The sequence below is a fragment of the Stappia stellulata DSM 5886 genome (genome assembly GCF_000423705.1).
GTDB lineage: Bacteria > Pseudomonadota > Alphaproteobacteria > Rhizobiales > Stappiaceae > Stappia > Stappia stellulata.
The window spans coordinates 914683-970336 of sequence record NZ_KE384083.1 but is presented as its reverse complement, the minus strand read 5'-3'; the positions used below and the strand labels follow the sequence as shown (position 1 = coordinate 970336).

Sequence of the window (55654 nt, the reverse complement as noted above, 5' to 3'; positions counted from 1 at the left end):
CATCGCAGAGCACGGCCTTGTAGGCGGGTGCCAGAGCGGACAGGCCGGGAACGAGCAGCGGATTGTGTGTGGACATGGCTCTCTCTTGGCTGCGGCGGGATCTTGCCGGGAGGGAAGTCTGATAGTGTTGACTTCGAAGAATCGACCGCCGACATGACGGTCGTATGGCGGCGCGGCGGACCATAGACGATCCGCCCCCGCGAAGGAAAGCGGCGGGATCCTCGCCCGGGAGCCGGCGAGGGGCAGGGAGCCAATATGACGATCCGGCAGTTGAGCGACCATGCGATCAACCAGATCGCCGCGGGCGAGGTGATCGAGCGCCCCGCCAGTGTGGTCAAGGAACTGGTGGAAAACGCCATCGACGCCGGCGCACGCCGGATTTCCGTTGCAACGGCCGCCGGCGGCAAGACGCTGATTCGGGTCGATGACGACGGCTCCGGCATGCGCGGCGACGATCTTCCGCTCGCCATTGGCCGGCATTGCACCTCGAAACTCTCCGAGAACGACCTCTTCGACATCCGCTCGCTCGGCTTTCGCGGCGAGGCGCTTCCTTCCATCGGCGCGGTCGGGCGCCTGTCGCTCACCTCGCGCCACGGCGACGACCCGCACGGCTGGACGATCTCCGTGGAGGGCGGTGCGCGCGGCGAGATCCGCCCGGCAAGCCGCCCGTCGGGAACCCAGGTGGAGGTGCGCGACCTCTTCTTCGCGACGCCCGCGCGGCTGAAGTTCCTCAAGTCCGACCGGGCGGAGGCCTCCGCGATCACCGATGTCGTCAAGCGGCTGGCGCTGGCGCATCCGTCCGTGCGCTTCGAGTTGTCGGGCAGCGACCGCCAGACGCTGACCTATGCGTCCGCCACCGGCGAGACCGCGCTTCAGGCGCGCATGGCGCAGGTGATGGGCCAGGAGTTTGTCGACAACGCCTGCGAGATCGATGCGGAGCGCGAGGACGTGCGGCTCTACGGGCTTGCGGGTCTTCCCACCTATCACCGTGCCAACACGCTGGCGCAGTTCTTCTTCGTCAACGGCCGGCCCGTGCGCGACAAGCTCCTGATGTCGGCCTTGCGCGGCGCCTATGCCGATGTGCTGGCGCGCGACCGCCATCCCGTTGTGGCGCTCTTCATCGAGATCGACCCGCGGCTGGTCGACGTCAACGTGCATCCGGCCAAGGCGGATGTGCGCTTTCGCGACGCGCAGCTCGTGCGCGGCCTTGTCGTCGGCGCGCTGAAACAGGCCTTTGCGGCGGCGGGACACATGGCCTCCTCGCACAATGCCACGGCCGCGCTCTCCGCGTTTTCCGGCGGGACGGGCGGCGGTGTTTCGGGGGCAAGTGGCGCCGCGCCGGCACGCGACTGGCGCGCCATGCCCGACCGACGGGGAACGACGGACTGGCGCGCGTCCGCCTATCGTCCGCTGCAAGCCGACGCCGGTTTCGACGCGCCCGATCAGGCGGGATTTGCGACGCTCAGCCAGCCCTCGGCCGATGCGCGCGCGCATGAGGGCGATGTGCCGGAAGATCGCATGGCCCGTCCGCTGGGGGCCGCGCGAGCGCAGATCCACGAGACCTATGTCATCGCCCAGACCGAGACCGGCCTGGTCATCGTCGACCAGCATGCAGCACACGAACGGCTCGTCTACGAACGGCTGAAAACGGCGCTTGCGGAACGCGGCGTCGCCAGGCAGGGCCTGCTGATCCCGGAAATCGTCGAATTGCCGGAAGAAGATGTCGCGCGTCTTGTCGAGCGGGCGGAGGAACTGGAGGCGGTCGGCCTCGTGCTGGAATCCTTCGGTCCCGGTGCCATTGCCGTCAGGGAGACCCCGGCGATGCTCGGGCAGATCGACATTCGCGGGCTGGTGCGCGATCTCGCCGACGATCTCGCCGAATGGGACAAGGCAACACGCGTGCGCGAGCGTCTGGATCACGTCGCCGCCACCATGGCCTGTCACGGTTCGGTGCGTGCCGGGCGGCGCATGCGGCCGCAGGAAATGGACGCGCTGTTGCGCGACATGGAGGCAACGCCGAACTCCGGCCAGTGCAATCACGGCCGTCCGACCTGGATCGAACTGAAGCTCGCCGACATCGAGCGGCTGTTCGGCCGCAAATAGGCGTTGCGGGCGCTGTCGTCACGAAACGGTCGCGGTCTTCATGGCAGGAACGGAACGGGCGGGCTTTTCGGCGCGTCGCGGACCGGGATGCGCGCATGGGCCGGAAACTCGCCCCGATACTTGTCTGGAGTGCCGCGCTGGTGTTGATCGCGCTCGGTCTTTTGACGGTGTGGCTGCCGATTCCGACCGGTGTGCCGCTCATCGCAGGCGGTGCGTTCCTGATCCTCGCCACCAGCCGGCAAGCGGTCCGCTGGCTGCGGGCACGCCGGCGTCGCAATCTCGATTTCAACCGCCTGATGAGCGGGCTGGAAGACCGGGCCCCCGCGCCGATGGCGCAGGTGCTCAGGCGCAGCCGCCCGCGTTCCCCGGCCCGCCCGTCCGGGCCTGCCTGAGCGCCTTGCGGGCGTCAGATGCTCTTCAGGAAGACGATCTGGCTGTCGCCGACGCTGCGGCGGTCGAGAAGCTCAAGACCGTCCGGCGCGGCGATCTCGGCGCGGGCATCTTCTTCCAGCACCAGCAGCGCACCCGGCGCAAGCCAGCCGCCGGCGCGTGCCGAGGCAAGGGCTGCTTCGCCGAGCTCCTTGCGATAGGGCGGATCGGCGAAGACGAGATTGAAGGGCGGGATGGTTCCGACCGGACCGAGGCGCGTGGCGTCCCGGCGAAAGATCTTGGTGGCGCCGGTCAGCCCGAGCGTTTCCACATTGGTGCGGATCGCCCCGCGCGCCGCCGTCGCCTCCTCGATGAAGGTGCAATGGCGCGCGCCCCGGCTCAAGGCTTCCAGCCCGAGCGCGCCGGAGCCGGCAAAAAGGTCGAGCACGCGCGTGTCGTCGAGCGCCTCTGGATGGGAATGGGCGATCACGTTGAACATCGTCTCGCGCAGCCGGTCGCTTGTCGGTCGCGTTTCCGATCCGCGGGGGGCCTCAAGGGGTTTGCCCCTGAAGCGCCCGGCAACGATCCTCACCGGCCGCCTCCGCCGCGCGGCCCCTTGCCGCCACCACGCGGACCCTGGCCACCGCCGCGCGGGCCCTTGGGGCCTGCGCCTTTCGGACCGGAGCCGCGCGGGCCCTTGGGGCCTGCGCCTTTCGGACCGGAGCCGCGCGGCCCGTCCGGCCTCGGACCGGACGATCTTGGGCCGGACGGTTTCGGACCCGATCCGCCCGGGCCTGCGCGACCCGAACCTGCGCGACCTGGGCCGCCGCTGCGCGGTCCCTTGTCGCCGACGCCGCTGCGCGGCCCGCGTTCACCTGCATCGCGCTCACGCTTTCCAGGCCGTGGCCCGCTGTCGCGCTCGCCGCGTGCCGGCCCGCCCCGCGAAGGCCTGTCGCCATCGCGCGCCGGACGATCCCGTTCGCCGCGCGGGGCCGCGTCCCGGTCCCGGCCGCCCGCGCCACCGCGCGGCGGTCCGCCACGCGAGGGGCCGCCGCGCGCGGGAGCGCCCCGGCCCGGCCCGCCCCGGCCCGGACCGCCACGACCCTGCCCGCCGTCTTCCGGCGGCGGCGCGCGGTCTTCCACCAGCGAGCCGTCCTCGTCCCAGATCCGGCGCTTGCGGCCAAGCGGGGCTTCCTCCAGCCCGCGCGGCTTCATGTCGGCGGTGAAGCGGAAGCGCGAGCGCGGCGAAACATAGGCCGGCTTTTCGGCCGCGTCCTTGCCGGGCCTGTCGGCGCCCGGTTTTCCGCGTGTCGGCTTGGCCTTGGAGGAGCGTGCCGTTGTCTCGGCCTTGCCCTCGCGGGCGCTGAGATAGCGGCCTTCCTGGCGCTGCGGCGCGGGGCCGCGCGCCGGGCGTGCGGGCTTGGCGGCATCCTCGCCCTCGAGGCCCGTGAGGATCGGTGCCTCGAAATCGACGCCGGCTTCGTCGGACAGCCGGTCGCCCAACTGGTCGCGCAGCACGCGGCCGCGGATCTCGCGCACCTCGCCCTCTTCGAGATCGGCAAGCTGGAAGGGGCCGAAGGACACGCGGATCAGACGGTTCACGGCGAGACCCAGATGCTCCAGCACCTTCTTGATCTCGCGGTTCTTGCCTTCCCGGAGCGCGATGGTGAGCCAGACGTTGTCGCCCTGCTCCTTGTCGATCACCGCCTCGATGGCGCCGTAGAACACGCCATCGACGCTCACGCCCTCCTGCAGGGCGTCGAGCCGCTCCTGGGTGATGCGGCCATAGGCGCGCACGCGGTAGCGGCGCAGCCATCCGGTGGCGGGAAGCTCCAGCACGCGTCCGAGGCCGCCGTCGTTGGTCAGGAGCAGCAGGCCCTCGGTGTTGATGTCGAGACGCCCGATGGTCAGGACGCGCGGCAGCGTCTTCGGCAGGCGGTCGAACACCGTCGGCCGGCCTTCCGGATCGTGGTTGGTGGTCACCAGCCCGCGCGGCTTGTGATAGAGCCACAGCCGCGTGCGCTCGCGCTCCGGCAGCGGCTCGCCGTCGACCGTGATCTTGTCCGCATCCGTGACGGTGACGGCCGGTGTCGACAGCACCTTGCCGTTGACCGCAACGCGTCCGTCCACGATCCAGCTTTCCGCGGTGCGGCGCGAGCAAAGCCCGGCGCGCGCCATCACCTTGGCGATGCGCTCGCCCGCGTCGCTCTTAACGCTCTCGGCTGCGGTTGCCGGTGGCTGGCTCTTGTCGCGCTTGGGCGCCGGCTTTCCCGCGCCCCCCTTGTGGAACGGACGCTTCGGGCCGCGGCCCTCCGGGCGGGGCGGACGCGGAGCGCCGCCGGGCGCGCGTGTCGGTCTGGACGTGCGGTCGGTTCCGCGCGGGGGGCGTTTGTCTTTGGTCATGGCGCGCGTCATACCAGAGCCACCGATCGCGGGGAAGCGGGCTTTTCGTGCGGGCGTCATGCATTTTCGGCAGAACGCGCGCGCCACCGGCGCTTTCGCACGCGCCGGCAGACGCGGTCTTGCCCGATTGCTTTTTCGCGGGCCGGCGATAGGGTCTGCCGCGATGACCGAAAAACCACCGCTCCCGCGCCCGGCCGACGCCGGTTTCATGGACCTGGCCCTTGAAGAGGCCCGTCGTGCGGCCGCGCGCGGCGAGGTGCCCGTCGGCGCCGTTCTGGTGCGCGACGGAGAGGTTCTGGCAGCCGACGGCAACCGCACGCTCGAGCGCCGCGACCCGACCGCCCATGCCGAGGTTCTCGTTCTCCGGGCGGCCTGTGCGCAAGCCGACAGCCAGCGGCTTCCCGGGTGCGATCTCTACGTCACGCTGGAACCCTGCCCGATGTGCGCGGCGGCGATTTCGTTTGCCCGGCTGCGTCGTGTCTATTTCGGTGCAGGCGATCCCAAGGGCGGCGCGGTGGAACACGGCGTGCGCCTCTACGCGCAACCGACCTGCCATCATGCGCCCGAGGTCTATTCGGGTCTGGCGGAGCGCGATGCCGCCGCACTCCTGCGCGGTTTCTTCAAGGACAGGCGGGACTGACGGTGCGCAGCCAGTCGCCGCGATCGGCTTTGCCCTCGCCTACGATATATGCGGTAGGGTCGACGCGACGCCGTCGCGCCGGAGAGGAGACGACACCATGATCGCCGTGATTTTCGAAGTCTGGCCGAAGGACGGTCACAAGGGCGCCTATCTGGACATTGCCGCCGAACTCAAGCCGCTCCTGGGCGATGTGGACGGCTTCATTTCCGTGGAGCGCTTCGAAAGCCTGACCGAGCCCGGCAAGCTGCTGTCGGTGTCCTTCTGGCGCGACGAGGAAGCGCTTTCCGCCTGGCGACACCAGGCCGAGCACCGCATCGCGCAGGGCAAGGGTCGGCACAAACATTTTGCCGACTATCGCCTCCGGGTCGCGGGCGTGATCCGCGACTACGGCATGGACGCGCGCGACGAGGCCCCGGCCGACAGCGTCGCGCTGCACGGCTGAGGGCGTTCTCTATCGCTCTGGCAGCACCAGCACGGTCGTTTCCGCCGGAAGCGACGCGCGGCTTGCGATCAAGAGCGGGCTGTCGCTCAAGGTCAGCGCATAGCCTTCGCTCACCATGCGCGTGGTGAAGCCTTCCAGCGAGCCGTAGGTATAGGCATGCATCGGGATGACGATGCGCGGCGAGACCGCCTTGAGCACCTCGACCATGCTGTCGAGCCGCAGCGTCGAGGCATTGTCGACGGGCGCGAAGACGATGTCGATGGTGCCGAGCCGGGCGAGATCGTTCTGCGTGAGGCGATGGTGCAGATGGCCCAGATGGGCGATGCACAGATCTGCGACCTCGAAGACGAAGATCGAGTTGCCGAGCTTGCGGGTCTCGCCGTTCCAGCCGCGAATGTTGGTCTGGATGTTGCGGATGCGCACGTCGTCGACCAGGAGATCATGGTCCATCGGCCCGCCGTTCGGGTTCCATCCCATCAGCACGTGCTCGATGCCGGGATCCGGGGTCATGGTGAAATGCGTTCCATGCGCGCCATTCATGGTGACGATGCGCGGCAGGCGTTCCGGCTTGTGAATGGCGTTGTAGTCGGTGGCGATGCGCACGCCCATCGGCGTCTCGATCTCGAAGGTGGCGTGGCCGATGTAGCGGATCGCGACCTGGTCGCGGTCGAGTGACGCCGGCTCAACCAATGCGGCGCGCTGCAGCAGTGGAGCCGGCGCGCGCCAGGCATCGGCGAGGATCTGGCAGGAGGCCTGTGCGGTCGCGATGCCGGCAGCCAAGACCATTGCGCCGGCTGCGAGGGTCAGAACCGCCCGTTTGGCCCCGCCTCCGGTGTTGGCGATGACAGATGAAATGCCCATGCGCGCCTCCTTGCCTTCCGTAAGGATAGGCGCGTGGGCGACCGCTTCAAGGCCGGGCGTTGGCTCCGGCCTCGAATGTCTCGATCGCGACCGAAATCCGCCGCTTGACCATCTCGCGCATCGGTTCGGCGGCGGCAAGGATCTTTTCGGTCTTCATGAAGTCGAGCACCCGGAAGGCGGCGATGTCGGGCTTGACCAGGATGTCGGGCTGCCTGTTCTTCAGTTTCTCCAGCGTGATCGACTGCATCAGGATCTGGGTCGCGCCGAAAACGGCGTCGCCCGCGCCGGGAATAGTCTTTCCCTTGCGCGGCATCGGCGAGCCGATGACGTCGGAGGCGACGACGATGTCGATGTCCTCCGGCAGGGCATCGAAAGGCAGCGGATTGACCAGACCGCCGTCGACAAGCACCCGGTTGCCGACCAAGACGGGCTTGAACAATGCCGGAATCGCGATTGAGGCGGCGACGGCGGACTGCAGCGCGCCGGTCTCCATGCGCGCTTCCCGGCAGCGGAAGAAATCGGTCGCCACGAGGGTCAGCGGGATCTTCAGTTCCTCGAAGGTTTCGGGGATATGCGTGCCGACGAAATGATGCACCACCTTGCCCGCGTCGAACTGCATCAGGCCCGGCGTTCCGAAAATATCGCCGAAGCGGCGCGGGCGCAGCTTCCACAGGCGCGAGAACACCGCATTGCGGTCGCGGAACGTCTCGTTGCAGATTTCGCGCAGGTCCTCGCCGCTCAAGCCGCTTGCATATCCGGCGCCGAAGATTGCGCCGATCGACGTGCCGGCGATGGCGTGCGGCGTGATGCCGAGGTCGTCGAGGGCCTCAAGCACGGGGACATGAGCCATGCCGCGCGCGCCGCCGCCGCCGAGCGCCAGTCCGATCCTGGGGGTCGTCATTCTTCGTCTCCGCGCCTGGTTGGTGCCGTTCGGGCCAAGCCGCGTTTCAACTCCGCGAATGCGGAATGATTATGGTCGGTTCCGCGTCCGTTATCCTGCACCGGTCAGTCTTGGGGGCTGTCAATCGCTTCTCGCCTGCAACTGCGGTTGCGGTGCTTCCACACACTATGGAAGCGGGGGAAATCGCAAGTCAATCAATTGCATCGCTTGTGCATGCAACCATGTCGCCAATGGCGATCCCGCCGGCTGAAACCACACGCGCATACCATCCGCCATGTCCGCGCATGGCATTGTAACCGCCAAAGCCAAGCTCCTTTTCCATCCGGCTGCACGGCGCGCAGGGACCGGAAATCTGGATCCGCGCCTGCCCGAGGGCCACGGTCCGGTGCCTGAGCGCGGCCAGATTGATCCCCGAGACGACGATGTTGCGGCGCAGGCGCGCCGGGGCAAGCGATTGAAGACCCGCAAAACCCGCGATCAGCGGCAGGTGCTCCGCCTGGATCAGCGTCACGGCGCGTTTGCCGCCGCTTGTGTGGTGGTCGCCGTCAAGCCCGTCCTCGTGCAGATGCGCGGCGTGAACCGCGTCGACCGGAGCCAGACGCGCGGGGCGCAGCCCGATCCACTCGACCGTGCCGTTCCGGGCATGGCGGGTCAGCAGGTCCTTCAGGTCCATCGGGTCCCGTCCTTCGCCGTTTCACGGCCATTGCGCTTGTCTTTGGCCGAAGAATACGTCACCAAGCTTCAACCTCACACCGACACTTGGAGTTCCCCATGGCTTCGCTGACGCCCTTTCATCTTGCCTTCCCGGTCCACGATCTGGAAGCCGCCCGTTCGTTCTACAAGGACGTTCTCGGCTGTGGCCAGGGACGTGAGGCGGACACCTGGATCGATTTCGACATGTTCGGCCACCAGATCGTCGCGCATTTCGACAAGGACACGGCTGCCCGCGGCCCGCTGGTCAATCCGGTCGATGGCGACTCGGTGCCGGTGCCGCATTTCGGCGTCGTGCTCACCATGGACGACTGGCAGGCGCTCGCCGACCGGCTGAAGGCGCGCGAGGATACCCGTTGGGTGATCGAACCGAAGGTTCGTTTCAAGGGCGAACCCGGCGAGCAGGCAACCCTCTTCGTGCTGGATCCGTCCGGAAATGCGCTTGAATTCAAGGCCTTTGCGGACATGAGCCAGCTTTTCGCCACCTGAGGGGCCTCCACGGTCGCAGCTCTGGCGCCGCGTCTTCCATGGTGTCCATTGCCCAAAGCGGCTAGGATCGCGGCACATCGGCGACCGTGATCCGGTCGACCTCCCGCGATCCCTTTGAACCCGCGAGCGAACACGAGAGCGAATGGCCAGCGAAGTCGCGCCTCCCTTTTTCGTCGAATCGATCCTCTTCCTGTCGGCGACGGTCGTCGCCGTCCCGCTGGCAAAGCGCGTCGGCCTCGGGTCGGTGGTCGGATATCTCGCCGCCGGCATGGCGATCGGTCCCTTCGGTCTGGACTTCATCCAGTCGCCGGAGGAAATCCGGGGTGTCGCCGAACTCGGTGTCGTGCTGCTTCTCTTCGTCATAGGCCTGGAGCTTGAACCGGCGCGGCTCTGGCGGATGAAGGGCGATATCTTCGGCCTTGGAACCTCCCAGGTGCTTGCCTGCGGCGCGGCCCTCGTCGGTCTGTTCCTGCTCGCCGGGCAGGCGCCCAACATCGCGATCATCGCCGGTCTCGGGCTGGCGCTTTCCTCCACCGCCTTCGCCCTCCAGATCCTTCAGGAACGCGGGCAACTTTCCACCAGCTACGGCCAGCGGGCCTTCGGCATCCTGCTCTTGCAGGACATGGCAATCGTGCCGCTTCTGGCGCTGGTTCCAATCCTGGCGCCGGGCAAGGAGGATGTCGGCGGCACCGGTGTCCTGCTGGAAATCGGCATCACGATCACCGCCGTCGGCGGCGTGATCGTCGCCGGGCGCTACCTGCTGACCCCGCTGTTCACGCTGCTTTCCGCGGTGCGTGCGCGCGAGGTGATGCTGGCCGCCGCGCTTCTGGTTGCGTTGGGCAGCGGCGGGATCATGCATGCCGCCGGCCTGTCGATGGCGCTGGGCGCTTTCCTCGCCGGTGTCCTCCTGGCGGAATCGAGCTTTCGCCACACGCTGGAGGCCGACATCGAGCCCTTCCGCTCGATCCTCATGGGGCTGTTCTTCATCTCGGTCGGCATGTCGCTGGACCTCGGTCTCGTCGCCGACAACTGGCGGCTGGTGGCGCTGGGCGTCGTCGCCGTGATGGGGCTGAAGGGCGTCATCATCTGGGGGCTGTCGCGGGTGTTCGGATCGACCAACTCCGATGCCCTGAAGATTGCCGTGACATTGCCCCAGGGCGGCGAATTCGCCTTCGTGCTCTTCACCGCAGCGGCAACGGCCGGGATCCTGCAGCGCGATATCCTGACGCTACTGCTGGCCGTCGTCGTGCTCACCATGCTGATGACGCCGGTGGGCTGTCTGGCGCATGATCTTCTGGCAAAGCGGCTGCAGCGCCGTGGCGTGGAGCCGGCCGCGATCGAGGGATTCGACGAAACCCGCCCGACCGTTCTGGTCATCGGCTTCGGCCGCTTCGGCATGATGGTGTCGCAGATGCTCACCTCCGAGGAGGTCGAGGTCACCGCGCTCGACAATCGGGCGGACCGCGTTTCCTATGCCCGCAAGCTCGGATACAAGGTCTATGTCGGCGATGCCACGCGGCCGGACGTGCTCAAGGCGGCCGGCGCGGAGGAGGCGGTGCTCGTCGCGCTTTGCATCGAGAACGACCGGGTGATGGGCCAGGCGATCGATCTGGTCCGGTCGAATTTTCCCAAGGCCAAGATCTTCTGCCGCGCGACCGACCGCGCCCATGCGCTGGACCTGACCCGGCGGGGCGTCGACTTCCAGATCCGCGAGACCTTCGAATCGAGCGTCACCTTCGGACGCGCGGCCCTCGGCGCGCTCGGGATCGCGAATGACCGGATCGTCGAGATCGAGGACGATGTGCGCCGCCGCGACCAGGAGCGTCTCGATGCGCAATTGCGCGACGGACTGATGGCCGGGGCCGAGATGTTGCACCAGGTCACCCCGCGCGGCGGCGCCTCGAAGGGCGCGCAAAACGGTCCGGAGTCCGAGGGGACACAGGATACGTGACGGCTGTCAGGACGCACCGGTTGCGCAAGGGCTGGCAAATGCGGCCTTGCGCGGTTATCTAGAGCGGAAATTCAGAGCATCGGGCCGCAAGGCCGCTCGGACGTTGCGAGGCACGACATGATGAACCGGATTGAGACACCCCGTGAGCCTGGCGAAGCGCGCATCCGCTATCTCGACGCGGATTACCAGATGCTGTCGCCGGGGACATTCGTGCGCTGCGCGGTGACTGGCCAGGCGATCCCGATCGACGAGTTGAAGTACTGGAGCGTCTCCAGGCAGGAGGCTTATGTCGATGCCGCCGCGTCGATGAAGCGGGTCAGGGAAACCGGCGAAGCCTGAAAATTCGGCGCGGATCTTCAATCGTCGATTTTTGCGCCGGAATTTGCGGATTTTGTATCTGAAGTTGCCGATCTTGCACGAATTGCCGCATTGAGGAAGGCCTCGAGCGTCTCCGGTTCCTCCAGCTGCATCTCGACCTCCAGCACCTTTGCACGCGCCGCCAGGTCGGCGAGCGCCGGGGTGGTTGCCCCCGCCAGCCGGGCGCGATCCTTGCCGGTGGTCACGAGCTGCGCGCCAAGCGTCCCGGCCTCGGCGAGAAGGGCTCTGGCATCCGCCTCGCTGTAGCGGTGATGGTCGCCAAAGCTTCGTGTCGCGACCACCTCCAGGCCCGCGTCGCGGGCCGAGCGAAAGACCTTCTCCGGCCGTCCGATCCCGGCAAACACCAGCGCGCGCGCTCCCGCGAGATCCGCAGGTGCGCGCGGCGCGAGCGTCGCACGAAAGACCGGCAGGCCGTGAGCCGTGCCGAGCGCGAGAACGCGGTCGCCGGCGGCTCCCGCGCCGATCCCGACCAGGGCATTCGCGAAGGGCAATTGCCGGAAAAGCGGCGCGCGCAACGGGCCGGCGGGCAGGCTGAGGTCGTTGCCGGTCCCGGTCTCGCCGTCGACCAGCACCAGCGATACGGTTTTTGCCAGATCCGGGTTTTGAAACCCGTCGTCCATCAGCACGATGTCGCCGTGGCGCTCAGCAAGCCGGGCGCCTGCGACCCGGTCGCGCGCGATTACGGTCGGGGCGCGGTCGGCCAGCAGGAGCGCCTCGTCGCCGACATCGCGCGCCGTGTGGCGTGCGGGATCGACGAGCAGTGGGCCGCGTTCGCGCCCGCCGTAGCCCCGCAGCAAAAACGCAGGTCTGCGGCCCTGTTGCACCAGAAGCTCGGCAAGCGCCAGCGCGAAGGGTGTCTTGCCGGTGCCGCCGGCGACGAAGTTGCCGATGCAGATCACCGGCGCGTCGATCCAGCCCTTGGGCGGGCGCGCCATGCGACGGGCGGTGATCGCGCCGTAGAGGGCCGAGACGGGCTGAATGAGGCGCGCGAGCGCCGATGGCCGGGCATGCCACCAGAAGGCCGGTGCCTGGCGCATCCCGCTCATCCCGTTTTCCCTTCCGACAACAGCGCGGTGAGGTGGCGAAGGGTTGCGGCGAGCGCGCCGGCGCCGGCCTCGCCGACCTCCGCCGCGCTGCGCGCCCGCTTTTCGCGCAAGGCCTCGTCGTTCAGGTGAGCGACCACGGCGGCGCCCAGGCTTTGTGCGTCGCGCACGACCTGCGCGCCCTTCGCCGACAGCAGCGGGGTGTAGATGTCTTCCAGGTTGAAGACATGCGGGCCGGTCAGGATCGCCGTGTCGAGCCTTGCCGCCTCGAGCGGGTTCTGGCCGCCCTCCGGCACCAGCGACTTGCCGATGAAGGCAACGGGTGCAAGCCGGTAGAACAGGCCCATCTCGCCGATGGTGTCGGCGAGATAGATGTCGGTGTCGGGCGCGACCGTCTCGCCGCGAGAGCGTTGCGCGACGGTGAGGCCGGCTGCGCGCAACTCCCGGGCGATGCCGTCGCCACGGTCGGGATGGCGCGGCACCAGCAGGGTCAGCAGGCCGGGAACGGCAAGCGACGCGGTGCGATGCACCTCGCCGACCAGCGTTTCCTCGCCCTCATGCGTGCTGGCGGCGAGCCACGTCGGCCGCTCGCCGATAAGGCGTTGCAGCTCGGCAAGTGCCGCCGGATCGGCCTTCAGCGAGCCGCTGTCGTATTTCAGGTTGCCGGCAACCGCGACCCGAGGCGCGCCGAGGGCGGACAACCGGTTGGCGTCCTCGCACGTTTGCGCCAGACACAGCGCGATGCGCGAAAACACCTGCCAGGCGAAGCCGCGCGCCTTGGCCCAGCCCCGCGCGGTGCGTTCCGACATGGTCGCGCTGACGATGGCCAGCGGAATGTGTCGCTGAGAAAGTGCTGCGATGGTGGCCGGCCAGATCTCCGATTCCATCGTCACGGCCAGATCGGGGCGCCAATGGGCCAGGAACCGCTTCAGGTTCGGCGCGGTGTCGTAGGGAACGAACTGATGTGTGACGCCGGGCCGCGTGCGGGCGGCGGCGATCCGCGCCGAGGTGACGGTGCCGGTGGTCAGCAACACGTTGATGTCGGCCCCGCGCAATGCATCGATCAGCGCGTCGGCGGCGTTCATCTCGCCGACGCTTGCCGCATGCAGCCAGACAAGCCGTCCGTCGGGACGCGCGGCGGAGGCGCGTCCGAAGCGCTCGCCGCGCCGCGATCCGTCTTCCTTGCCGCGTGCGGCCCTGCGGCGAAACACCAGCGCCAGACCCGGGGTCGCGACATGGCCGAACGCCCGGTAACCGGCAAGCGCCGCCGCGCCGATCTGCCGGCTCAGGGCGGAGGGGCGTGAGGGGAGGGGTGTTTGCGGCGCGGGCGTTTCCGGGGGCGGGCTCATGCGCGCCGCACCAGCTCGTAGGCGCGTTTCGTAACGGCATTCATCGCCGCCTCGACCTCGAGGCGTGCCGCTTCGATGCGCGCCTCGTCGGCGTCCTGCGGCACGTGAATGAGCGGGCCGGTCGCAATCGACATGGTGCTGAACGGCAGGTTGATCGTCGCCCGGTCCCAGGAGCCCAGCGTGATGTGCCAGCGCGTGGCGGCGGCGAGCGGCAGGATCGGGCGCCCCGAGCGGGCGGCCAGTTGCACGATGCCGGGGCCGGCGACCCGCGACACCTTGGGGACATCGGCGGTGATCGAAACGCTGGCGCCCTCGCGAAGCGCGCGCAACGCCTCGATAAAGCCGCGCGCGCCGCCGCGTTTGGCGACCTGATGCGGTTTGTGGGCCCCCGAGGCACGGATCGACCCCATGCCGAGACATCGGGCCGCGATTGCGTTGATTTCGCCGTCGGCGGATTTCGAAATCATCGCGCGCGCCTCATGTCCGGGCGGACGGGCGAAGGGCAACAGGAAATGCTGTCCGTGCCACATGGCGCAGATCACCGGCAGGTCCGGGCGGATCGCGTCGAAAAAGTCCGGCGGATCCAGGACGAACGTGCTTGTGCTGCGGACCATCTGGAGATAGCCGGCAAGCGCCTTGCCGATGACGCGCTGGACGGCCGGCGCGCGGCCGGCGCGCTTCAGCATGATGCGTTCCGCACGGCGTGCAACGGTCTGGACACAATCCGCATGTCTGTACGCTTACTGCCCGTCCGTTTCCGGGTCGAGCAGCCGGTGCATGTGAACGATGAAATACCGCATGTGGGCATTGTCCACCGATTGCTGGGCCTTCTGCTTCCACACTTTCTGCGCGCTGGCATAATTCGGATAGATGCCGACCAGGTCGAGGGCGTCGAGATCGCGGAAAGTGAGGCCGTCAACGGTTTCGAGCTCGCCGCCAAAGACGAGGTGAAGCAGCTGCTTGTCGGTGTTTTCGTTGGTCATTGTCTGTCTCCGAGGGGCCGGTGCCGCAAGGGATCGCCGGGCTACATGAGCTCGGCCAGGATGGGTCTGAGCGGATCGACGAGGGCCTTCGGCCCGCCGACGAGGGCGGGGTGGCGAACGCTGCCGCGGTTGTAGGAAAGCGGTCGTCCGCGCAGGTCCTCAAGGCGCCCGCCCGCTTCCTGCACCAAAAGATCCGATGCCGCAAGATCCCAGTCGCAGGCATTCTCGCGCACGACCGCCAGGTCGATCCGCCCCGCCGCCAGAATGGCGAGCCGGAGCGCCAGCGAGGGGACGTATCCGGCCGGTCGAATGCCCATGTCGCGCAGGCGCTCCTGGGAGGTAATCGCCTTGGGTCCGGCGGCACTGGCGCCGTCGAGCGAGGCTCTGTCGGAAACCTTGAGCACGGCGCCGTTGCAGTGCGCGCCATGTCCGGGAACGGCGGTGTAAAGGTGATCCGTGACCGGCTGGTAGAGCGCGGCCGCAACGGGACGTCCCGCTTCCACCACCGCGATCGCCACCGTCCATTCCGGCGAGCCGGACAGAAAGCCGCGCGTGCCGTCGATCGGATCGACGACGAAGCTGCGGGTCGCCTGGAGGCGGGAGTTGTCGTCGGCGGTTTCCTCCGACAGCCAGCCGTAGCCCGGCCGTGCCGCCTGAAGGATCTCCGCAAGTTGCCGGTCGACGGCAAGGTCGGCCTCGGAGACCGGAGAATCATTGTCCTTGGTCCAGCGGTGCGGATCCTTGCGAAAATAGCCAAGCGCCGTCGCGCCCCCCTGGCGGGCGGCCTGTGCGATCAGTTCCATGTCCGCAAGGTTCGCGCGTGCGTCACTGACCGGCAATGGTCATGTCCCTTACAAGCAGGCTCGGCACCGCGAAGGCGGAGCGCGTGTCGAGATCGTTGCCCGCGACAAGCCCGGCGAACATGCCGGTCAGATTGCCGGCAAGCGTGATCTCGCTGACAGGATAGGCGATCTCGCCGTCCTCGATCCAGAAGCCCGAGGCCCCGCGCGAATAGTCGCCCGTCACGCCGTTGACCCCGTGACCGATCAGGTCGGTGACCAGAAGTCCGGTCCCGATGTCCTTCAACAGCTCCGCCTGGGACATGTTGCCCGGATGAAGCGTCATGTTGGTGGCGCCGGGCGAGGGGCCCGCGCCGCCGCGTGAGGCGCGGGCGTTGGAGCGAAGCCCCAGTTCGTTTGCTGTCGCCGTGTCGAGCAGCCATTGGGTCAGCACGCCGTTTTCCACCAGCGTGAGCGGCCGGGCGGGGCGCCCTTCGCCGTCGAATGCGCGGCTGGCCGGGCCACGCGGGCGGGTCGGGTCGTCGGTGACGGTGATCGCGGAGGAAAAGACGCGCTCGCCCAGCCGGTCCTTCAGGAAACTGGTGCCGCGAGCAATTGCCGCACCGTTGATCGCGCTCGCGAAGTGGCCAAGCAGCGAGCGTGCAGCGCGCGGCTCATAGACGATGTCGGCGTTGCGGGTAGAAAGTTTGCGCGGATTGATCCGGGCAATGGCGCGCATGCCTGCGGCCCGTCCGATGGTCTCGGATGTGTCGAGATCCTCGAGGAAGTTCCGGCTGTCGAAATCATAGTCCCGCTCCATGGCCGTGCCGTCGCCCGCGATGGCGGTGGCGGACACCCCGTGTCGCGACACCATATGGCTGCCGGAAAAGCCGTTGCTGGTGGCAATCACCAGCCCGCCGAGCCGCCAGGAGGCGCTGGCGCCGCCGGATTTGGTGACGCCCGGGACCGCGAGTGCTGCGGCTTCCGCCGCGCGTGCGCGCTCCGCAAGGGCGAGCGCGTCGACGGCTGCGGGATCGAGCAGGTCGAGGTTGGCGAACTCCGTTGCAAGCTCGTCCGCCGGCACCAGGCCTGCGAATGGATCCTCGGGCGCGGCTTTCGCCATCGCGACGGCGCGTTCGGCCAGCGTCTCCATGTCGCGAAAGGCGTTCGACGAGACGCTCGCGATGCGGTGGCCGCAGAACACCCGCAGCGTGACGTCGTCGCCCTCGGCCCGTTCGGTCTCTTCCACCTCGCCGTCGCGTACGTCCGCCGACAGGGAGACCCCGGTGGTCGCGACCACGTCGGCCGCATCGGCACCGGCTGCGCGCGCCGCCTGGACGAGACGTTGCGCCGCATCCATCAGGTCGGACTGATCAATCGATAGCTTCATTGCGGGATCCTTTTTTGGCGCGGGCGCGCGTTGCCGGGACCGTAGTGTTCGCCGTCGTCTCCGGCAAGTCGAGTGCCGGACCCTGGTGACGATTTGTTTGGGATGTTCGCTCACCTTTCTCTAACCTTCTTTAAAATCAGAGAAAATTAACCTCGCTTGTTAAGGTGATCGGGACGGTCGGCTGCTACCTTGAAGACATCAGAGGCCAACAAAACAAGGCCCGGTGGAGAGCGAATTGAGCCGTCAAACAGCACATCAGGATGCCACTGCAAAAGGATCGGGCCGCGCAGCGCGGCTCGATCCCGCGCAGATGCCGCATCGCTTCGCATCCCGCAGCGTGACGCAGGCGGGGCGCAGCGATCCGACACCTCTGGATGTCTATATCGACTGCCAGCAGGTGATCGTCAAACGCCGTCTCGCGGGTCTTCCGCTGACGCTGGTTCAGCCCGTGGGCGTGTTCCTCGGCGTTTTCGCCGAAGTCGCGCCGGGGGCGACGCCCGGAACGCTCAGCGCACGCATCGGCTTGCGCCACCGCGATCCGGCCATGTCCATCGAACTCGCCGCCAGCGACAAGCTGGAAGACCTGGCCGCCGACTGGTGCGCCTGGGGCGAGGCGCTCGGCCTGCCGCTGCTTCTGGTGGAGCCGGACGGCAAGGTCTCGCGCATCGACAAGTCGGATGAGGACGCCGTTGCACCGATGGCGCTGCCGCGCCGCCGTGTCGCGGCCCTGACCGCGCGCCGTCCGCGTTTTCTCGTGCGGCGCAAGCCCGGGCACCCGGCAATGGCGGGTCCGGTCTATCGCGGCGAGCGGGAGATTATCGCGCGCAACTGAGGCGTGTCGGTGAAACGCCGTGCAAACGGCTTCGGGTTCAACAAGGAAAGGGCGCTCTTCGAGGCGCCCTTTTATCGTTTCTAGAGCGCCTGGATCAGCGCGTCGGCGACAAGGCCGCCGAAGATCAGCCAGCCGTATTGCGCGTTGGAGCGGAAAAGCTTCAGGCACTGGTCGGGATCGTCGATGTCGAGGACGACGATCTGGCGCACCAGATGCCCGAGACTGAGGATCAGCCCGGCAAAGGCCGCCGGCCCGGCATCCGCGCCGATCATTGCCAGTGCGAACAAGACCGTGGCACCGCCGTAGAGGCCGGCGAGCGCCGGTTTCGTCCAGTCGCCGAAGAGCCGTGCGGTGGATTTGACGCCGACGAGGGCGTCGTCCTCCTTGTCCTGGTGGGCGTAGATCGTATCGTAGCCGATGGTCCACAGGATGCCGCCGCAATAAAGCGCGACCGGTGGCCAGTCGAGCCGGCCGAAGGCCGCCGCCCAGCCCATCAGCGCGCCCCAGGAAAACGCCAGCCCGAGGAAGAGCTGCGGCCAGTTGGTGATCCGCTTCATGAAGGGATAGATCGCCACCGCCCCCAGCGAGGCGATGCCCAGTGCAATGGCGAAGCTGTTGAACTGGACAAGAACCAGCAGGCCGACGAGCGCCTGCGCGACCAGAAACACCTTGGCCTGCATCGGCGTGACCTGGCCTGACGGGAGCGGGCGCGAGCGCGTGCGTGCCACCTTGTCGTCGATGTCCTGATCGACGAGATCATTGTAGGTGCAGCCCGCGCCGCGCATGGCGATGGCGCCGATCATGAAGAGCACCAGATGCCAGGGGTTGGGGAAGGCCGCCCCTCCGGCAATCGCGGCAAGGGCCGCCGACCACCAGCACGGCCACAGCAAGAGCTGCCAGCCGATCGGCCGCTCCCAGCGCGCCAGCCGCGCGAAAGGCCGCAGCCAGTCGGGAGCATACGTGTCGACCCAGTGGCCCTTCACCGCGTCGGCGACGCGCCCGGTGATCGTGTCTTCGCCCATCGTCTCACCCGTTTTGACGTTTGAGCGTGTGGTACCGGGTTTGGTGCGCGAATAAAAGGCCGTGGCGCTCTTGTCTCGCGCGAAGGCGGCGGGTAGGAGGCAGGCGACCCGGCGCCAGGGTGCCGCCGGCAGACACGATGCAACGAGACAGGACGCGGCCATGAACATTCTCTTGATCGGATCGGGCGGGCGCGAGCATGCGCTGGCATGGGCGATTGCCAGGTCGCCGCGCACGACCCGTCTGTTCGCCGCGCCCGGAAACGCCGGCATCGCCGGGGAGGCGCAGTGCATCGCGCTCGACACCGCTGACGCCGCCGCCGTGATCGCCTTCTGCACGGCCGAGGACATCGGCCTCGTTGTCGTCGGCCCCGAGGCGCCGCTGGTCGAAGGTCTCGTCGATGCGCTCGAGGCCGCCGGGATCCGCGCCTTCGGTCCGAAACAGGCACCGGCGGCGCTCGAAGGCTCCAAGGGCTTCACCAAGGATCTCTGCGCGCGCTCCGATATTCCCACCGCCGCCTACGGGCGCTTCACCGATGCCGCCTCCGCACGCGCCTATGTTGAGAAAAACGGCGCGCCCATCGTCGTCAAGGCGGACGGACTGGCCGCCGGCAAGGGCGTGGTCGTCGCCGAGACGGTTGCGGACGCGCTTGCCGCCGTCGACGCCTGTTTCGACGGTGCCTATGGCGCGGCCGGGGCCGAGGTCGTCGTCGAGGAGTGTCTTGTCGGCGAGGAGGCGAGCCTCTTCGTGCTGTGCGACGGCAGCACGGGGCTCGCGCTTGCAAGCGCGCAGGATCACAAGCGCGTCGGCGACGGCGACACCGGTCCCAACACCGGCGGCATGGGCGCCTATTCGCCCGCGCCTGTGATGGACGAGGCGCTGACGGAGCGCGCCATGCGCGAGATCGTGCAGCCGACCCTCGACACGCTGCGCGCCGAGGGCATGCCCTTTACCGGCATTCTCTACGCCGGGCTGATGATCACTGCCGACGGGCCCAAATTGATCGAATACAACGTGCGATTCGGCGATCCGGAGTGCCAGGTGCTGATGATGCGCCTTCAGGACGACATCGTCGCGCTGATGGAGGCCGCCGTCGACGGCCGGCTTGCCGGCAAGACGCTGTCCTGGCGCGACGAGGTGGCGCTGACCGTGGTGCTGGCGGCAAACGGCTATCCGGGTGCTTACGAGAAGGGCAGCGAGATCAAGGGTCTCGACGCGCTTGCGGGCAGCGCGGAGGTGAAGGTGTTCCACGCCGGCACCCGGCGCGACGGCGCACGTATTCTGGCGAACGGCGGGCGCGTGCTCAATGTCACCGCGCTGGGAAAGACCGTGGCCGAGGCGCAGGCGCGCGCCTATGAGGCGGTCGCGCGCATCGACTGGCCGGACGGGTTCTGCCGCAGCGACATCGGCTGGCGGGCGGTCGAACGCGAAGAGGGCTGAGCGCGCGCCGCTCCGCCCTTGATGGCCCGCTCCAAAGCGGCCATGCTCACCGTCAAGCGGGCGCCCGACACGGCGCGCAGGCAAGGTGGAGGTGAGTGTGGGCGGCGAGTTGGCGGAGCTTTTTCCCGGATTTGAGGCAAGGCACGTGACCGGGGACGGCGCGGAGATCTTCTGCCGCATCAAGGGCAACGGCCCGCCGCTTCTGCTGCTGCACGGCTATCCGCAGACCCACGCCATGTGGCATCCGGTGGCCGACGCGCTTTCCCGCGATTTCACCATGGTGGTGGCGGATCTGCGCGGCTATGGCGCCTCCGACGCCCCTGAGGGCGATGCCGATCACGCGAATTATTCCAAACGCACGATGGCGCGCGACATGATCGCCGTGATGGCGGCGCTCGGGCACACGCGCTTCGCCGTCGCCGGGCACGACCGGGGCGGGCGCGTCGCCTATCGCATGGCGCTCGATCACCCCGACCGGCTGACCGCGCTTTGCGTGCTCGATATCCTGCCGACCTACGACTACTGGACGCGCATGGACTGGCGCTATGCCATGGCGATCTACCACTGGCTGTTCCTTGCCCAGCCCCGTCCCCTGCCGGAACGGCTGATCGCGGGCGATCCCGGCTTTTATCTCGATTACACGCTGGCGAGCTGGACGGCGGCGAAGGATCTCTCCGCCTTCGATGCGCGCGCGCTTGCAGCCTATCGCGCGTCGTTTTCGCAAGCGGCCCGCCAGCACGCGGCCTGCGAGGATTATCGCGCCGGCGCCACCGTCGACATGGAGCACGACAGTGCCGACCGCGCGGCCAGGCGCAGGATTTCCGTGCCGACGCTGGTGATTTACGGCAACGCCGGGATCGCCGGGAAGGCCTCGACCCCGCTCGACACCTGGACAAGCTGGGCGGACGATCTCTCCGGCGAAGGGATCGACGGCGGGCATTTCGTCGTGGAGGAAAACCCTGACGCCACGCTTGCCGCGTTGACGCGCTTTCTGAAGGCGCGCACGGGATCTGTGGCGTGACTGACGGCGTGAGCGGGGGCTTTGACCGGCAGGACGCCTTTTCCGGCACCAAGGCGGTGCCCGACGCGCTTGCCATCGACACGGAGCAGCTTTCCGCCTGGCTGGCCGATCATGTGCCGGGCTTTGCCGGTCGCTTGCAGGTCCGCCAGTTCAAGGGCGGCCAGTCGAACCCGACCTATCTGCTGGAAACGCCGGCCGCATCCTTCGTGCTCAGGCGCAAGCCGCCGGGCACCTTGCTCCCCTCCGCCCATGCGGTCGACCGGGAGTACCGGGTGATGAAGGCGCTGGGCGAGGCGGGTTTTCCCGTGCCCCACGTCATCGGTCACGAGACGGACGAAGGCGTCATCGGCACCGAGTTCTACGTGATGGACAAGGTGGAGGGGCGGATCTTCTGGGACCCGGCAATGCCGAAGGCGGAGAGGGCAGAGCGTGCCGCCGTCTACGGCGCGATGAACGCGACGCTGGCACGGCTCCACGGCTACGAGCCGGAGGCGCTGGGGCTTGGCGACTACGGCAAGCCGGAGGGCTATGTCGCGCGCCAGATCGCCCGCTGGTCGAAACAGTATCGCGCCTCGGAGACGGAAACGATCGCCGAGATGGACCGGCTGATCGACTGGCTGCCGACCCGGCTGCCGCAAGCGCAGCCGGCGCGCGTGGTGCATGGCGACTTCCGCCTCGACAATCTGATCGTCGCGCCGGAGACGCCCGAGGTCGCCGCCGTGCTCGACTGGGAGCTGTCGACGCTGGGCGATCCGGTTGCCGACTTCACCTATCACTGCATGCAATGGGTGATGCCGGAAGGCCCGGACGGCGCCGGCATCGGCACGCTCTCGGGCCAGGATCTGGAGGCACTCGGCCTGCCCGCGCTTGGCGACTACATCGCGTCTTACGAGCGGGCGACGGGGTTTCCGGTCGCGAAAGATCTCGACTTCTTCTTCGCCTACAACTTCTTCCGCATCGCCGCGATCCTGCAAGGCATCGCAGGCCGCGTGCGCGACGGCACGGCGACGAATGAAAACGCGGAGCAAATGGCGAAACAGATCCGCCCGCTCGCGGAAACGGCCTGGGGGTTCGCGCGGAAAGCGGGGGCGTGAGGGGGAGAGGGCATGCCGGCGTGACGATGCATCGGTTTTTTGCGCATGCATTTGTGCAAGCCAGCCGGTTTTCCTTGAAATCTGACGGGCGGTGTGATATCACTTTTGCAGGTATCCAGATCGACTGTAAGGAACCTTCCGCTGCTTCGGCAGTTCAACCGGGACGGTGAATAAGGCGAAAGCTGAAGAGAACGTCGAGATTGCCAAGGGGCTTACCTTCTTTGAAAGGTAGCCCCTTTGGTTTTTTAGCTAGAAAATTTTCTTTCCTTGTAGGGTAGCCATAATTGCGGCGGCGGCGGTGACCTTTTTTCCTTTGCTCGGTTGGTTGGCGTGGTAGGCACTTTCAACTCTCATGACCAAGCTGTGTCTTATCCCGTTGAGTTTGCCGCGTTCTTTTTTGAGAGTAAAGAACACCGTATACGCGGTGCCGTTCACGATTTTTGTTGCATTGTATAATCCAAAATTGCGATCGGATGCTGTCCAATAAAGTCGGTGCATCGGTAGTTCATTCAAGAAGGTGGGTAAGGTCTTCGACTCGTTGAAACGTTCCATATTGAATACGCGTGGTCGGTTTCCGTCCATGATCTGCATTAAATTTTCGGAATGACGCTGAGTGTCGAACTTTTCACTCCAGCAATGAGAAGAATAAATTACTTTAATTTTTATTTCATCTCCTTTTGGCAGGGAGATGTATATCACGTGCGGTAGAAGGTGTGGAACAGAGATCTCTTGATCGTCTATCTGTTCAGGTGCGACGGTATTTCCGTCGCTTCCGATCAAGGTTCCTGTCGATTCTATAATAAAACGGGGCAATTTTTTGCCTTCGTTGAACGTAAATTCGATACTAGTTTAAGTTATTATGAAATTTCAGTCATCAAAATATCGATGCGTGCGCAATATTGAATTTGTGTGCGTTGGTAAACTCATTTTATCAGCTCCTGGGAATGATTGGATATGGAACGCTGGATTGACGATGTCCCATATTTAAATCTCGGTGTTCGGTGGACTCTATAGCTCCCGCCGCCCGGCTTCACACAGCCGTGCCCCCCTGCAACGCTCGTGCGTTTGTCGACGTGGTTTGGATCCCGGATTAAGTCCGGGATGACGGCGGTCTGTGGGGGTAGTCTCCGACTGTACGACTTGCGATTGCGGGTCGCGCCATGCGGCTCACACCGCCGTTCCGCCGACCGTCATCTGGTTGATGCGCAGCGAGGGCTGGCCGACGCCGACGGGGACGCCCTGGCCCTGTTTGCCGCAGGTGCCGATGCCCGGATCGAGCGCCATGTCGTTGCCGACCGCCGCAATGCGGGTCATGGCTTCCGGGCCGTTGCCGATCAGCATGGCGCCCTTGATCGGTGCGCCGATCCTGCCGCCCTCGATCTTGTAGGCTTCGGTGCAGGAGAAGACGAACTTGCCGGAGGTGATGTCGACCTGGCCGCCGCCGAAGGAGACGGCATAGATCCCGTCCTTGACGCCTTCCAGGATCTCGCCCGGGTCGCGGTCGCCGGCGAGCATCACCGTGTTGGTCATGCGCGGCATCGGGATATGGGCGAAGGACTGCCGCCGGCCGTTGCCGGTGGAGGTGGTGCCCATGAGCCGGGCGTTCTGGCGGTCCTGCATGTAGCCGGTGAGGATGCCGTCCTCGATCAGCACGGTGCGGCTTGTCGGCGTGCCCTCGTCGTCGATGGTGAGCGACCCGCGCCGCCCGCCGATGGTGCCGTCGTCGACGATGGTGACGCCTTTCGAGGCGACGCGCTGGCCCATCAGGCCGGCGAAGGCGGAGGTCTTCTTGCGGTTGAAGTCGCCCTCAAGGCCGTGGCCGACGGCCTCGTGCAGGAGAATGCCGGGCCAGCCGTTGCCGAGCACCACGTCGAAACTGCCGGCCGGCGCCGGGATCGCCTCCAGGTTGACCAGCGCCTGGCGCAGCGCCTCGTCGACGGCGTGTTTCCAGCTTTCGTCGGTCACATAGGCGCCGACGCTGTCGCGCCCGCCGAAACCGTAGGAGCCGGATTCCTGACGCGTGCCGTCGCCGGCGACGACCGAAACGTTGAAGCGCACCAGCGGGCGGATGTCGCGCACCCGGTGGCCGTCGGCGCGCAGGATGTCGACCACCTGCCAGGAGGAGGCGAGCGAAACGGTGACCTGCCGCACCTTGGGATCGCGGGCGCGGGCATAGGCGTCGACGGTCTGCATCAGCGCGACCTTGTCGGCGAAGTCGGGCTGTGCCAGCGGGTTCACGTCGCTGTAGAGCTTTGCGTTGGTGCGCTGTGGTGCGGCCGCATAGGTGCCGGAGTGTCCCGAGGCGACGGCCCTGACGGCATCCGCGGCACGGGCAAGGGCTGCCTGCGAGATTTCGCCGGAATGGGCGTAGCCGGCGGCTTCACCCGCAACCGCGCGCAGCCCGAAGCCCTGCGAGGTGTCGTAGTTCGCGGCCTTGAGGCGGCCGTTGTCGAACACGAGGCCCTCGGTCTGGCGGTACTCGAGGAACAACTCGCCGTCGTCGGCGCCCGTCAGCGCCTCGCCCAGCATGGCGCGGGCGGTCGCCTCGCCGAGATCTCCGGTCGCGAGCAGGTCGATGTCGGTATCGGTCATGATGTCGGCTTTCGGTTGTGGCTGCGATCTCGTGGGGAAGATAGGCGCAATGGTGCCGTCTGCCCAGCCTTGCGGAGCCCGGCAGGACCGGCTGTGGCCTGTCGGTCCGTCAGATCGGGGCAACGGGCTGTGCCTTGGGGGACACGCGGCGGCGCAGCTCAGGCCGCGCCTTGGGGGACACGCGGCGGCGCAGCTCAGGCCGCGCCTTGGGAGACGCGCGGCGGCGCCAGCCCGGGCCGCGCTTCAGGGAAGCGCGGCGAAGCCGTCGGAAAAGCCGTTCAGCGAGATCGGAATGCCGATGCCTTCTTCCGGTGTCTGGAAGATCACGAAGGTCGCGGCCTGGCCCTGCTGCATTTTCTGGATCAGGTCGTCCTGCATCACCACTTCGACGATGCAGCCGTTCGGCAGGCAGCGTACGAAGCCGGCGCGGCCGACATCGGCGTTGTCGACACGCAGTCCGAGGCCCATAGGCAACAGCACGCCAAGCGGGGCGAGAACGCGCAGCAGGCGCGATTCCTTGTCGGCGGTCTTGAGAACGATGACCGACAGGCCGACGTTCTCGCGGTCGTCCGCCGTCACGTTCTGGATGAGAGCGCATTGCTCTTCCTGGGCGCCGGCCGGCGTGTCGCAGCGCATTTGCCAGTCACCATGGACGGAGCGCACGGCGCCCTGCGCGATTGCCGTGGTGCCGGAGCCCGCGACATGGGCGAGAACGACGCCGGCGATCGCAAGGGCGCGGAGAAGCGGGTTCGATCTGAAAGGCACAGGCTGGGCTCCGGTTTCTGCGGCAAGACTTCTGGTTACAGGCACGCCGCCCGCCCGCGGCGGTGGTCCGCTTCGCGCGGCATGGCTGCATGAACGTTGGGGACCGCACGATCCTGTGTTGATTCGCACGGCGCGGCGCTCCCTTCGGTTTTCAACCCTTGAAATGCGGAATTCAAGGCGAAACGGTGACGATGGCGGCAGGTCCGCGTCTGAGGGGCGCGCAGGGCGCGGTTTTTCTGCTGTTGCGCAGGGGCAACATTGGCAATTGGGCGTGAATTTTGTCATTCATGAAAGGAGTCCATTGCGCAACGCGGCGGCTTGTGGTTTTTCAAGCCGACTTTGACCTCGATCAAGCGCGAATGCGGCCATTTGCCGCTCCTCGGGACGGGACCTCGCGCGGTATGTACCGCTCGGAGTAGAGTTCCCGGCAGTGTCTTGAACGCTGGGCGAGGCGGACTTTCGGCCCGCCGCCATATGAGTGGCATGGTCACGGACCGGGGCGCGGGGCGCCGGCGGTTCTCGAGTGAATGATGAAAATCGACCCGGACCTCACCTGAAGGTCGGGTCAGGAAGGGAGACCGGACGTGACACAGTTGGTCAAGCGTCTGACGATGATCGGCGCGGCGATCGCCGCGCTCAGCGGATTTGCCGGCGGCGCGTTCGCTGCGCAGCCCACCGAGTGGCAGATGGGCTTCCAGCCCTCGGTCACGAGCGTGATGGACGACATCACCTGGTTCAACAACTTCACGCTGGTGATCGTCACGGTGATCACGCTGTTCGTTGTGGCGCTGTTGCTGTGGTGCGTCTTCCGTTTCAACAAGCGGGCCAATCCGACACCGTCGCGCACGTCGCACAACACCATGATCGAAGTGGTGTGGACGCTGGCGCCGATCCTGATCCTGGTCATGATCTCGATTCCCTCCTTCCGTCTGCTGTACAAACAGGTCGAGATTCCGGAATACGACATGACCGTGAAGGCGACCGGCCTGCAGTGGGCCTGGAGCTATGCCTACGCCGACGAGGGCATGGAGGACGTGATTCTCGATTCCTACATGCTCGACAATGAGGGTCGCGCCGAAAAGGCCGCCCAGTTCGACCGTCCGGCGGAAGAGTTCCCGCGGCTTCTCGCCGTCGACTACGAGATGGTCGTTCCGGTGAACAAGGTCGTTCGTGTGCAGGTCACCGCCGCCGACGTGCTGCATTCCTTCGCCCTGCCGGCCTTCGGCGTGAAGATGGACGCCGTTCCGGGGCGTTTGAACGAGACCTGGTTCAAGGCCGAGAAGACCGGCATCTATTATGGCCAGTGTTCGGAGCTTTGCGGCAAGGACCATGCCTTCATGCCGATCGCCATTCGCGTGGTCGAGGAAGAGCAGTACCAGGCGTGGGCGGAAGCCGCCAAGGACGACGTCGATGTCGCCAACGAGCAGCTGATGGCGTCGATCAACGCCGCCGCCGAGACCGCCGATGCCGGCGAAGGCAAACTGGATGTCGCGGCGCGCTGATCGCGCGCCGCCGAACCGCAATTCCGCAGGCCATGACGCCTGTGGCCGAGATCCGACCGCGGTGACTGTCCCGGTCGGGCGACTGTGAAAGAGGGAGCTGGAAGATGGCCTATGCAGCGCACGCGCAAGGCGACCATGACCATCCGACCGGATGGACGCGCTGGGTCTATTCGACCAACCACAAGGATATCGGCGTTCTGTATCTGATCTTCGCGATCATCGCCGGCATCATCGGCGGCGCGCTCAGTGTCGGCATCCGCATGGAACTGCAGGCGCCGGGGATGCAGATTTTCTCCGACGCGCACATGTTCAATGTGTTCACCACCTCGCATGGCCTGATCATGATCTTCTTCATGGTGATGCCGGCGCTGATCGGCGGGTTCGCCAACTTCTTCGTGCCGATCATGATCGGCGCGCCGGACATGGCCTTCCCGCGGATGAACAACATCTCGTTCTGGCTGCTGCCGCCGGCGTTCGTGCTGCTGCTGCTGTCCCTTTTCGTGGAGGGGCCTCCGGGCGCCAACGGCGTCGGGGGTGGCTGGACGATCTATCCGCCGCTGTCGACCTCCGGCCAGCCGGGACCGGCGATGGATCTCGCGATCCTGTCGCTGCACATTGCCGGCGCCTCGTCGATCCTTGGTGCGATCAATTTCATCACCACGATCTTCAACATGCGCGCGCCGGGCATGACGCTGCACAAGATGCCGCTCTTCGCCTGGTCCGTGCTGGTGACGGCCTTCCTGCTGGTCCTGTCGCTCCCGGTTCTCGCCGGCGGCATCACCATGCTCCTGACCGACCGCAACTTCGGAACGGCCTTCTTCGATCCGGCCGGTGGCGGTGATCCGATCCTGTTCCAGCATCTGTTCTGGTTCTTCGGTCACCCGGAAGTGTACATCATGATCCTGCCGGCCTTCGGCATCGTCAGTCACATCATTTCCACCTTCGCCCGCAAGCCGATCTTCGGCTATCTCGGCATGGCCTACGCCATGGTCGCGATCGGCGTCGTCGGCTTCATCGTCTGGGCCCACCACATGTACACCGTCGGTCTCGACGTGGACACGCAGGCCTATTTCGTCGCGGCGACGATGGTCATCGCGGTCCCGACCGGCGTGAAGATCTTCTCCTGGATCGCCACCATGTGGCAGGGGTCGATTTCCTTCAAGACGCCGATGCTTTGGGCCGTGGGTTTCATCATCCTGTTCACCATCGGCGGCGTCACGGGCGTGCAGCTCGCCAACGCCGGTCTCGACCGGGCGATGCACGACACCTATTACGTCGTGGCGCACTTCCACTACGTGCTGTCGCTCGGCGCCGTGTTCGGCATCTTCGGAGCCTGGTACTACTGGTTCCCGAAAATGTTCGGCTACATGTACAACGAGACGATCGGCAAGGCCCATTTCTGGATCACCTTCGTGGGCGTGAACCTGGTGTTCTTCCCGCAGCACTTCCTCGGGCTCGCCGGCATGCCGCGTCGCTATGTCGACTATCCCGATGCGATGGCGGGCTGGAACGCGGTCTCCTCCTACGGGTCCTACATCTCGGCCTTTGCGGTCCTGGTGTTCCTGGTGGGCATCGCCGAAGCCTTCACGAAGAAGCGCGTCGCGGGCGACAATCCGTGGGGCGAAGGTGCGACGACGCTGGAGTGGACGCTGTCCTCGCCCCCGCCGTACCACCAGTTCGAGACCCTGCCGCGCATCCGCTGAGGCGCGCCACGGTTTCTTGAAGAGTGGACCGCGCCGGCCCCGTGCCGGCGCGGTCATCGTCCGGCGGATCGCGAGCCGGCCCTGTCGCCGCAACGCCTGCAACCGCCAGCCGAACGGATCCGGACCGGTTCCGGACCGCGAACGTGCCGAAAGGGCCGGGCTGCGTGCCGGGCCATGAACGTGAAAGACCTGCTTGATGTCGCTTGCCGAAATCCAGGACACGACGCTTGACGAAACCGGCTTCGGTGGAGGCCAGGGCGAGGTCGGCGATTACATCGCGCTGTTGAAGCCGCGGGTGATGTCGCTCGTCATCTTCACCGCCTTCGTCGGCATGCTGATCGCCCCGGGCGGGATCCATCCGGTCCTGGGCGCCGTTGCGATCCTGTGCATTGCCATCGGCGCCGGCGCCTCGGGCGCTTTGAACATGTGGTACGACGCCGACATCGACGCCGTCATGTCGCGGACCAAGGGCCGTCCCGTTCCAGCCGGCAAGGTGACCGCGCACGAAGCGCTGGTCTTCGGCCTGACGCTTTCGGCCTTTTCCGTTCTGGTGCTCGGGCTTGCGGTGAACTGGTTTGCCGCCGGTTTTCTCGCCTTCACCATCTTCTTCTATGCCGTGATCTACACGATGTGGCTGAAACGGGCGACGCCGCAAAACATCGTTATCGGCGGGGCCGCCGGCGCGTTTCCTCCGATGATCGGCTGGGCGGCCGTCACCGGAAGCGCCTCGCTTGAAAGCGTCGTGCTGTTCCTGATCATCTTCATGTGGACGCCGCCGCATTTCTGGGCGCTGTCGCTGTTCAAGCGCGGCGACTACGAAAGCGCACGCATCCCGATGTTGCCGGTCGTGGCCGGTGAGGATGCGACCCGCCGCCAGATCCTGGCCTATTCCCTTCTGCTTGCGCCTGTCGGCGTCGCGCCGGCGCTGCTTGGGTTCGCCTCGCCGGTCTATGGCGCGGTCGCGGGCGTTCTCGGCGCGGCCTTCGTCTGGTACGCGGTCAAGGTGTTTCGCGAGCGCGAGGGCGATGCGGCACGCAACGCCGCGGTGCAGCTCTTCAAGTTCTCGCTGCTCTACCTCTTCCTCGTGTTCGCCCTGCTGCTCGGCGATAGCGTGGTTGCGTCTCTCGTTACGGGAAGTCTCGCATGAGCAACGACGACAAGGACGGCATTCGCCTGAGCGACGACCAGAAGCGGCGCCAGCGTGGACGATCCATCGCCATCGGTCTCGCGCTCGCGGGGCTTGTGGTGCTTTTCTACCTCGTGACGCTGGTCAAGATGGGACCCGGTGTTCTCGACAAGGGCATGTATTGAGGAGGTGAGCGACATGACGCGCGAATCTGATTCGACCTCGCAGCAAAGTGGCGCGCAGCCCGCGTCCCACGCGAGCAGCGACAGCCGCCTGCAGCGGTCCAATCGCCGTGTTGCAATCGCTGTCTTGGGCGGCGTCGTCGCGATGACGGGCATGGCCTATGCGGCGGTGCCGCTCTATGAGCTCTTTTGCCAGGTGACCGGCTACGGCGGCACGACGCAGCGCGCCGACGCTTCCTACGGCGAGGTCATCGACCGCGAGATCACGGTTCGCTTCGACGGCAACGTCAATTCGGCGCTGCCCTGGAAGTTCGGTCCCCAGGTGCGGACCGTCACGCTCAAGATGGGCGAGACCACACAGATGGCCTATGCGGCGACGAACGAAGGTGCGGCGACCACGGTCGGAACGTCGACCTTCAACGTAACGCCTTTCGAGGCGGGCGCCTATTTCAACAAGATCGACTGCTTCTGCTTCACCGAGCAGCCGCTGGCCTCGGGCGAAAGCATCGACATGCCGGTGGTGTTCTTCATCGATCCGGACATGGACAAGGACCCGGCGCTGAAGCACATCAAGGAGATCACGCTCTCCTATACGTTCTTCCCGGCGAGAGAGCCGGAAACACCCGTAGCGGCGCGGGCGGAAACGTCGGCAAACCGCGACAACCTATAACTTTGCAAGCCCGCGAAACGCGCGGCAACCGTTGAAAGATCGGGGGAGACACCCATGGCGCACGCCAAGAACCACGACTACCATCTTGTCGATCCGAGCCCCTGGCCGTTTCTTGGCGGCGTCGGCGCCTTCGTCATGGCGCTCGGGGCGATCGGCCTGTTCAAATACGTGCAGGACAAGGACTTTCTTTTGTTCGGCGTCAATCTCGCCGGCTGGGGCATCTTTGCCGTCGGAACGCTGATCGTTCTCTACGTGATGTATGGCTGGTGGCGCGACACGGTGCGCGAGTCGCTTGCCGGTGACCACACGCCGGTTGTTCAGCTGCACCTGCGCTACGGCATGCTGCTGTTCATCGCCTCGGAAGTCATGTTCTTCGTGGCCTGGTTCTGGGCTTTCTTCGACGCCTCGCTTTTCACAAACGACGCGGCGCAATTCGCCCGGGTCGAGGCGACCGGCGGTGTCTGGCCGCCCGAGGGCATTGCGACCTTCGATCCCTGGCACCTGCCGCTGCTCAACACGCTGATCCTTTTGACCTCGGGCACCACGGTCACCTGGGCGCATCACGCATTGCTGCACAACGACCGCGAGGGCCTGAAGTGGGGCCTGACGCTCACCGTGCTGCTCGGCGTTCTGTTCTCCTTCGTGCAGGCCTATGAGTACAGCCATGCAGCCTTCGCCTTCTCCGGCTCGATCTACGGCGCGACCTTCTACATGGCGACCGGTTTCCACGGCTTCCACGTGATCGTCGGCACCATCTTCCTGCTGGTCTGCCTGATCCGGGCCTCGATGGGCCAGTTCACGCCGCAAAAGCACTTCGGCTTCGAGGCGGCGGCCTGGTACTGGCATTTCGTCGACGTGGTGTGGTTGTTCCTCTTTGTGTCGATTTACGTGTGGGCCGCCGGTCCCTCGCACTGACGCGGGCCTGCGCGTGCCCGCCCGGGCGCGCCACCCACCCGAAGCTTCAGCGTCCGCGGCGGTTCCCACCGTCGCGGACGTTTCGTTTTGCCGGATTGAAATCGGGACGGAGTGTTTTCCGGAAGGGGCCCCTGCATCAATCTGTCGGCTGGACAAATCCGTCTCCAGCCATCATCAGGCCGCAACACGCGCGTTGGGGCGATTTGCGGCAACCGTCAGGCGCCGGGCGCGTTGACCACGGGTCCCGTCGGGCCGGGGCGGGACGACTTGTGCTGGAAAGGCAAACGCCATGACCGAAACCGAAACCGAAAAGGCGGCCACAGTCGTCGACCAGGCGCAGTTCCCCGAACAGGCCATCTTGCGCACAGGCCTGCGCGGGCGGTGCCCGCGCTGCGGTCAGGGCCGCTTGTTCGACGGCTTCCTGACGGTCCGGCCGGCCTGTTCCAATTGCGGTCTGCCCTTCGAATTCGCCGACAGCGGAGACGGGCCGGCTGTGTTCATCATCATGATCGTCGGTTTCATCGTCGTCGGTCTGGCGCTGGTGATCGAGGTTGCCTACATGCCGCCGATCTGGCTGCACATGGTTCTCTGGCTCCCGCTGACGCTGATTCTGGGGCTTGGCATGTTGCGGCCGCTCAAGGGACTGATGATCGCCCAGCAGTACCGCCACAGTGCCGAGGAGGCCCGTCTTGACGACCGATAATCCGCGCACATCGGACGAGACGTCTGGAAAACCCGCCCGTTCGCTTGCCCGCCGCCTGATCTGGCCGGTGCTGGCGACGGCGGCCGCCTTTGCGATCCTGCTGACTCTCGGCTCCTGGCAGGTGGCCCGGCTGAACTGGAAGCTCGCCCTGATCGAACGAGTCGAAACGCGGATCGATGCCGCACCGGTCGCCGCTCCGGGGCCGGATGACTGGCCGGCGCTGGAAACCGATGCCTGGGACTATCGTCCGGTCGAGGTGCGCGGGCGCTATCTCGACGGCGAGGTCTACTACTATATCGCCCTCAGCGATGCGCGCGGACCGGTGGGCGGCCCGGGCTATTTCGTCTATGCGCCGTTCCGGACCGAGGACGGTTTCGTGGTGATGGTCAATCGCGGTTTCGTGCCCGATGGCCGCAGACTGCCGGACACGCGCGCGGACAGTGCGCCGCCTGACGGGGAGGTCACGCTCACCGGTTTGTGGCGTCGCGACGAGCGCGGCAACATGTTCACGCTGGAGGCTTCGAACGGCATCTGGTTCGTGCGCGATGCCCGCGAGATGGCGGCTGCGCTCGGTGTCACGGGATCGGATACGCCCGTGGCCCCCTACACGATCGATGCAAGGGCGCGTCATACGCCGGCCTCGGGCCTGCCGCAGGCGGGAGAGACCATCGTCAGCTTCACCAATAATCACCTGCAATATGTGGTGACCTGGTACGGGCTGGCGTTTGTGCTTCTGGCGGTTTTTTTCGCGTATGCGCGCGGTGAAATCCGGCGCGGACGCGACTGAGCCAGCGCGGCGGCGAATGGCGCCCGGCGCAATGCGCCGGGCGCTGCAGATCAGAGCTGGTTGAGGATCTCGGCCGCGCCGGAGGCCTCGGCGGTGCCCGGTGTGTCCTCGACGTTGAGCGTCTTGACCACACCGTCTTCGACGATCATCGAGTAACGCTTTGAGCGCACGCCCATGCCGAAGCCGGAGGCATCGAGTTCGAGGCCCAGGGCCTTGGTGAAGTCCGCGCTGCCGTCGGCGAGGAAATGGATCTTGCCGGCGCCGCTGCTGGCCTTGGCCCAGGCGTCCATCACGAACACATCGTTGACCGAGACGACGGCAATGTCGTCGACGCCCTTGGCGCGGATCGTGTCGGCATGCTCGACGAAGCCCGGCAGGTGGTTGAGGTGACAGGTCGGCGTGAAGGCACCCGGCACCGCAAACAGGACGACGGTCTTTCCGGAAAACAGCTCCGCCGTGGTTGTTTCGGCCGGCCCGTCGGCGGTCATGATCTTGAACGTCGCGTCGGGAAGCTTGTCCCCAGCCTTGATGGTCATTGAAAATCTCCGGATTGATGCGGGAATGTCATGGCGCTGCCGGCAGCACCGGGCAGCACCCCTCACATAGGGTGCGATCCGCTCCCCGTCGAGTGCGGTGTCGGTTCGCGTCGAGGCGGTGGCACAAACCGTCTCAGCGTGGATCCAGCGTGTCGGCGTCGACGTCATGGTGGATGGCGCCAGCGCCATTGACCAGCACCAGCCGCAAGGGGCGCCCGTCGTCGGTGCGGGCGAGGCCATGCGTGGACAGGGCGTAGACGGCGCGCGTTCCGTCGCGCTCGACGAGGCGCGGCACCTCGTTGTAAGAGCCGTCCGCGCCTTGTGCGAAAAGGTCGGCATCGAGGTTTCCGCCCGCCAGTGCGACCTCGACCGTCAGTGTGCGTTCCCCGTTTTCATCCGCCGGTCCGGCCTTCACGCGGGAGATGCGCGGCGGCGTGTCGCCTTGCGGCTTCGGCGTGGCGAGGCGCGCGCTGGTGATGGCCATGCGGTGCGGCAAGGTGTCGGCCACCGGCGGAACGTCCAGCGACAGCGATGCCTCCGCCGGAACGCAGATGTCGCTGCACACCCCGAACAGGACGTCGGCGGCAAGTGTCGCCGTGCCGTCCGTCTCTTCCAGCCGGAAATCGATCGGCAGGACCACGCGGTTCTTGTAGATGATCGAGGTGGAAGTGCCGTCGTCGTAGCGTTTCGGGGCAGGGTAGGAGAGCCGCGCCCCTGCGATGCCCGAAGAGCGGCCGAAGTCGGCCATCGTCGGGAGGCCGGCCTCTCCCGGAAAACGCCAATAGGTGTACCAGCCGGGCTCCAGGACGATTTCGAGTGCTGCATCGGTGCGCTCCGGCGCGCCGGGCGCGCCGATGGCGATCATCCGGATCTTGCCGCCCGTCACGATTTGCCAGTCGGTTTCGGCTGCGTTGGCGGCGGTGGCGACCGCGATGAAGGCGAGCATCGAAAACAGGCGACGAACGAAGGTCATTGGGTTCTGGTCCTGACGAGATCGATCTCTTCCACTGTTGCCGGAAAAAGCCGCATCGGTCCACCGTGTCGCCGGCCAATTTCGCGTGTTCGCCCGCCCAAGTGCGGACGCGTCGAAGCTCCGTCGTTATGCGAGCGGTTAACATTCGCCCGGAGGCAGCGTACAATAACATGTGTCGAAACCTGCGCCGGCGAGGTCGGACTTGCGATGGATGGCCGGCACGGTCGGACTTGCGGTGGATGGCGCTCGGACTTGCGATGGATGAATGTGACGCGGGACGAAATGGCGGACAGTGATTTTCTGACGGGACGGCTTTTGATTGCCATGCCGCAGATGGAGGACGAGCGGTTCGCGCATGCCGTCATCTATCTGTGTTCGCATTCGGCCGACGGTGCGATGGGAATCGTCGTAAATCAGCCTGCCGCGAACCTGACCTTTCCCGACCTCCTGCGTCAGCTGGACCTCATTCCGGAGGGCGAGGACATCGTGCTTCCGAACCTGGCGACGCGCATGCAGGTGCATCGTGGCGGCCCGGTGGAGACCGGGCGCGGCTTCGTCCTGCATTCGCAGGATTTCATCATCGACAATTCCACGATGCTCATCCAGGACGGCATCTGCCTGACGGCGACGCTCGACATCCTGCGCGCCATTGCCGAAGGCCGCGGCCCGAGCGAGGCCATGCTGGCGCTCGGCTATGCCGGCTGGGGCGCGGGACAACTGGAAACGGAGATCCAGGAAAACGGCTGGATCATCGCCCCGGCGGACAGCGCGATCCTGTTCGATGGCGCGGTCGATAGCAAATGGGACCGTGCGCTCGCCAAACTGGGCATCAGCCCCGGGATGCTGTCGAGCGAAGCCGGCCACGCCTGAGCCTTCATTCCGACGGCCAACGCGCTTGCCCGTTCCGGGCCGGGGCGATAGTGTGCGCGATGGTTCGCCCGCGCTCACCCCTCGTCACCGAAGGCAGGGGCATCCGCGCGCCGGGGAGCCGGGACCAACAAACGTCAAGCGACGATCCGCCGTCCGTCGGCTGCGGATCACAACACACCGCGCCGCAACGGCCGGGTGACAGCGGGCCGGTCTTCCGTGGCGGAGGGTGGTGCGCGAGGCGCATATGGGCCGCCCTGGACGATCGAACTGGAAGGACGTCGCCACCGTGAAATATGTCAGTACGAGGGGCGAGGCTCCTGAGCTGGGCTTTGCAGATGTTCTTCTGACCGGGCTTGCTGCCGACGGCGGGCTCTATGTGCCGAAATCCTGGCCGGTTCTGTCGCGCGAGACCATCGCGGGCTTTGCCGGCAAGCCGTATGCTGAGGTCGCCGAGGCGGTGATCGCGCCGTTTGTGGGCGACGACATCGACCGCGCGACCCTGTCGCGGATGATCCGCGAGGCCTATGCCGAATTCCGCCATCCGGCGGTGACGCCGCTGGTTCAGCTGGCGCCGAACCGCTTCGTGATGGAACTGTTCCACGGCCCGACGCTTGCCTTCAAGGATGTCGCCATGCAGCTGCTCGGGCGGCTGATGGACCATGTGCTCGCCGAACGCGGCCAGCGCGCCACCATCGTCGGCGCGACGTCGGGCGACACCGGCGGCGCGGCCATCGAGGCCTTCCGCGGGCGCGCGCGCACCGACATCTTCATTCTCTTTCCCGACGGGCGCGTTTCCGACGTCCAGCGCCGCCAGATGACGACGCCGACGGAGGACAATGTCCACACGCTGGCCCTGTCTGGCACCTTCGACGACTGCCAGACCATCGTGAAGGGCATGTTCACCCATGCCGCCTTCCGCGACCAGGTGCAGCTTGCTGGTGTCAACTCGATCAACTGGGCCCGCATCGTTGCCCAGGTCGTCTACTACTTCGTAGCCGGCGCCGCGCTCGGCGCGCCGCATCGTCCGGTGTCCTTCACCGTGCCGACGGGGAATTTCGGCGATATCTTCGCAGGCTTCGTTGCCGCGCAAATGGGCCTGCCGATCGAACGGCTGGTGATCGCCACCAATTCCAACGACATTCTCACCCGCACGCTGGAAAGCGGTGCTTACGAGACGCGCGGCGTGATGCCGACCATCGCGCCGTCGATGGACATCCAGATCTCCTCGAACTTCGAGCGGCTTCTGTTCGAGGTGCACGGGCGCGACGGCGGCGAGATCCGCCGGCTGATGGCCCGCCTCGGGCAGTCGGGAGGTTTCACCCTTGCCGGGCCGGGGCTGGAGGCGATCCGCGAGACCTTCGATGCCGGGCGCGCCAGCGAGGCGGAGATCTCCGCGACCATCGCGCGGACGCTTGAGGAGAGCGGCTACCTGCTCGACCCTCACACCGCGATTGGCGTGCATGTTGCCGAGCGGCAATCGGCCGGAGAGGCGCCGATGGTGGTGCTGGCGACCGCGCATCCGGCGAAATTCCCGGACGCGGTGGAGGCGGCCTGCGGCGTGCGCCCCGCGCTGCCACCGTCGCTCGCGCCGATGATGCAGGCGCCGGAACGTTTCGAACGCCTCGATGCGACGCGCGAAAGCGTCGAGGCACATATTCTGTCCACGGCCCGCGCGGTCGGACTGGAGGTTGGCTGATGAATGTACGCACGACCCGGCTCGAAAACGGCCTGAGGGTCGTGACGGACACGATGCCCCACTTGCGCACCGCCGCACTGGGGGTCTGGGTCGAGGCGGGGTCGCGCTCTGAACGGCCGGAGCAGAACGGCATCACCCATCTGCTTGAACACATGGCCTTCAAGGGCACGGCGACCCGCTCGGCGCGGCGCATCGCCGAGGAGATCGAGGCGGTCGGGGGTGAACTTAACGCCGCGACCAGCGTCGAGCACACCAATTACCATGCCCGCGTGCTGGCCGAGGACGTGCCGCTCGCTGTCGACATGATCGCCGACATCCTGCAGAACTCCGCCTTCGACGAAGAAGAGCTGGCGCGCGAAAAACACGTCATTCTCCAGGAGCTCGGCGCGGCGCACGACACGCCCGACGACAAGGTCTTCGACCAGTTCCAGGAGACCGCCTGGGCGCGCCAGGCCATCGGGCGGCCGATCCTCGGCACGCGCGAAACGGTGATGAGCTTCACGCCGGACGATCTTCGCACCTATCTGGCCGACCACTACCGGGCTGACAACATGGTGCTGGCGGCGGCCGGCGCGGTCGACCACGATGCGCTGGTGGAGCTTGCCCGTGACCGCTTTTCCGGCCTGTCGTCCAAGGCCTCGCCCGATCTCGCGCCGGCCCATTACACCGGGGGCACCGGTCGCATCGAGCGCGACCTGATGGAAGTTCAGCTCGTGCTCGGCTTCGAAGGCCAGCCCTACAAGGCGCCGGACTATTACGCGGTGCAGGTTCTGGCGTCCGTGATGGGCGGGGGCATGTCGTCGCGCCTGTTCCAGGAAATCCGCGAGCGGCTCGGCCTTTGCTACGCGATCTATTCCTTCCACTGGGCGTTTCGCGACACCGGCGTCTTCGCCATCCACGCGGCGACGGGCGAGGAGGATGTGGCAAAGCTCTTCCCGGCGCTGATGGAGGAGCTTGCGGGCGCGGCCGCCGGCATCGCCCAGGACGACCTCGACCGCGCCAAGGCGCAGATCCGCGCCGGCCTGATGATGTCGCTGGAAAGCCCCGCCGCGCGGGCCGGGCAGATCGCCCGGCAGTTGATGATCCACGACCATGTCATGTCGCTTGAGGAGATCCAGAAACGGATCGACAAGGTGACGCTCGATTGTCTCAAGCGGGTGGCGGCCACGACCTTCGCCACTGTACCGACCCTGTCGACGGTGGGGCCGGCCAGTGTCGTCCTCAGCGCCGACGACGTTGCACAAAGCCTTGGGCACCGGTTGGCGCGGGCCGTCGGCGCCTGAACGAAACGGAGGCCGCCATGTCGTTTCTGCGGGGGCTCGGAGGACATGAAGCGGCGCGCGTTCTCGTCGGCGACGGCGTTCGCCTGCGCGCACCGGCGCCGCATGACCATGCCGACTGGGCGCGTCTGCGCGAGGAAAGCCGGGGATTTCTCCAGCCCTGGGAGCCAATGTGGGCGCGCGACGAACTGACCCGCGCTGCCTATCGCCGCCGCCTGCGCCGCTATGCCCGCGAGATCCGCGACGACCGCACCTATCCGTTCTTCATCTTCCGTGCCTGTGACAATGCATTGATCGGCGGCGTCACCCTGTCGAACCTGCGCCGGGGCGTCGCGCAGACCTGCGTGCTCGGCTACTGGATGGGCGCTCCCCATGCGGGCCGGGGGTACATGAGCGCGGCCGTGCGCACGGTGGTCGCCTTTGCCTTCGGCGATCTCGCGCTCCACAGGATCGAGGCGGCCTGCCTTCCTCACAATGCGCCGTCGCGCCGTCTCCTTGAAAAGGCCGGATTTCAGGTCGAAGGCTTCGCCCGCCGCTACCTGCGCATCGCAGGTGACTGGCAGGATCATGTGCTGTTCGCGCGCCTCTCCAGCGATCCCGACCCGTTCATGGACGGTCGCGAGGTTGAAGCCCGGCTCTCGCCGGTCTGGCGGGGGCAGGGTGCGGGCAGTTCCGGCCAGCCAGACGGCCAGAAAGAAATCTTGTGACATGGTCCGGATGCCGATATGTGTCCGCGACATCGTTAAGGCAAAATCTCAGCGGGTAATACGGTTGCGTTTCCTGAAAGTTTTCCTCCTCGTGCTGTCCGCGTGGCTTGCCACCCTGGCTCCGGTCGCCGCGCTGGAGGCTGTCGAGGTGCCCGCAAACGCCGACGCCATCGACCTGACGTCGGCCGTCGATCTCTATTCCGGCACGGGAGCGAGCCTGCAGGTGTCGACGGCGCCCGGCGCCGACGGGATCGTGCGCCGCATCGAGGTGAACTCCCGCGACGACGAAAACACCAGCTGGGCGGTCTTCGCGCTGTCGAACCCCGGCGACGAGCAGATCGACCGGCTGATCGTTGCGCCCTTCTTCCAGCTTGTCGGCTCGCGGTTGATCTGGCCGGACCTCGGCGCGTCGCGCATCGCCTCGATCACGCCGAGCCAGGGGATCGCCCCGGAACGCCAGTCGAGCCAGGAGGCGGACGTCTTTCTGGTCACGCTGGATCCGGGCGCGGTCGTCACCTATGTCGTGGAACTGAGAACCGAGACCCTGCCGCAGATCCGCCTGTGGGAGCCGGATGTCTACAAGGACACGGTGAATGCCTATACGCTCTATCGCGGCATCATCCTCGGTATTTCCGGACTTCTGGCGCTGTTCCTGACCATCCTCTTCGTGGTCAAGGGAACGATCATGTTCCCGGCGACCGCGACGCTTGCATGGTCGGTGCTTGCCTATCTGACCATCGACTTCGGCTTCTGGAACAAGGTGCTGCAGATCACTCCCGGCAACGAGCAGCTTTACCGCGCCTGCGCGGAGGTTGCGCTGGCCGCAAGCCTGATCATCTTCCTTTATGCCTATCTCAACCTGAACCGCTGGCACATCCGCTACAGCCATCTGGCGCTGGCGACGCTGATTCTCGTCCTCGGGCTTCTGGGGGTTGCTGTCTGGGACCCCTCGGTCGCCGCCGGCATCGCGCGCATCTCGCTCGGCATCATCGGCGTGCTCGGCTTTGCGATCATCATCGCGCTGGTGGTCCAGGGCTACGACCGGGCGATCATGCTGGTGCCCACATGGGTCCTGCTCCTGTCCTGGCTCGTCGGCGCGGGGATGACGGTCACCGGCGCGCTCGCCAACGACATCGTGCAGCCGGCGCTTGCCGGCGGGCTCGTGCTCGTCGTGCTCCTGATCGGCTTTACGGTGATGCAGCATGCTTTCGCCGGCGGCGCCATTGCCCAGGGGCTGATTTCCGACGTCGAGCGGCGCGCGCTGGCGCTGACGGGCTGCGGCGACATCATCTGGGACTGGGACATCGACCGCGACCGCATTTCCACCGGCAACGAGGTGGAAGAACTGCTCGGCCTCAAGCAGGGCCTTCTGGAAGGTCCGGCGCGCGACTGGCTCGACATCCTGCACCCGCAGGACCGCGACACTTTCCGCGGCACGCTGGACGCGGTGATCGACCAGCGCCGGGGCCGGATCTCGCAGGCCTTCCGCCTGCGCTCCGAGGACGGCCATTACCGCTGGTTCCGCCTGCGCGCGCGTCCGATCATCGGCTCCGACGGGGAGGTCATCCGTTGCGTCGGCACGCTGCTCGACATCACCGAGCAGAAGGTGACCGAGGAGCGGCTGCTGCATGACGCGGTGCACGACAATCTGACCGGCCTGCCGAACCGCGAGCTTTTCCTCGACCGGTTGCAGGCGGCGCTTGCCAGGGCCCGCGCGGAGGGCCTCGCGCGGCCCTCGATCCTGATGATCGATCTCGACCGCTTCAAGCAGGTCAATGATTCCATCGGCCTGTCGGCCGGCGACAGCATCCTGCTGACGGTCGCACGCCGGATCTCGCGCCAGCTCAAGCCGCAGGATGCACTCGCCCGGCTGAGCGGCGATACCTACGGGTTGTTGTTGCTGTCCGAGCAATCCGCCGACCGGGTCGCCGCTTTCGCCGATGCGATCCGCCGGGCCGTGCGCTCGCCGATCACCTTCGGCGACCAGGAGGTCTTCCTGACCTCATCGGTGGGCATTGCCATCTACGAGGGCGACGACAGCGACGTCGGCGCACCGGCAATGATGCGCGAGGCCGACATGGCGATGAACCATGCCAAGCGCATGGGCGGGGACCGTGTCGAGGTGTTCCGTCCCTCGCTGCAGTCGAGCGGGGCCAGCCGGGTGGAGCTGGAGGCGGATCTGCGCAAGGCGCTCAACACCGACGGGATCACCGTCTTCTACCAGCCGATCGTGCGTCTGGCGGACCGCTCCATTGCCGGCTTTGAGGTGCTGGCGCGCTGGAACCATCCGCGCCGCGGGGCGATCTCGCCGACCGAATTCATTCCGATTGCCGAGCAGTCGGGCCTGATCAACGAGTTGGGCCTCTTCGTGCTCGACCGCTCCGCGCGGCAACTGTCGGAATGGCAGTCGAAATTCCGGGTCCCTGTTCCCCATTTCATCAGCGTCAACGTCTCCTCGCTCCAGCTCCTGCGCCACGACCTGATCAATGACGTCAAGCAGGTGCTGTCGCGCTCCTCGCTCGCACCGGGAACGCTGAAGCTGGAACTCACCGAATCCGTGGTGATGGCCAATCCGGAATATTCCGCGCGCATGCTGGAGCGGCTGCGTGCGCTCGGCGCCGGCCTGTCGCTCGACGACTTCGGCACCGGCTATTCCTCGCTGAGCTACCTGCAGCGCTTCCGCTTCGACACCATCAAGGTCGACCAGTCCTTCGTGCGGCCGAACGGGCGCAGTGCGCGGCCCGTGATCCTGCGCTCGATCATCGCGCTCGGACACGACCTCGGCATGCAGGTGGTGGCGGAAGGGGCCGAGACGGAGTCGGATTCGCTGGAGCTGCATCAGCTCGGCTGCGAATTCGCGCAAGGGTTCCTCTACGGTCAGCCGATGGAGGCCTCCGAGGCAACGAAGCTGCTTCAGGCGGAAATGGAAGCGCTCAGCGCCTGACGCGCGGGCGCTGCGACAATCATCTCGATCGTCTTTGCGATCACATGGCTGTCCGGCCGCCGCACGGCCGGTCCGTCAGCCCTTGAAGGGCGCCATGCCGCGGCGCGCGAGCTCGTCGGCGCGTTCGTTGTCGTCGTGGCCGGCGTGACCCTTGACCCAGTGCCAGACGACCTCGTGGCGCTTGCGGGCCTCGTCCAGTTCCTGCCAGAGTTCCGCGTTTTTCACCGGTTTCTTGTCGGCGGTCTTCCAGTTGTTGCGCTTCCAGTTGTGCAGCCACTTGGTGATGCCGTCGCGCACATAGGTGCTGTCGGTGTGTAGATCCACCGCGCAGGACCGTTTCAGAGCGTTCAGCGCCTCGATTGCCGCCGTCAGTTCCATGCGGTTGTTGGTGGTCTGAGCGGCACCGCCGCACAATTCGCGCTCATGCGCGCCAAAGCGCATCAGGGCCCCCCAGCCGCCGGGTCCGGGATTTCCCGAGCAGGCGCCATCGGTGTAGATCGTCACGCGGGAGGCGGTGTCGCTCACGTCGCTCATCCGGTCAGGCCGTAGTCGCTGGCGGTGGAAACGCTCTGGTGGACGCGCAGTTTTTTCAGGTATTCCATCGGGTCCTTCGGTGTCACCAGCGCGCCTTCGGGAACGCGCAGCCAGTCGTGCAGGCGGGTCAAAAGGAAGCGCAGCGCCGCGCCGCGCGCCAGCAGCGGCAGCGCGTCGAATTCGGCCTGCGTGAAGGGACGCACCGCCCGGTAGGCATTGAGCAGCGCGCGTGCCTTGGTCACGTTGAACGACATGTCCGGCTCGAAACACCAGGCATTGAGGCAGATCGCCACGTCATAGGCGAAGGCGTCGTTGCAGGCGAAATAGAAATCGATCAGGCCCGACAGCCGGTCGCCGAGGAAGAAGACGTTGTCGGGAAAGAGATCCGCATGGATCACGCCGCCCGGCAGGTCGCGCGGCCAATTCGCTTCCAGATGATCGAGCTCGGCGGTGAGTTCATCGGCGAGCCCTTCGCTGATCGTGTCGGCCTGGTCGATGGAATCGGCCAGGAGAGGCCGCCAGCTTTCCACCGACAATGTGTTGGGACGGGTGAGCGCGAAATCCTTGCCTGCGAGATGAAAGTTCGCCAGCGCCTCTCCAAGTGCCGCGCAATGGTCGCGCTTCGGCCGGCGCACCCACATGCCGTCGAGGAACGAGATGATCGCCGCCGGCCGCCCGGCAAGTTGGCCGAGCATCATACCGTCGCGCGCGGCGACCGGGGTCGGGCAGGAGATGCCCTTGTCGGCGAGATGGCGCATAAGCTCGATGAAGAAGGGCAGGTCGGCGGGGTCGACGCGCTTTTCGTAAAGCGTCAGGATGAAGTAGCCTGCCTCCGTGTGGAGCAGGAAATTGGAATTCTCCACGCCTTCCGCGATGCCTTTGCACGCAAGCACGCCGCCGATGTCGTAACCCGCGACGAAGGCGGCGAGCTCCTCGTCGGACACATCCGTGTAAACTGCCATTTGGTCTTGTTTCTTCTCGTCGGAAAACGCGATGGGCGTCGGCAGCTGGCGCGACGGCCTCCGGGGCTGATGGGGGTCGGTCGTCCGCCGGGGTGTTACTCCGCGGCCTCGCGCAGGGCGCGCGGCAGGTTGAAGGCGATGGTTTCCTCCGCCGTGCGCACGCTTTCCACCGCCACCTCGTAGCGGTCGGCAAAGGCGCCGATGATTTCTTCCACCAGCACCTCAGGCGCGGAGGCGCCTGCCGTGATGCCGAGGCTCGAAAGCCCGGAGAACCGCTCCCAGGGAATGTCGGAGGCGCGCTGCACCAAAACGGCGAAGGGACAGCCGGCACGCTCGGCAACTTCGCGCAGGCGCTGCGAGTTGGAGGAATTCGGCGCACCCACCACGATCATCGCATCCACCTCGGGCGCGACGGCCTTGACCGCTTCCTGCCGGTTGGTGGTGGCGTAGCAGATGTCGTCCTTGTGCGGCGCGACGATCTCGGGAAAGCGCCCGGTGAGCACCTCGACAATGGCGCGTGTGTCGTCGACCGACAGTGTCGTCTGGGTGATCCAGGCGAGTGGCTTGCCGCCGGTCGGCTCATAGGCGCGGGCATCCTCCACCGTTTCGACAAGGCGCACGGCGCCGTCGGGCAGCTGGCCCATGGTGCCGATCACCTCCGGATGGCCGGCATGGCCGATCAGGATGATCTCGCGGCCGCGACGGTGATGGATCTCGGCTTCCTTGTGCACCTTGGAGACAAGCGGGCAGGTGGCGTCGAGATAGAACATGTTGCGGGCCTGTGCGGCCGCGGGCACGGATTTCGGGACGCCATGCGCGGAAAACACCACCGGCCGCTCGACGTCCGCGTCGGGGATCTCGGTCAGTTCCTCGATGAAGACGGCGCCCTTGGTCTTGAGGCTTTCCACCACGTATTTGTTGTGCACGATCTCGTGGCGGACGTAGACGGGCGCGCCGAAGCGCTCCAGCGCCAGCTCGACGATCTGCACGGCGCGGTCGACACCGGCGCAAAAGCCGCGCGGCGCGCACAGCAGCACGCGCAAGGGGGCGCGGGTCTGCGCGGGTTCGTTGGATGCCGCCGTATCGCTGGTTGTCGAAGCCAAGCCGGGCCTCCCTTTGTTCGTCTGCCCGTGCGGTGCGCGGATCTGGACGGCGCACCCGGTTCCCGGCAATAGAGGGACGCACCTGGCACCTGTCAAGGGTTGCCGGCCGGCAGCCGGTCATTGTCGCGGCGGGGAAGGGCGTCTCGCCAAGTCCGCGGCGGACTGATATAGACGGGCGCTGTCGGGATTTCTGGACACGGCCTGAATTGGAAGAGACGGATATGGACAAGACTGTCGGGATGCGCGGGGCGGGATCTGTCGCAGCTGTTTTCATGGCGCTGGTGCTTGCCGGCTGCGGCAGCGATGGCGGCGGCAGCGTGTTCGGCGGCGGCGACGTCGGCAAGACGATCGTCTCCGGCAATGCCGCGAGCCGGTCCGCCGTCGACGTCAATCCGGACGTGTTCCGCCAGGATGTGCCCTGCCCGGCGATCGAGGTCGAGGACAACGGCTACATCGTCACGAAGTCGCTGCGCGGCAAGGACGACGATCCGCGTGCCCTGGAGTATCAGGCGAGTTTGGAGAAATGGGCGCGCAAGTGCCGCCGCGAGGGCGGCGAGGTCAAGATGACGCTCGGCGTCTCCGGTCGCGTGACCCCGGGCCCGGCCTGGAAGGGCGGCGAGATCTTCCTGCCCATCCGCGCGACCTTCGTGTCGCTCGATGATGCGGGCGACGGCAAGCGCCGCAAGCCGGCCGCAACCACGCTGACCGTCCCCGTAACGCTCGGCGCCGGCGCGCCGGCCGAACAATGGGCACTGGTGGAACAGAACCTTGTCGTGCCCCAGTCCGGTTCGGTGAAACTCGAAATAGCGCTGGACGACGGCCGCAAACGGCGGCAATAGGTTGCGGTGATTGACAGTCCGAGTCGGAGTGCCGACAATGACTGCAAGGGATTGATGCGGCGTTTTCGTTGTGCGCCGCAGGTTTTCTCCCGGTCGGGAGGGTCGAAGGACCGTCCGCCGGGGAAAGCCGAAACGACTTGCGGGAGAGGTCGGTGCAGGGCACCGGCGCCGAAGGAGCAACCGCCCCGGAAACTCTCAGGCAAAAGGACCGCCGGTCGAGCAACGCTCTGGAAAGCAGGACGCGCACGCCTTGCGGCATGTTCGGCCTCACCGAAGGAGTAACCGCCACAGGAGCGCGCGATACGCGCGCGGGCGGGAAATCTCTCAGGTCGTCGGGACAGAGGGGGTGCGTGTGAGCCGTTTGCTTTCGCGTCACCGTTCCCTCTTGCGCCAGGACGCCCCATGACCGACGCCCCCCTTCTGTCGACGCCGCTGACCGATCTCCATCGGGAACTTGGCGCGCGCCTTGTGCCCTTCGCCGGTTACGAAATGCCGGTGCAATATCCGGACGGCATCATCGCCGAACATGCCCACACGCGCGAGAAGGCCGGTCTGTTCGATGTGTCGCACATGGGTCAGGCGTGGCTCGTCGGGCCGGATTTCGAAACGACGGCGGCCGCGCTTGAACGCATCACGCCCTCCGCCATCGCGGCGCTGAAACCGGGTCGCCAGCGCTATACCGTGCTTCTGAATGACAGCGGCGGCATCGTCGACGACCTGATGGTGAGCCGGCCGGAAGGTGACGAGAACGACGGCCGTCTGTTCCTCGTGGTCAATGCCTCGCGCAAGGCGGGCGACTACGAGATGATCGCGGCGAGCCTTCCCGGGAACGTCAAGCTCGAGCCGGTCGAGGACCGTGCGCTGATCGCGTTGCAGGGACCGATGGCCGCCGATGTGCTCAAGGCGCACGCGCCCGAGGCCGCCGAGATGGCGTTCATGGCGGCGCGTTCCATGGAATTCGACGGCATTGCCGTGCATGTCTCGCGCTCCGGCTACACCGGCGAGGACGGCTACGAGCTCTCCGTGCCGGCCGGGGCCGCCGAGGCGATTGCCCGCGCGCTGCTCGCCGACGAACGGGTCGCGCCCATCGGGCTCGGCGCGCGAGATTCGCTGCGCCTGGAAGCCGGGCTTTGCCTTTATGGTCACGACATCGACGAGACCACCTCGCCGGTCGAAGGCGCCATCACCTTCGTGCTGCAGAAGCGGCGCAAGGAAGCGGGCGATTTTCCCGGCGCGAAACGCATTCTGGACGAACTCGCGAACGGACCGTCGCGGGTGCGCGTCGGCCTGACGCTGGAGGGCCGGGCGCCGGCGCGCGAGGGCGCGGAGATCCGCAATGCCGAAGGGCAAACCATCGGCACACTGACCTCCGGCGGTTTTTCCCCGACGCTCGGTGCCCCCATCGCCATGGGGTATGTCGACCCGGAAAACGCGGCCGCCGGCACGAAGCTGACCCTTGTCGTGCGCAACCGCGAGCTTCCCGCGACGGTGGCCGACATGCCTTTCGTGCCGCAGCGCTATTACCGCAAGCCGACCGCCTGATCAGACTTTCGCAGACGCCTGCCCGCGTCTTTCATCCCTCTCTGGACGCCCCGGCGTCCGTATCGTGTGACTTTCCATCTGGAGGACCGAACCCATGTCGACCCGCTACACCGAAGACCACGAATGGATCGCCGTTGAGGGCGATGTCGCCACCGTCGGCATTACCAATTACGCCCAGGAACAGCTCGGAGACGTCGTCTTCGTCGAGCTTCCCGAGGTCGGCCGCAAGGTCTCCAAGGGTGACGAGGCCGCCGTGGTGGAAAGCGTGAAAGCCGCGTCGGAGGTCTATGCCCCGCTCGACGGCGAGGTGGTCGGCGCCAACGACATGCTGGCCGACGAGCCGGGCAAGGTGAACGAGGACCCCGAAGGCGCTGCCTGGTTCGTCAAGATCAAGATGTCCGATGCCGGCCAGCTCGAGGGCCTGATGGACGCGGCCGCCTACAAGACGCATCTCGAAGGTCTTTGAGGGGCATGGCGAAACACCTCTACCGGGCGGATGTGCGCTGGCGGTGTTCGGGCGGTTTCGCCCAGAACACCTACAGCCGGGGGCATGACTGGTCGTTCGACGGCGGGATCACCGTTCCCGCGTCGGCGTCTCCCACGGTGGTGCCGCTGCCCGCTTCCGTGGAAGCGGCCGTCGACCCGGAAGAGGCCTTCGTCGCCGCCATCTCCAGTTGCCACATGCTGTGGTTTCTCGATCTGGCGCGCCGCGCGGGGCTGGAGGTGGAAAGCTACACCGACCGCGCGGAAGGAACGATGGCGCGGATCGCGCCCGGCAAGATGGCCGTCACCCATGTGGCGCTTCGCCCGGAAATCGTTTTCGCCGGCGATGCCCTGCCGGGGTCCGAGGCGCTGGAAGACCTGCACCGCAAGGCTCATGAGGCCTGTTTCATCGCCAATTCCGTGACCAGCGAGATCGTCGTCGAGCCGTTGCCCGCCCGGCTTGCCTCCGACGGCCAGGCTGACCCACAAGGAGCGTAACATGCGCTATCTGCCCCTTTCCGACGCCGACCGCGCCGACATGCGCGCCCGTGTCGGTGTGTCCGACATCGACGAGATCTTCGTCGACATCCCCAAGAGCGCCCGCCTCGACGGGCTTCTCGACTTGCCGAAACGCCAGAGCGAGTTCGGCGTGGAACGCGACATGTCGCGCATGGCGCTGAAGAATGTGCCGGCCTCCGCCGTTCCCTTCTTCGTCGGGGCCGGTGCCTACAAGCATCATGTGCCGGCAAGCGTCGACCACCTGATCCAGCGCTCGGAATTCCTGACTTCCTACACGCCCTATCAGCCCGAGATCACGCAAGGCACGCTGCAGTATCTGTTCGAGTTCCAGACCCAGGTCGCAGCCCTGACCGCCATGGATGTGGCCAATGCCTCCATGTATGACGGCTCGACCGGCACCGCCGAAGCCGTGCTGATGGCGCACCGGGTGACCAAGCGCAACAAGGCGGTTCTCTCCGGTGGATTGCACCCGCAGTACCGTGAGGTGGTCGAGGGCCTGACCGCCATGGCCGGCGACACCGTGGAAAGCCTGCCGGCCGACCCGAACGCGACCGAGGACATTCTCTCTCAGATCGACGACGAGACCTCCTGCGTCGTCGTGCAGTCGCCGTCCTTCTACGGCCAGCTGATCGACCTGAAGCCGATTGCGGAAAAGGCGCATGCCCATGGCGCGCTCTTGATCGCCGTCTTCACCGAGGTGATGTCGCTCGGCCTGATCGAGCCGCCGGGCGCGCAAGGCGCCGATATCGTCGTCGGCGAGGGCCAGTCCATCGGCAACGGCCTCAACTTCGGCGGCCCTTACGTCGGCCTCTTCGCCACGCGGCAGAAGTACATCCGCCAGATGCCGGGCCGGCTGTGCGGCGAGACGGTGGACGCCAACGGCAAGCGCGGCTTCGTGCTGACGCTTTCGACCCGCGAGCAGCACATCCGCCGCGACAAGGCGACGTCGAACATCTGCACCAACTCCGGGCTTTGCTGTCTCGCCTTCACCGTCCACATGACGCTTCTGGGCGGCAAGGGACTGGAGAAGCTTGCGAAGATCAACCACGCCCATGCGGTGAAGCTGAAGGCGATGCTGGAAGAACTTCCCGGCGTGTCTGTGATCAACGACGCCTTCTTCAACGAGTTCACCGTGAAGCTGCCGATGGAGGCAACGGCGGTCGTCGAGGCGCTGGCGCGCCGGGGGATCCTCGGCGGCGTGCCGGTTGCCCGGCTGGAGCCGGGCAAGGCGGAGCTTGAAAACCTGCTGCTCGTGGCATCGAGCGAAGTCAATTCCGACGAAGACCGCGACGCCTTCGTCGCGGCGCTGAAGGAGGTGCTGGCATGAGCATGAACAATCAGGGACGCCCCTCCGCTCCGGCCGATAGGGGCGAAATGACCGAGCATCCGACCTTCACCGGCAACAAGGCGTTGCAGATGGAGGAGCCGCTGCTGTTCGAAACCGGCCGCACGGATATCTGCGGCGTCGATCTCGACGAGCCGGAGGATTTTGTCCCGGCGCTGGGCGCGCATGCCCGCAAGGTGGAGCTGGATCTGCCCGCGCTCACCGAGCCGGAGACCATGCGCCACTTCGTGCGGCTGAGCTCGAAGAACTACGCCATCGACGCAGGCCTCTATCCGCTCGGCTCCTGCACGATGAAGCACAATCCGCGCCTGAACGAGAAGATGGCGCGGCTGCCGGGTTTCGGTGACATTCATCCGTTGCAGCCGCTCTCCACCGTTTCGGGCGCCATCGACCTGATCGACGAACTGGCGCACTGGCTGGTCACCATGACCGGCATGAGCGCGGTGGCGATGAGCCCCAAGGCCGGCGCCCATGGCGAATTGTGCGGCATGATGGCGATCAAGGCGGCGCATAGCGCGGCCGGACGCGATCCCAAGGTCGTGCTGGTGCCGGAATCCGCCCATGGCACCAATCCGGCGACGGCGGCCCTTCTCGGCTACAAGGTCGTCTCCATCGAGGCGCGTGAGGACGGCACGGTCGATCCGGCGGCCGTCAAGGCGCGGATCGCGGAGCATGAGGGCGATATCGCCGGCATCATGCTGACCAACCCGAACACCTGCGGGCTGTTCGAGCGCGACATCATCGCCATCGCCGACGCGATCCACGAGGCCAACGGCTATTTCTACTGCGACGGGGCGAATTTCAACGCCATCGTCGGCAAGGCGCGCCCGGGCGATCTTGGCGTCGACGCCATGCACATCAACCTGCACAAGACCTTCTCCACTCCGCATGGCGGCGGCGGACCGGGGTCCGGTCCGGTGGTGTTGTCCGACCGTCTGGCGCCCTTCGCGCCGCTCCCCTTCCTGCGCAAGGATGGCGGGGGCACGACCTGGGTGGAAAGCGAGACCGAGCTGAAGGACGGCGAGAAGCCCTTCGGCCGCATGACCGCCTTCCACGGGCAGATGGGCATGTATGTGCGTGCGCTTGCCTACATGAAGAGCCACGGCGCCGACGGTCTGCGTCAGGCCTCGGAGGATGCGGTTCTCAACGCCAACTACGTGCGCGTCGGGCTGGAAGACCTGATGAGCCTGCCGTTCGGCTCGCGCTGGTGCATGCACGAGGTGCTGTTCGACGACAGTTTCCTGAAAGACACCGGCGTCTCCACGCTCGACTTCGCCAAGGCGATGATCGACGAGGGCTATCATCCGATGACCATGTATTTCCCGCTGGTCGTCCACGGCGCGATGCTGATCGAGCCGACGGAATCGGAAAGCCGCTCGGCGCTCGACCTCTTCATTGCCACCATGCGCGATCTGGTGATGAGTGCCACCAAGGGCGAGACCGACCGCTTCAAGGGCGCTCCGTTCCATGCGCCGCGCGCACGCCTCGACGAGACCCGCGCCGCCCGCAAGCCGGTGCTCAAGTGGGAACGCCCCGAGCCGCGCAAGGTGCAGCCTGAGGCGGCGGAGTAGTTTTTTCTCCGTACGTAAAAAGCAGACGAACGCCCGGCCATCGTGCCGGGCGTTTTCGTTTGCGGGTTTGCGTGTAGATTGACATATGATATGTCGTAATGACATTTTGTATGCTGATTGAGGGCGCAATGACGGACAACACTCAGGCCCTGTACGATCTTTTGCAGCAGGTGCGTCCGCTGCATCGGCGCGTGGCCCGCTCGGTGGCCGATCATCTGGACGGCACCGGGATCGGCGTTGGCGAACGGGCGGTGCTGGCGCTCCTGGTTGAGGGTGTGCCGCTCAGTGTTCCGGCAATCGGGCGCGCGCTCTTCCTGCCGCGTCAGAACGTGCAGAAGTGGGTGGACGGGCTGCGCGCCGCTGGTTTCGTGGACCGTCGCGCGAACCCCGCGCACCGCCGGTCCTATCTCATTGCCGCCACGGCGGAAGGACGGCGCGTTTTTGCCGGGATCCGGACACGCGAGGACGCAGCCATCGCCGATCTTGCCATGCGCCTGTCGCCGTCGGACCTGAAGGTCGCATCGACCGTGCTGTCCGCCTGTCTGGAGCATTTTTCGCCGTTCGAGGACGATCCCGATCGTCCCCGTCCGCTCGCCTGACACCCACGCAAGGAGATCGCGCATGTGGCTCACCATCCTCGCCGCCGTGGTTGCGGCACTCGTCGTTCTGGCAATTTACGTCGTCGCGACGGCTCGGCGCATCGCCCGTCCGACATGCGGAGAGCCGATTGCAGGCGATGCCGCGAAAGCTGCGCTTCTCGTCATCGACATGCAGGAGGATTTTACGAGGTCGCAAGGCGCCAACGCCTATGACCCGGCCAGCCGGGACCGGGCGATTGCACGTATCAACGACCTGATCGCGCGGGCAAGGAAGGATGGCGAGCCGGTCGCCTTCATCCGCCAGGAGCACCGGGGCAGGGCGGTGCAGTTGGTCGCGAGCCTTCTGCTCGGCGGGGCAGGCAATCCGGGGCGGCCGGGCGCGGGGCTCGACCGTGATGTCGATGCGCAAGGGGCTCCGGTTTTCGTCAAACATGTGGCCGACAGCTTTTCCGATCCCGCGTTGGACGCCTGGCTGCGCGATCAAGGCATCGGCCGTCTCACCCTGACGGGGCTGGATCTGGCCCACTGCGTGCGTTCGACGGCGCTTGGCGCGCGCAATCGGGGCTATGCCGTGACAGTCGACCTTGCCGCTTCGCTTGCCGCGGGCGAAAGACCGGCATCCCGCGCCAAGAAAGAGATGGAAGATGCCGGCGTCGGTCTTCGCGGATCCGGGGCGTTTGCCGCTGCCGCCGCCGCGCCAGCCTGACGCGGGGCCGGCGGGGTGGACGCGATGACGGCTGCTGGACAGACTGTCCATCCATCGCGGTCTTGTCGAAGGCGTGCCGTGCGCCCATGTTCCGAACGACGAGAACAGGATTTATCGCCATGCCCCATCAAACCGACCTCGACACCCGCAAAGGGTTGTCGGACGAATTGCTTTACCTGCTGCGCCAGCATCCGCGCGATGTCTGGCAGGGACACCCCAATCTCGGCGGCATGGCACGCTTCTGGCTCGAGCGCCACAACGGGTTTCGCCAGCTTGGCGGCGTGCTGGAAGACGCGCTCTCCCGCTTTCGCGAGGGCGAGATCGAGCCGGCGGCCTTCGGCGGCTTCTTCGCCCCGCGCCTCCAGCATTTCCTCAGCGAGTTGCACCACCATCACATGATCGAGGACCAGCACTATTTCCCGGTCTTCATGGCGGCCGAGACGCGGCTGACGCGCGGATTCGAGGTGCTGGAGGGCGATCACGAGGCGATCCACGAGCGCATCGAGCAGGTGATCGCCAGTGCCAACGGGCTTCTCGGCCACCTCAAGGGCACCGACCGCGATGCGACCCGCCGCGCGGCCGATAGCTACGCCGGCGACAGCGGCCGGCTGATCGGCGGGCTGATGCGCCATCTCGATGACGAGGAAGACCTGATCGTGCCGCTGATCCTGGAGCGCGGCGAGGGACCGCTCGGCATCGGCTGAGCGAAGACGCGTCGCCGCAAACGAAAACCGCCCCCGCCCGAGGGAAGGGCGGAGGCGGGCAAAAGGCGCGGGGAAGCGCTTGGTAACCTCTTCATCGCCGGCGGCGAGGCCCGCCGACACAGTCAGCCGGCGGCAGGCGCCGCCTTGCGGAAGGCCTGGCGCAGCACGTCGATCGGCTGGCGCTTGCCGGCTTCCATGATGTGCCAGAACGTCCAGCCGTTGCAGGCCTCTTGTCCCTGAACCAGGGCGCCGACCTTGTGGATCGAGCCGGTGTGATCGCCGGAGGCAAGCGAGCCGTCGGCGCGCACCTGCGCCGTGTGCTTGCCCTTGGCGCAGGTCAGCTTCGCACCCGGCGCGATCATGCCCGCTTCCAGCAGGTTGCCGAAGGGAACGCGCGGGGCCGCGCGCTTGCTCCGGGTAACGTCCAGCGCGGCCGGGTCGAGCGGGTCGATGGCCGCGATCCGCGCGGTGGCCGCGTCGATGTAGTCCTGCTCGCGCTCCACGCCGACGAAATGGCGTCCGAGTTTCTTGGCCACCGCACCGGTCGTTCCCGTCCCGAAGAAGGGATCGAGCACCACGTCGCCCGGATTGGAGGACGCCAGCAGCACCCGGTAAAGCAGGCTTTCCGGCTTTTGCGTGGGATGCACCTTCTGCCCTTCGCCGTCCTTCAGCCGCTCGCCGCCCGTGCACAGCGGCAGGTGCCAGTCGGAGCGCATCTGAAGGTCGTCGTTGAAGGTCTTCAGGGCTTCGTAGTTGAAGGTGTACTTCGCGTCCCTTGAGGGGGACGCCCAGATCATCGTCTCATGGGCATTGGTGAACCGCTTGCCGCGAAAGTTCGGCATCGGGTTCGACTTCAGCCACACCACGTCGTTCAGGATCCAGAACCCGAGGTCCTGCAGGATGCTGCCGACGCGGAAGATGTTGTGATAGGAGCCGATCACCCACAAGCCGCCGTCCGGCTTCAACACGCGGCGCACGGCAAGCAGCCAGGCCCGTGTGAAGGCGTCATAGGCCTCGAAACTGGCGAACTGGTCCCAGTGGTCGTCGCAGGCATCGACCCGCGACTGGTCGGGGCGGTGCAGGTCTCCGCCGAGCTGGAGATTGTAGGGCGGATCGGCGAAGACGAGATCGACCGAATTCTTCGGCAGACGCTCCAGCGCGGCCACGCAATCCCCCTTGAGGATCGTGTCGAGCCATGCGGGATCGCTGCCGGGAACCGGCGTTGAACCGTCTTGGTGGAAGTGGGGTGCCACGGCGGGCACCCCTTTACGCTGTACACTCATTGCGACGCAATACCTCACGCAATTACGAGCATCATGGTTACCGGGCTTGGTAAATCAGCGGTTAAGGCCCCGAACAAAAAAGACTTTAAGAATCAACACTCTGTTTACCGTTCCAAGGTCGTCGTCGTCGCCTGCTTCGCTTCGTTAACGCAGGCCCGGGCTTCGGCCGGGCGGTCGGAAATTCCCAATGGCTTGTCCCGACAGCCGTTTTGCCGAAACCGCGCTTCCGCCGACTTGCAAATTGCACGGGCAGAGAACGGGAGGTGTTAACGCCGGCATGCGACGGCGGCACCGGGACGGGGGCTTTGAGAAAAAACTTTTCACGTAATGAAATAATATTCATAGTTGGCAACGGCCTGTGGAGATGGCTGGCGCGGGGCAATGGGGCCGACGCGAGGCAAGGGAAAGAGGCAGGACAGCATGGCATTCAACGAGGTGGAGCGCGGATCCGAAACCGGCATGGCGATACACGAGCCACCTGCCGTCACCTTTTCCGGCTTTCGCGATGCAAAAGCCGCCGTCGCGCGTCTCGAGGAAATCTTCGAGCAGAACACTGGCTTCCTGCGCGATGCCTTTCAGCGGTTCCTCAACGGTGACATTCCGCAAGGGCGGGTGCGGGCGTGCTATCCGGAGATCCGGCTGGTCACGGAAACCCACGGGCGGGTCGACAGCCGGCTGGCCTATGGTTTCGTCTCGGGCCCGGGCGTGCATTCCACTTCCGTCACGCGGCCCGACCTCTTTCGCGAATATCTTCTGGAGCAGATCGAGCTTCTGATCCGCAATCACGAGGTCCCGGTCGAGGTCGGCGTCGGCGACCTGCCCATTCCGCTGCATTTCGCCTTTTACGACGGCACCCATGTGGAAGGGGCGGCGGTCGCGCTGCAACGCCCGCTGGCGGATGTCTTCGACCTCCCGGACCTCTCGGTGCTGGACGACGCCATCGTCAACGGCACCTTCGAGGCGGGACCGGGCATGCCGCGTCCGCTGGCGCCCTTCACCGCGCCGCGCGTCGACTATTCCCTGCATCGCTTGCAGCATTACACGGCAACCGCCGCCGGCCACTTCCAGAACTATGTGATCCTGACCAACTACCAGTTCTACATGGACGAGTTCTGCCGGCTCGCCCGCGACCTTCTCGCCGACCCGGACAGCGGCTACACCCATTTCGTCGAGCCGGGCAATGTGATCACCCGGGCGGGCGACATGGAACCGCAGGAGGGCGAGGCGCCGGCACGGCTGCCGCAGATGCCGGCCTATCATCTGGCGAGGGACGACCACTCGGGCATCACCATGATCAACATCGGCGTCGGGCCT

56 protein-coding genes and 1 riboswitch (2 of these 57 running past the window's edge) are annotated in these 55654 nt (G+C 66.3%); of the genes, 34 read left to right on the top strand and 22 right to left on the bottom strand.

Going from position 1 to position 55654, the window contains the following annotated elements; translation table 11 throughout:
* On the bottom strand, positions 1 to 76 hold the start of the coding sequence (locus tag G572_RS0121600) for a TIGR01459 family HAD-type hydrolase (protein ID WP_029060238.1). Its footprint begins 797 nt before the window's first position; the window shows 76 of its 873 coding nt (coding positions 1-76); the start codon lies at positions 74 to 76; its stop codon lies off the left edge, out of view.
* Between the two features lie 179 nt (positions 77 to 255).
* On the opposite strand from G572_RS0121600, the gene mutL reads away from it, so the two are divergent.
* Together mutL and G572_RS0121590 are read left to right on the top strand one after the other, a co-directional pair.
* Positions 256 to 2103, top strand: coding sequence for a DNA mismatch repair endonuclease MutL (gene mutL, locus G572_RS0121595; protein ID WP_029060237.1), 1848 nt, complete (start codon positions 256 to 258; stop codon positions 2101 to 2103).
* Between the two features lie 95 nt (positions 2104 to 2198).
* Positions 2199 to 2495 carry a hypothetical protein gene (locus G572_RS0121590; RefSeq protein WP_051242902.1) on the top strand — a complete coding sequence of 99 codons (297 nt, stop codon included), beginning with the start codon at positions 2199 to 2201 and terminating at the stop codon, positions 2493 to 2495.
* A 14-nt stretch (positions 2496 to 2509) separates the two neighbouring features.
* Here the strand turns inward: G572_RS0121590 and rsmD are convergent, their stop codons facing one another.
* Together rsmD and G572_RS25205 are read right to left on the bottom strand one after the other, a co-directional pair.
* The gene (gene rsmD / locus G572_RS0121585; RefSeq protein WP_029060235.1) at positions 2510 to 3064 is read right to left on the bottom strand and encodes a 16S rRNA (guanine(966)-N(2))-methyltransferase RsmD; all 555 of its coding nucleotides are present in this window, start codon (positions 3062 to 3064) and stop codon (positions 2510 to 2512) included.
* The gene (locus G572_RS25205) at positions 3061 to 4875 is read right to left on the bottom strand and encodes a pseudouridine synthase (protein WP_084650468.1); all 1815 of its coding nucleotides are present in this window, start codon (positions 4873 to 4875) and stop codon (positions 3061 to 3063) included. The genes rsmD and G572_RS25205 overlap by 4 nt, the downstream gene beginning before the upstream one ends.
* A gap of 163 nt (positions 4876 to 5038) precedes the next feature.
* Here G572_RS25205 and G572_RS0121575 point away from each other — a divergent pair, with 163 nt between their 5' ends.
* Both G572_RS0121575 and G572_RS0121570 read left to right on the top strand, forming a co-directional pair.
* Positions 5039 to 5515 carry a nucleoside deaminase gene (locus tag G572_RS0121575; RefSeq protein ID WP_051242998.1) on the top strand — a complete coding sequence of 159 codons (477 nt, stop codon included), beginning with the start codon at positions 5039 to 5041 and terminating at the stop codon, positions 5513 to 5515.
* Positions 5516 to 5612: 97 nt separating this feature from the next.
* Positions 5613 to 5957 carry an antibiotic biosynthesis monooxygenase family protein gene (locus tag G572_RS0121570; protein WP_029060233.1) on the top strand — a complete coding sequence of 115 codons (345 nt, stop codon included), beginning with the start codon at positions 5613 to 5615 and terminating at the stop codon, positions 5955 to 5957.
* 9 nt (positions 5958 to 5966) lie between these two features.
* On the opposite strand, the gene G572_RS25200 is transcribed toward G572_RS0121570, so the two are convergent.
* The 3 genes from G572_RS25200 to G572_RS0121555 all read right to left on the bottom strand — a co-directional run bounded on the left by G572_RS25200 (position 5967) and on the right by G572_RS0121555 (position 8392).
* On the bottom strand, positions 5967 to 6818 hold the full coding sequence (locus G572_RS25200; protein ID WP_156884783.1) for an MBL fold metallo-hydrolase: 852 nt from the start codon (positions 6816 to 6818) through the stop codon (positions 5967 to 5969).
* 46 nt (positions 6819 to 6864) lie between these two features.
* Positions 6865 to 7719 carry a patatin-like phospholipase family protein gene (locus G572_RS0121560; protein WP_029060232.1) on the bottom strand — a complete coding sequence of 285 codons (855 nt, stop codon included), beginning with the start codon at positions 7717 to 7719 and terminating at the stop codon, positions 6865 to 6867.
* 190 nt (positions 7720 to 7909) lie between these two features.
* Positions 7910 to 8392: an MOSC domain-containing protein gene (locus G572_RS0121555; protein ID WP_029060231.1), complete on the bottom strand. Its 483-nt coding sequence runs from the start codon at positions 8390 to 8392 to the stop codon at positions 7910 to 7912.
* A gap of 98 nt (positions 8393 to 8490) precedes the next feature.
* Between G572_RS0121555 and G572_RS0121550 the strand changes: the two genes are divergently transcribed.
* The 3 genes from G572_RS0121550 (at position 8491) to G572_RS0121540 (ending at position 11209) form a co-directional block, all read left to right on the top strand.
* The gene (locus G572_RS0121550) at positions 8491 to 8919 is read left to right on the top strand and encodes a VOC family protein (RefSeq protein WP_029060230.1); all 429 of its coding nucleotides are present in this window, start codon (positions 8491 to 8493) and stop codon (positions 8917 to 8919) included.
* A gap of 142 nt (positions 8920 to 9061) precedes the next feature.
* Complete coding sequence (locus G572_RS0121545; RefSeq protein WP_029060229.1) at positions 9062 to 10870, top strand: monovalent cation:proton antiporter-2 (CPA2) family protein; 1809 nt, start codon at positions 9062 to 9064, stop codon at positions 10868 to 10870.
* A 117-nt stretch (positions 10871 to 10987) separates the two neighbouring features.
* A complete protein-coding gene (locus tag G572_RS0121540; RefSeq protein WP_037547562.1) occupies positions 10988 to 11209 on the top strand; it encodes a DUF2093 domain-containing protein in 222 nt (73 codons plus the stop codon).
* A gap of 17 nt (positions 11210 to 11226) precedes the next feature.
* Here the strand turns inward: G572_RS0121540 and lpxK are convergent, their stop codons facing one another.
* From lpxK to G572_RS0121505, 6 genes are read right to left on the bottom strand one after another with little or no spacing between them, the layout of a single operon-like run.
* Complete coding sequence (lpxK, locus tag G572_RS25195) at positions 11227 to 12294, bottom strand: tetraacyldisaccharide 4'-kinase (protein ID WP_342664776.1); 1068 nt, start codon at positions 12292 to 12294, stop codon at positions 11227 to 11229.
* The gene (locus G572_RS25190; RefSeq protein WP_051242899.1) at positions 12291 to 13640 is read right to left on the bottom strand and encodes a 3-deoxy-D-manno-octulosonic acid transferase; all 1350 of its coding nucleotides are present in this window, start codon (positions 13638 to 13640) and stop codon (positions 12291 to 12293) included. Before G572_RS25190 ends, lpxK begins: the two co-directional genes overlap by 4 nt.
* Positions 13637 to 14326 carry a lysophospholipid acyltransferase family protein gene (locus G572_RS25185; protein ID WP_037547561.1) on the bottom strand — a complete coding sequence of 230 codons (690 nt, stop codon included), beginning with the start codon at positions 14324 to 14326 and terminating at the stop codon, positions 13637 to 13639. The genes G572_RS25190 and G572_RS25185 overlap by 4 nt, the downstream gene beginning before the upstream one ends.
* Positions 14327 to 14380: 54 nt before the next feature.
* On the bottom strand, positions 14381 to 14623 hold the full coding sequence (locus G572_RS0121515; RefSeq protein ID WP_029060227.1) for a DUF4170 domain-containing protein: 243 nt from the start codon (positions 14621 to 14623) through the stop codon (positions 14381 to 14383).
* Positions 14624 to 14664: 41 nt separating this feature from the next.
* Positions 14665 to 15462, bottom strand: a complete 798-nt coding sequence (locus tag G572_RS0121510) for a 3'(2'),5'-bisphosphate nucleotidase CysQ (protein WP_029060226.1) — start codon at positions 15460 to 15462, stop codon at positions 14665 to 14667.
* On the bottom strand, positions 15449 to 16792 hold the full coding sequence (locus G572_RS0121505) for a TldD/PmbA family protein (protein ID WP_029060225.1): 1344 nt from the start codon (positions 16790 to 16792) through the stop codon (positions 15449 to 15451). Before G572_RS0121505 ends, G572_RS0121510 begins: the two co-directional genes overlap by 14 nt.
* Before the next feature lie 235 nt (positions 16793 to 17027).
* On the opposite strand from G572_RS0121505, the gene G572_RS25180 reads away from it, so the two are divergent.
* Positions 17028 to 17624 (top strand): DUF6101 family protein, encoded by a 597-nt coding sequence (locus G572_RS25180; protein ID WP_208979173.1) that lies wholly within the window; start codon positions 17028 to 17030, stop codon positions 17622 to 17624.
* An 80-nt stretch (positions 17625 to 17704) separates the two neighbouring features.
* On the opposite strand, the gene ubiA is transcribed toward G572_RS25180, so the two are convergent.
* Positions 17705 to 18646, bottom strand: a complete 942-nt coding sequence (gene ubiA / locus G572_RS0121490) for a 4-hydroxybenzoate octaprenyltransferase (RefSeq protein ID WP_029060224.1) — start codon at positions 18644 to 18646, stop codon at positions 17705 to 17707.
* Between the two features lie 160 nt (positions 18647 to 18806).
* On the opposite strand from ubiA, the gene purD reads away from it, so the two are divergent.
* The 3 genes from purD to G572_RS0121475 all read left to right on the top strand — a co-directional run bounded on the left by purD (position 18807) and on the right by G572_RS0121475 (position 22199).
* Complete coding sequence (purD, locus tag G572_RS0121485) at positions 18807 to 20084, top strand: phosphoribosylamine--glycine ligase (protein WP_029060223.1); 1278 nt, start codon at positions 18807 to 18809, stop codon at positions 20082 to 20084.
* 145 nt (positions 20085 to 20229) lie between these two features.
* Entirely contained in the window at positions 20230 to 21105 is an 876-nt protein-coding gene (locus G572_RS0121480; protein ID WP_245566270.1) for an alpha/beta fold hydrolase, read from the top strand.
* 8 nt (positions 21106 to 21113) lie between these two features.
* Positions 21114 to 22199, top strand: a complete 1086-nt coding sequence (locus G572_RS0121475; protein ID WP_037547853.1) for a phosphotransferase family protein — start codon at positions 21114 to 21116, stop codon at positions 22197 to 22199.
* A 249-nt stretch (positions 22200 to 22448) separates the two neighbouring features.
* Here G572_RS0121475 and G572_RS26400 read toward each other — a convergent pair whose 3' ends face one another.
* From G572_RS26400 to G572_RS26735, 3 genes are all read right to left on the bottom strand, one after another.
* The gene (locus G572_RS26400; protein ID WP_156884781.1) at positions 22449 to 22979 is read right to left on the bottom strand and encodes a hypothetical protein; all 531 of its coding nucleotides are present in this window, start codon (positions 22977 to 22979) and stop codon (positions 22449 to 22451) included.
* A gap of 387 nt (positions 22980 to 23366) precedes the next feature.
* Complete coding sequence (gene tldD / locus G572_RS0121470; protein WP_029060220.1) at positions 23367 to 24791, bottom strand: metalloprotease TldD; 1425 nt, start codon at positions 24789 to 24791, stop codon at positions 23367 to 23369.
* 243 nt (positions 24792 to 25034) lie between these two features.
* Positions 25035 to 25517 (bottom strand): invasion associated locus B family protein, encoded by a 483-nt coding sequence (locus tag G572_RS26735; RefSeq protein ID WP_245566285.1) that lies wholly within the window; start codon positions 25515 to 25517, stop codon positions 25035 to 25037.
* Positions 25518 to 26167: 650 nt separating this feature from the next.
* Between G572_RS26735 and coxB the strand changes: the two genes are divergently transcribed.
* From coxB to G572_RS0121425, 8 genes are all read left to right on the top strand, one after another.
* On the top strand, positions 26168 to 27058 hold the full coding sequence (gene coxB / locus G572_RS0121460) for a cytochrome c oxidase subunit II (RefSeq protein ID WP_037547559.1): 891 nt from the start codon (positions 26168 to 26170) through the stop codon (positions 27056 to 27058).
* A 104-nt stretch (positions 27059 to 27162) separates the two neighbouring features.
* Complete coding sequence (gene ctaD / locus G572_RS0121455; protein ID WP_029060217.1) at positions 27163 to 28761, top strand: cytochrome c oxidase subunit I; 1599 nt, start codon at positions 27163 to 27165, stop codon at positions 28759 to 28761.
* Positions 28762 to 28957: 196 nt separating this feature from the next.
* Positions 28958 to 29908: a heme o synthase gene (locus G572_RS0121450; protein WP_029060216.1), complete on the top strand. Its 951-nt coding sequence runs from the start codon at positions 28958 to 28960 to the stop codon at positions 29906 to 29908.
* Positions 29905 to 30072, top strand: coding sequence for a hypothetical protein (locus G572_RS26490; protein WP_169391353.1), 168 nt, complete (start codon positions 29905 to 29907; stop codon positions 30070 to 30072). Before G572_RS0121450 ends, G572_RS26490 begins: the two co-directional genes overlap by 4 nt.
* Positions 30073 to 30085: 13 nt before the next feature.
* Positions 30086 to 30739, top strand: coding sequence for a cytochrome c oxidase assembly protein (locus tag G572_RS0121440; RefSeq protein WP_029060215.1), 654 nt, complete (start codon positions 30086 to 30088; stop codon positions 30737 to 30739).
* Positions 30740 to 30793: 54 nt separating this feature from the next.
* On the top strand, positions 30794 to 31654 hold the full coding sequence (locus G572_RS0121435; protein ID WP_029060214.1) for a cytochrome c oxidase subunit 3: 861 nt from the start codon (positions 30794 to 30796) through the stop codon (positions 31652 to 31654).
* Positions 31655 to 31943: 289 nt separating this feature from the next.
* Complete coding sequence (locus tag G572_RS0121430; protein ID WP_029060213.1) at positions 31944 to 32357, top strand: DUF983 domain-containing protein; 414 nt, start codon at positions 31944 to 31946, stop codon at positions 32355 to 32357.
* The gene (locus G572_RS0121425) at positions 32344 to 33144 is read left to right on the top strand and encodes an SURF1 family protein (RefSeq protein ID WP_156884779.1); all 801 of its coding nucleotides are present in this window, start codon (positions 32344 to 32346) and stop codon (positions 33142 to 33144) included. The genes G572_RS0121430 and G572_RS0121425 overlap by 14 nt, the downstream gene beginning before the upstream one ends.
* A gap of 50 nt (positions 33145 to 33194) precedes the next feature.
* Here G572_RS0121425 and G572_RS0121420 read toward each other — a convergent pair whose 3' ends face one another.
* Entirely contained in the window at positions 33195 to 33680 is a 486-nt protein-coding gene (locus G572_RS0121420) for a peroxiredoxin (protein ID WP_029060211.1), read from the bottom strand.
* Positions 33681 to 33813: 133 nt separating this feature from the next.
* On the bottom strand, positions 33814 to 34653 hold the full coding sequence (locus tag G572_RS25730; RefSeq protein WP_051242897.1) for a protein-disulfide reductase DsbD domain-containing protein: 840 nt from the start codon (positions 34651 to 34653) through the stop codon (positions 33814 to 33816).
* A gap of 282 nt (positions 34654 to 34935) precedes the next feature.
* Here G572_RS25730 and G572_RS0121410 point away from each other — a divergent pair, with 282 nt between their 5' ends.
* From G572_RS0121410 to G572_RS0121390, 5 genes are all read left to right on the top strand, one after another.
* Positions 34936 to 35523: a YqgE/AlgH family protein gene (locus G572_RS0121410; RefSeq protein WP_245566269.1), complete on the top strand. Its 588-nt coding sequence runs from the start codon at positions 34936 to 34938 to the stop codon at positions 35521 to 35523.
* A 286-nt stretch (positions 35524 to 35809) separates the two neighbouring features.
* A complete protein-coding gene (gene thrC, locus G572_RS0121405) occupies positions 35810 to 37219 on the top strand; it encodes a threonine synthase (protein WP_029060209.1) in 1410 nt (469 codons plus the stop codon).
* Positions 37219 to 38502 carry a M16 family metallopeptidase gene (locus G572_RS0121400; protein WP_029060208.1) on the top strand — a complete coding sequence of 428 codons (1284 nt, stop codon included), beginning with the start codon at positions 37219 to 37221 and terminating at the stop codon, positions 38500 to 38502. Before thrC ends, G572_RS0121400 begins: the two co-directional genes overlap by 1 nt.
* 17 nt (positions 38503 to 38519) lie before the next feature.
* A complete protein-coding gene (locus G572_RS25170) occupies positions 38520 to 39206 on the top strand; it encodes a GNAT family N-acetyltransferase (RefSeq protein WP_084650425.1) in 687 nt (228 codons plus the stop codon).
* 64 nt (positions 39207 to 39270) lie between these two features.
* Positions 39271 to 42150, top strand: coding sequence for an EAL domain-containing protein (locus G572_RS0121390; RefSeq protein ID WP_029060207.1), 2880 nt, complete (start codon positions 39271 to 39273; stop codon positions 42148 to 42150).
* A 75-nt stretch (positions 42151 to 42225) separates the two neighbouring features.
* Here G572_RS0121390 and rnhA read toward each other — a convergent pair whose 3' ends face one another.
* The 3 genes from rnhA to ispH form a co-directional block, all read right to left on the bottom strand.
* Complete coding sequence (gene rnhA, locus G572_RS0121385; RefSeq protein WP_029060206.1) at positions 42226 to 42684, bottom strand: ribonuclease HI; 459 nt, start codon at positions 42682 to 42684, stop codon at positions 42226 to 42228.
* Entirely contained in the window at positions 42681 to 43646 is a 966-nt protein-coding gene (locus G572_RS0121380) for a homoserine kinase (protein WP_029060205.1), read from the bottom strand. The genes rnhA and G572_RS0121380 overlap by 4 nt, the downstream gene beginning before the upstream one ends.
* A 95-nt stretch (positions 43647 to 43741) precedes the next feature.
* The gene (gene ispH / locus G572_RS0121375; RefSeq protein WP_084650466.1) at positions 43742 to 44749 is read right to left on the bottom strand and encodes a 4-hydroxy-3-methylbut-2-enyl diphosphate reductase; all 1008 of its coding nucleotides are present in this window, start codon (positions 44747 to 44749) and stop codon (positions 43742 to 43744) included.
* Between the two features lie 221 nt (positions 44750 to 44970).
* Here ispH and G572_RS25165 point away from each other — a divergent pair, with 221 nt between their 5' ends.
* From G572_RS25165 to G572_RS0121330, 9 genes are all read left to right on the top strand, one after another.
* Positions 44971 to 45588, top strand: a complete 618-nt coding sequence (locus G572_RS25165; RefSeq protein WP_051242893.1) for a hypothetical protein — start codon at positions 44971 to 44973, stop codon at positions 45586 to 45588.
* 130 nt (positions 45589 to 45718) lie between these two features.
* Positions 45719 to 45809, top strand: a riboswitch (glycine riboswitch).
* Between the two features lie 181 nt (positions 45810 to 45990).
* Positions 45991 to 47130 (top strand): glycine cleavage system aminomethyltransferase GcvT, encoded by a 1140-nt coding sequence (gcvT, locus tag G572_RS0121365; protein WP_029060203.1) that lies wholly within the window; start codon positions 45991 to 45993, stop codon positions 47128 to 47130.
* A 94-nt stretch (positions 47131 to 47224) separates the two neighbouring features.
* Positions 47225 to 47596, top strand: a complete 372-nt coding sequence (gene gcvH, locus G572_RS0121360) for a glycine cleavage system protein GcvH (protein ID WP_029060202.1) — start codon at positions 47225 to 47227, stop codon at positions 47594 to 47596.
* 5 nt (positions 47597 to 47601) lie between these two features.
* Positions 47602 to 48111: an OsmC family protein gene (locus G572_RS0121355; RefSeq protein WP_029060201.1), complete on the top strand. Its 510-nt coding sequence runs from the start codon at positions 47602 to 47604 to the stop codon at positions 48109 to 48111.
* Between the two features lies 1 nt (position 48112).
* Complete coding sequence (gene gcvPA, locus G572_RS0121350) at positions 48113 to 49459, top strand: aminomethyl-transferring glycine dehydrogenase subunit GcvPA (protein WP_029060200.1); 1347 nt, start codon at positions 48113 to 48115, stop codon at positions 49457 to 49459.
* Entirely contained in the window at positions 49456 to 51048 is a 1593-nt protein-coding gene (gcvPB, locus tag G572_RS0121345) for an aminomethyl-transferring glycine dehydrogenase subunit GcvPB (protein ID WP_029060199.1), read from the top strand. Before gcvPA ends, gcvPB begins: the two co-directional genes overlap by 4 nt.
* 128 nt (positions 51049 to 51176) lie before the next feature.
* Positions 51177 to 51647: a MarR family winged helix-turn-helix transcriptional regulator gene (locus G572_RS0121340; protein WP_169391352.1), complete on the top strand. Its 471-nt coding sequence runs from the start codon at positions 51177 to 51179 to the stop codon at positions 51645 to 51647.
* A gap of 22 nt (positions 51648 to 51669) precedes the next feature.
* Entirely contained in the window at positions 51670 to 52353 is a 684-nt protein-coding gene (locus G572_RS25160) for a cysteine hydrolase family protein (protein ID WP_051242889.1), read from the top strand.
* A gap of 119 nt (positions 52354 to 52472) precedes the next feature.
* Positions 52473 to 53057, top strand: a complete 585-nt coding sequence (locus G572_RS0121330; RefSeq protein ID WP_029060197.1) for a hemerythrin domain-containing protein — start codon at positions 52473 to 52475, stop codon at positions 53055 to 53057.
* Positions 53058 to 53179: 122 nt separating this feature from the next.
* Here the strand turns inward: G572_RS0121330 and G572_RS0121325 are convergent, their stop codons facing one another.
* Positions 53180 to 54340, bottom strand: a complete 1161-nt coding sequence (locus tag G572_RS0121325; protein ID WP_029060196.1) for a site-specific DNA-methyltransferase — start codon at positions 54338 to 54340, stop codon at positions 53180 to 53182.
* A gap of 459 nt (positions 54341 to 54799) precedes the next feature.
* Here G572_RS0121325 and G572_RS0121320 point away from each other — a divergent pair, with 459 nt between their 5' ends.
* On the top strand, positions 54800 to 55654 hold the 5' portion of the coding sequence (locus G572_RS0121320) for an AMP nucleosidase (RefSeq protein WP_051242989.1). 615 nt of this gene lie beyond the right edge of the window; 855 of the gene's 1470 nt are visible here — the first part of the coding sequence; it begins with the start codon at positions 54800 to 54802; the stop codon falls past the right edge of the window.

Bases quoted from the DNA above. Each gene is read 5' to 3' on its own strand.
- mutL (WP_029060237.1), top strand. From the start codon at position 256: ATGACGATCCGGCAGTTGAGCGACCATGCGATCAACCAGATCGCCGCG.
- G572_RS0121590 (WP_051242902.1), top strand. From the start codon at position 2,199: ATGGGCCGGAAACTCGCCCCGATACTTGTCTGGAGTGCCGCGCTGGTG.
- G572_RS25205 (WP_084650468.1), bottom strand. From the start codon at position 4,875: ATGACCAAAGACAAACGCCCCCCGCGCGGAACCGACCGCACGTCCAGA.
- G572_RS0121575 (WP_051242998.1), top strand. From the start codon at position 5,039: ATGACCGAAAAACCACCGCTCCCGCGCCCGGCCGACGCCGGTTTCATG.
- G572_RS0121570 (WP_029060233.1), top strand. From the start codon at position 5,613: ATGATCGCCGTGATTTTCGAAGTCTGGCCGAAGGACGGTCACAAGGGC.
- G572_RS25200 (WP_156884783.1), bottom strand. From the start codon at position 6,818: ATGGGCATTTCATCTGTCATCGCCAACACCGGAGGCGGGGCCAAACGG.
- G572_RS0121560 (WP_029060232.1), bottom strand. From the start codon at position 7,719: ATGACGACCCCCAGGATCGGACTGGCGCTCGGCGGCGGCGGCGCGCGC.
- G572_RS0121555 (WP_029060231.1), bottom strand. From the start codon at position 8,392: ATGGACCTGAAGGACCTGCTGACCCGCCATGCCCGGAACGGCACGGTC.
- G572_RS0121550 (WP_029060230.1), top strand. From the start codon at position 8,491: ATGGCTTCGCTGACGCCCTTTCATCTTGCCTTCCCGGTCCACGATCTG.
- G572_RS0121545 (WP_029060229.1), top strand. From the start codon at position 9,062: ATGGCCAGCGAAGTCGCGCCTCCCTTTTTCGTCGAATCGATCCTCTTC.
- G572_RS0121540 (WP_037547562.1), top strand. From the start codon at position 10,988: ATGATGAACCGGATTGAGACACCCCGTGAGCCTGGCGAAGCGCGCATC.
- lpxK (WP_342664776.1), bottom strand. From the start codon at position 12,294: ATGAGCGGGATGCGCCAGGCACCGGCCTTCTGGTGGCATGCCCGGCCA.
- G572_RS25190 (WP_051242899.1), bottom strand. From the start codon at position 13,640: ATGAGCCCGCCCCCGGAAACGCCCGCGCCGCAAACACCCCTCCCCTCA.
- G572_RS25185 (WP_037547561.1), bottom strand. From the start codon at position 14,326: ATGCTGAAGCGCGCCGGCCGCGCGCCGGCCGTCCAGCGCGTCATCGGC.
- G572_RS0121515 (WP_029060227.1), bottom strand. From the start codon at position 14,623: ATGACCAACGAAAACACCGACAAGCAGCTGCTTCACCTCGTCTTTGGC.
- G572_RS0121505 (WP_029060225.1), bottom strand. From the start codon at position 16,792: ATGAAGCTATCGATTGATCAGTCCGACCTGATGGATGCGGCGCAACGT.
- ubiA (WP_029060224.1), bottom strand. From the start codon at position 18,646: ATGGGCGAAGACACGATCACCGGGCGCGTCGCCGACGCGGTGAAGGGC.
- purD (WP_029060223.1), top strand. From the start codon at position 18,807: ATGAACATTCTCTTGATCGGATCGGGCGGGCGCGAGCATGCGCTGGCA.
- tldD (WP_029060220.1), bottom strand. From the start codon at position 24,791: ATGACCGATACCGACATCGACCTGCTCGCGACCGGAGATCTCGGCGAG.
- coxB (WP_037547559.1), top strand. From the start codon at position 26,168: ATGATCGGCGCGGCGATCGCCGCGCTCAGCGGATTTGCCGGCGGCGCG.
- ctaD (WP_029060217.1), top strand. From the start codon at position 27,163: ATGGCCTATGCAGCGCACGCGCAAGGCGACCATGACCATCCGACCGGA.
- G572_RS0121450 (WP_029060216.1), top strand. From the start codon at position 28,958: ATGTCGCTTGCCGAAATCCAGGACACGACGCTTGACGAAACCGGCTTC.
- G572_RS26490 (WP_169391353.1), top strand. From the start codon at position 29,905: ATGAGCAACGACGACAAGGACGGCATTCGCCTGAGCGACGACCAGAAG.
- G572_RS0121440 (WP_029060215.1), top strand. From the start codon at position 30,086: ATGACGCGCGAATCTGATTCGACCTCGCAGCAAAGTGGCGCGCAGCCC.
- G572_RS0121435 (WP_029060214.1), top strand. From the start codon at position 30,794: ATGGCGCACGCCAAGAACCACGACTACCATCTTGTCGATCCGAGCCCC.
- G572_RS0121430 (WP_029060213.1), top strand. From the start codon at position 31,944: ATGACCGAAACCGAAACCGAAAAGGCGGCCACAGTCGTCGACCAGGCG.
- G572_RS0121420 (WP_029060211.1), bottom strand. From the start codon at position 33,680: ATGACCATCAAGGCTGGGGACAAGCTTCCCGACGCGACGTTCAAGATC.
- G572_RS25730 (WP_051242897.1), bottom strand. From the start codon at position 34,653: ATGACCTTCGTTCGTCGCCTGTTTTCGATGCTCGCCTTCATCGCGGTC.
- G572_RS0121410 (WP_245566269.1), top strand. From the start codon at position 34,936: ATGGCGGACAGTGATTTTCTGACGGGACGGCTTTTGATTGCCATGCCG.
- G572_RS0121400 (WP_029060208.1), top strand. From the start codon at position 37,219: ATGAATGTACGCACGACCCGGCTCGAAAACGGCCTGAGGGTCGTGACG.
- G572_RS25170 (WP_084650425.1), top strand. From the start codon at position 38,520: ATGTCGTTTCTGCGGGGGCTCGGAGGACATGAAGCGGCGCGCGTTCTC.
- rnhA (WP_029060206.1), bottom strand. From the start codon at position 42,684: ATGAGCGACGTGAGCGACACCGCCTCCCGCGTGACGATCTACACCGAT.
- G572_RS0121380 (WP_029060205.1), bottom strand. From the start codon at position 43,646: ATGGCAGTTTACACGGATGTGTCCGACGAGGAGCTCGCCGCCTTCGTC.
- G572_RS25165 (WP_051242893.1), top strand. From the start codon at position 44,971: ATGGACAAGACTGTCGGGATGCGCGGGGCGGGATCTGTCGCAGCTGTT.
- gcvT (WP_029060203.1), top strand. From the start codon at position 45,991: ATGACCGACGCCCCCCTTCTGTCGACGCCGCTGACCGATCTCCATCGG.
- gcvH (WP_029060202.1), top strand. From the start codon at position 47,225: ATGTCGACCCGCTACACCGAAGACCACGAATGGATCGCCGTTGAGGGC.
- G572_RS0121355 (WP_029060201.1), top strand. From the start codon at position 47,602: ATGGCGAAACACCTCTACCGGGCGGATGTGCGCTGGCGGTGTTCGGGC.
- gcvPA (WP_029060200.1), top strand. From the start codon at position 48,113: ATGCGCTATCTGCCCCTTTCCGACGCCGACCGCGCCGACATGCGCGCC.
- gcvPB (WP_029060199.1), top strand. From the start codon at position 49,456: ATGAGCATGAACAATCAGGGACGCCCCTCCGCTCCGGCCGATAGGGGC.
- G572_RS0121340 (WP_169391352.1), top strand. From the start codon at position 51,177: ATGACGGACAACACTCAGGCCCTGTACGATCTTTTGCAGCAGGTGCGT.
- G572_RS25160 (WP_051242889.1), top strand. From the start codon at position 51,670: ATGTGGCTCACCATCCTCGCCGCCGTGGTTGCGGCACTCGTCGTTCTG.
- G572_RS0121330 (WP_029060197.1), top strand. From the start codon at position 52,473: ATGCCCCATCAAACCGACCTCGACACCCGCAAAGGGTTGTCGGACGAA.
- G572_RS0121325 (WP_029060196.1), bottom strand. From the start codon at position 54,340: ATGAGTGTACAGCGTAAAGGGGTGCCCGCCGTGGCACCCCACTTCCAC.